Origin of the sequence: Okeania sp. SIO2B3, assembly GCF_010672525.1 — a bacterium.
Lineage (GTDB): Bacteria > Cyanobacteriota > Cyanobacteriia > Cyanobacteriales > Microcoleaceae > Okeania.
On sequence record NZ_JAAHGH010000007.1, the window covers coordinates 217,705 to 263,057 of the forward strand.

A 45,353-nucleotide genomic window follows, 5' to 3' on the forward strand; every position below is an offset into this window, starting at 1 on the left:
GTGAATATAGCAAGTGCCTTACATTATTTAGGCTGGAATAAGGTGGGGCAAGTTGCCATAATTTGGACAATTATTATGTTGATAATTGGAGCAATTATTGCAGCAATTATTAATATACAAAAGCAAGATATAGCTTATCCTCTAGTATTTGTTTGGGCATTTATAGCCATTGTAATTCGTCATTTAGATATGCCAATAATTGCAGTTACTGCTGGAATTTTAACTTTAGGATTGGTAGTTTTAGTTTGTGTAAAAATTGCCTCATTCAGATTAAAATAGAATTAGGTAGTAAGCATTTCCTGACGGAATGCTCCGCAAACAGCAGTTCAGTGGTCAGCTTTGTGTAAAAGGGATGAGCAACCTCTGCTAAAATTAAACGACTTGCTCGCGCGTCGGGGATATTTTACCGAATAATTAAGGTTTAAAGCCTCTCATTTATTTAAAGGAGAAACAATAAATTAATTTCCCCTACCGCATCAATCCTATCCGTTTTCAAGCAAAGATAATTATTAATTATTAATTATTAATTATTAATTATTAATTATTAAGGGACTGCTCTGCAAACAGATACAATTATCTATGCACTAACTTTTTAAGCTAATAGCTAATAGCTAATAGCTGATAGCTAATAGCTAGTTAAATTAAGTAAAATTTGAAAAAATAATATGGCAAGAGGAGAGCAAATATATACTCTTAGAGAGTTTCTAAATATAGATGGTGTTTACGAACATCATGGCATTGACTATGGCGATGGAACAGTTATTCATTATCGCAAAGGTACAGAAACTATTGAAAGAACTTCTAAAGAATATTTTACTGATAGAAGAAAAGTTTATGTAAAACGTTACCCAGTTCGTTATATTGCTGATACAGTCATTCAAAGAGCAGAAAGTAGATTAGGAGAAAGAAAATATAATATTGTTTTTAATAATTGCGAACATTTTGCTACTTGGTGCATAACTGGAGTTAGTCACAGTCAACAGGTAAAAAACTTTATTCCTCTGCTTTATCACATTAATGTTGAGCAAATATCAGAACCAATTAAGCAAGCAATTTTGGGAGTAAAAACTGACTTAGATACTGCTAAATTAGTCAACAAAGCTTTAGCAGACATAAAAATAGCTTGGGAAAATATTCAACCAGAATATAAACAACTTAAACAGGAAATAAATACCTGGCAAAAAGTAGCAGTGGCGGCGATGAAACAAGACCGGGAAGATTTAGCTCGTGCCGCCCTAATGCGTAAGCAAAAACATCAACAACGTGCTGATGAATTAGAAGCTAGTTTGCAGAAATTGGCAACCATGACAGAAACACTTTTAAGAAGTCAAGATTTAATTGGTAAAAGTTGATTTTCTTTAATTAAAACTCCATCATAAGATGTATTAACAATTAATAATTAATAATTAATAATTAATTATTAATTATTACCTTTTCTGTAATAGAAGGATTGGCTAAAAGGATTTTTTTTCTTCTCTTGGTAGATTGGATATGACGAGGAGACCTGCTCTGATCAGAGCCGCTCTGAAGATCGCCATCCCAGTCTACAGGAAACTCCGCTTTTTTATCCATGAATGGAGAGGCTTTATACCTTAATTTTTTGCTAATAAATTTGTATGCAACGTCTGTAGGTCGTAGTAAAAATATAAATAATTAACACATTAGGTGGCTAATAATTATCAAAAAGATTATTCCACCTGTGTTGATTACTTAATAATTGAAACTTTACCTAAGAAAAGCATTTTTTTTCATCGTTGGTATTATACTTTTTCTTTGTAACGATGCACTTATAGCAGTTTTAATCTCGGTAGACCAAAGTAGGGTTCAATAATTAATAATTAATAATTAATAATTACAGCATATTTCGGGTAAATGAGGTACAGGGTAAATGATGAAAATATTGTAGTGCGGGCATCTTGCTCGCTTTGGGGTGTACCTCACGGGCAACGGGAAGCGCTGTAATAATTATCATCTTTTCTTAAGTGCAATTTCATAAATCAATGGTATTAAAAAGAATGGATTAGACTTTATTTTTAGTCAAATAGACATCATGGTTCATTAATGGATAATTGATAATAGATAATTGATAATTACCTCTGGTTAAAACCGCTCTTGATTGAATATAAGGAAATATTATTTCTTCTCTTGGTCGATTGGATATGGCGAGGAGACCTAGCCATCTCTCGACCACTTTTTTCCCCTTAAAAGGGTCGGCTTCAAGGCGCGAATTATTTAATTATTAATTAGTTAATTATTCGGTAAAGTTTTTACTTCACTAAAATTATTGATAATATTATTTATTTTATCGTTGGTACAAGCTAATTAAAAAAAAATCATGGGAAGTTCATCTACAGTTATTAATGTCTGAAAAACAGCGCCGTATATTCCGCAAAGAATCTTTAGAACGGCTTTCTTCCCCAGAAAAAATAGACCAATTAATGCAAGTAGTTACTCTCAAAGATTGGCTACCTTTAGCAACATTAGGTAGTCTAGTAATTTTGGGTTTACTATGGAGTATTTTCGGCAAAATACCTATTACTATTAGTGGAAAAGGAGTATTAATTCGCCCCCGACAAGTAATAGAATTTCAGTCAGCGATCGCTGGTAGATTACAATCTTTAAATATAGAAGATGGGCAGTGCATAAAAAAAAATTATGTACTGGCAACTATCGATCCATCTCAGCTCAAAAAACAATTAGAATTACAACAGAATAAACTAACTCAATTAGAATCTCAAGCTCAAAATACTCAACAATTACAAAATCAACGAACTCAACTCGAAATAGAAGCTTTAGCAGGGAAAAAAAACAGTTTAGAACAACGCTTGAAAGATACTCAGGCAATAGCACCAATACTGCAAAACGATACTTTAAATGCCATCGGAGAACAACGTCAGAGTTTAGAAAAACGTTTGTCAGATCTAGAAACAGTAACTCCCGCATTAAAAGAGAAAAAATTAGAGGCGATCGCCAAACAAAAAACTAGCTTACAACAGCGTTTGCAAGATGCTAAAACACTAACTCCTGAGCTACAAGAAAAACAACTAGCAGCACTCACTGAACAAAAAGTTACCCTGGAACAAAGTTTAGAAAATACCAAAGCTTTAACCCCTATTTTGCTTAATCAAAATGAAGTAGCATTACAACAGAAACGAGAAAGTCTACTGCAACGTTTACAAGATGCACGAGAGTTAGCTCCTACTTTTGAAGAGAGACTAGAAAGACGTCAGGAATTACATGAACAGGGAGCCATTTCTGAAAATATTCTATTACAAAGCAAACAAGAATATCAACAAAATCTGCAAAATATTACAGAAATAGAAGCAGAGTTAAAACAACTAGAAGTAGAGCGAACAGAAACTATAGAAAAATATGCACAAAACCTCAATAATATCAAAGAAATTGAGACTAAATTAACAGAATTAAAAGTGCAGGAAGCAGAAGTTAATCAACAATATTTAGACAACCTCAATACTATTAGAGAAATTGAAACCCAAATTCAAGGATTAGATTTACAAACAACCGAAACTGACGAACAATTTTTAGATAATATCAACAAAATTAATGAAATAAAAGCAGATTTACAAGAACTCAAACTACGAGAAACAGAAACAAAGCAAAAATTTTTAGAAAATCAGAATACAATAACTCAAATAAAAGCAGATTTACAAGATTTAGATACTCAGAGAAAACGTTTAGAACAAGAAAATTTAGAAGCAGTTAATACACGCAAAAATCAAATAGAAGAAGTTAAACGAGAAATTGCTCAATTAGAAAAACAAATTGCTGATAATAGCAAAATTCTTAGTCCTGTAGATGGATGTATTGTGGAAATTCAAACTACTCTCGGACAATTTGTCAATCCAGGTACTACTCTGGGTAAAATTAATATCAAAGGAAAATCAGGAGAACTACAAGCAGTCAGTTATTTTGCTGTTTCAGATGGCAAACGCATCACACCAGAGATGGAAATTTTAATCACTCCCGATACTGTAAAACGGGAAAGATTTGGTGGAATTATCGGCAAAATTATTTCTGTATCTGATTTTCCTGTAACAAAAGAAGGTGCAAACTTCGTAGTAGGAAATTCCGAAATAGTAGAAAATATTATCGGCGAAAATGGGGGGAAAATAGAAGCGATCGCTCAACTAAAATTAGACCCTAATACCTTTAGTGGTTATCAATGGTCTTCTTCAAAAGGACCCCAACAAAAATTAACCGCTGGTACAACCACAACAACACGAGTACGAGTAGAAGAAAGAGCGCCTATTACTTTTGTTTTACCAATTTTAAGAGAGTGGAGTGGGATTTAATTGTAAGGAAGAAGGAAGAGGGAAAAAGGAAGAAGGAAGAAGGAAGAAGGAAGAGAAAGTTTAGTTGTCTAACCTCTCAAGTGATTTGATATATATAGAAAATCATGGTTATTTTTCATATATTCTTTTGATTCGCTGGCTATATCTTTGTATGTATTACCTGTTTGAATATGCTTAAACTGAGCAATATAATCACGTTTTGAAATATGATTCATAAATAGTTGTGAATTCCAGTGAAGATTAAGTCTATTCAAGCTTTCTATAATAACTAATCCTTGTTTCTTATTATTTCCACTGAGTTCCATTAAAGTTCTTGCTTCTAAAAGCAAGGCAGCTGCCATAAACATCGGTTGCCTAAAATTATTTTTAAGTTCATTTTTTAAAATACGGACATAATTTAAGCAACTTTCAAAATCATTATTTAGATATTTTGAATACGCTGATGCAAACCATACATTTTTTATTTGATCTAGCCCAACTTTCGCAGCATTATCAACAAGATATTCATAATCTATCTTAGATTCAGATATACCTAGCAAACCTGAACTATTCACTAAATATTCTCTCCAAATGATAGAAGCATTATGATAGTCTAAAATATCTCTAGGTAGAATAGTATTGTTTATTTCTTGCTTGACATTATTCCATATCTCAAGAGATTGTTGATACTCTTTTAAATAAAAAAGAGATTTTCCATAGTGAACAGCAGCAATTTGAAAAATAGGATTAGAATTATCTATATTTTTAACAAAGGTTTCTAAATGTCTTCGTGCTTTTTTATAACAACCTTCTTGTAAAAAGTACAACGCGTAGTAATATTCTATATTTAATAACCCTTTGTTATTTTTTTCATCTTTCAATATTGAATGTGATATATCTAAAAGCTTTTTAATGTTCTTCCCCTCAGACCGCCAAAAATAAAAAGACGCTTCATATGGCAAATCTATAATCTCTGAGATAAGCACATTTTGTACATAATCATAATCTATATCCATTTTATCTCTACTAATCTGTTCTTTATGGAAAGGTTTAGTAACATCAGAAGGTACGATTATTGAAAGATTATAGGAATTATTAATTACTTTTGGTGCTTTAACCGAGAAAATCTTTGCCCTTTCCACATAGGTTTCCATTCTGTAGGCGATCGTAGTGCTGGACGTATCTGTCCTAGTAGAGATGTAGCAATGAATATACTTATAGAAGTCACGATCGCTTTAGGTAAGGTACGACGTTAAAAAAGCGGTTAGCACTTAGCACTCAGCAGTAAGCTTTTAGAAGGGGAATGTTACTCCTCCGCGCACCTTCAGGTTTCTATAAACCCAAGTAGGGGTGATTCGCGAATCACCCCTACAAGCTGATAACTGTTTGCAGAACATTCCAGTACGGAAATGCTAAAAGCTAATATCTAGTTAACTATTATAGCTCTTTGCGTAGGGAACAAGGAACAGAGAATCATGGAAGTTGACAAGGTAATTATTCTATGCTAGAAAAAGGTGGAAATTGGGAAAATCGCAAGAGTGTTTGCTCCCAAGATGTTGAAAATATCTGATTTCAAATAAACTCAAAATCAAAGAAAAGTCTGTGAATTTCCAATCAGTCATAGCTACCTTAAATCAGTTCTGGAGCGATCGCGGCTGTCTCATCGCTCTACCTTATGATACTGAAAAAGGAGCAGGTACAATGAATCCCCACACATTTCTGCGGGCGATCGGTCCTGAACCTTGGTCAGTTGCTTATGTCGAACCCTGTCGTCGCCCTACTGATGGACGTTATGGGGAAAACCCCAACCGCTTCCAACACTACTACCAATATCAAGTCCTGATCAAACCTTCTCCCAATAACATTCAGGATGTGTATCTCGACTCTCTCCGCGCTCTGGGGATCTGCCCAGAAGACCATGATATTCGTTTTGTAGAAGACAACTGGGAAGCTCCTACTCTTGGAGCTTGGGGAGTAGGTTGGGAGGTTTGGCTTGATGGCATGGAAATTACGCAGTTTACCTACTTTCAACAATGTGGTAGTATAGATTGCCGACCAGTGTGCATCGAAATTACTTATGGTTTAGAACGCCTTGCCATGTATCTCCAAGAAGTAGATGCGATTACAAAAATAGCTTGGACTGATAAGGTAACTTATGGAGACGTTTATCTTCAGGGAGAAATTGAACAATGTACCTATAATTTTGAGGCATCTAATCCTGAGTTTTTATTTACCCTCTTTGGTCTCTATGAAAAAGAAGCTGAACAACTAACAAAACAAGGATTAGTTTTACCAAGTCTTGATTACGTTCTCAAATGTTCTCATAGTTTTAATTTACTTGATGCTAGAGGGGTAATTTCTGTCACCGAACGCACTCGTTATATTGGCAGAATTCGTAATCTAGCACGCAAAGTCGGTCAACTTTATTTACAACAACGGGAAAGTCTTAACTTTCCATTGCTGAAAGCTAACCCAGAAGGTCAGGCTAAAGCAGCAGCTTAACGAAGTCAGAAGTCAGAAGTCAGAAGCGAGTGTGTAATTCTGAGGTCTCCTCAGAATGTAAGACAAACTTCATTTCAGTCAGAAGTTAACCCACCCCTCGCCCCTCCCCCTCCCAGCTATCCCTGATAAGGAACTCCTGAAACCCTTGTAGGAGGGTGGGGAAGAGGGGGAAGAGGGGGAAGAGGGGGAAGAGGGGGGAGTAAGAATTTTGTCTACAGTCCTCACTTATAGTGTATTTTTCAATACAATTTTCTCCCGAAAAAGCCGCTCCCAGACTTACCCATAACTTGTCTTTTTTGTCTACGTTTTATGTTAAGAAAGATGTTTATAAAGCATAGCCCTCCCAGGAGGGGAAGTAGGGGATTTGAGCAAGCCTCCAACAATCATTTTAACGAAGTCAGAAGTCAGCAGTTAACCCACCCCTCGCCCCTCCCCCTCCCGTGGAGGGGAAGTAGGGGATTTGAGCAAGCCTCCAAAATCATTTCGTCTGAAAAGGCGGGGTTACGCGACCCAATTATAGCAGTGTACGCTGGTATATTTGCAAATTGCAGGAGGTGTCCAATCGCTAAAATATTAATATTATTGGCATTTTTTCCCCCTATTGCCTGTTGCCTGCGCACAGCGCTATATTTTGATAAACTTAAACTTTGAACAAACAAGAAAGCAAAAACTACCACCAGAGAAAGAAATGGAAATCAGAGAATATTTAGAACCAATAGCTGACATATTCCGCAATTTCGGTACGCCAGAACCAATTGTACATTGGGGACATCCATTGATGATGGCGATCGTTGTATTTGTTATGGGTAGCTTTGTGGGTTTTACTGGATGGCGCAGACGAGTAGTTACTGATGAAGCCATAGCTGTTGAAAGTGCCTCTAGCCACCGTAAGATGGCATCATTTATGTTTTTATTTATGGCATTAGGTTATACCGGTGGAATATTATCTCTAGTGATGCAGGAACAGCAAATATTTGAAAGTCCTCATTTTTGGACTGGTTCAGCAGTATTAGCATTACTGGCAACAAATGGTTTTATCTCCCTAACAAAATTTGGTGGAAATCAAGCTGTATTGCGTACTGCTCATGCTTATCTTGGTAGCATCGCACTTTGTATCATGTTTGTTCATGCAGTGTTGGGTTTAAGACTTGGTTTAGCTATCTAAATTTTGAATCCATAAGCAATTTTCCCTTCTGCCTTCTGCCTTCTGCCTCCTGCCTCCTGCCTTCTTCCTTCTTCCTTCTTCAATAAAATATGAATCAAGCTGTAGCAATTGTCATCAGCCTAGCTTACATATTGGGGCTAGTATCTACCATTGTTCCTTGGGGTATATATGGTATGCTAACTATGGGCTTAGTCTTAGCAATTATCGTACAACAAGGATACCGACAAAACTTACGAAGATCGACTAAAATAATAGCAACTTCTCAGCCAAAAATTAATACTGAAGACTTACTCAGAAATGGTCAGTTTCCAGATTTACTCCCAAAAAGAACGAGAAAATCTCTGCTAAATTCAAATTGGTTGTGGATAACCGCTGGGGCGATCGCTTTTCTTGCTAGTATTTATTTTTTAGTCCGAGTACCCCAACCATCAATAGATGACGTTAGTAAAATAATTCCCGTTGATGGTAACTCCCAGCAACAACAAGTAGTTACTGTTCGTGGAAAAGTGCTTTCTCTTCCCCGCAAGACTCGCTCAGAAAAAGCACAACTGTGGCTAAATGTAACTCAAGTTAGTGAAATAGTAGGTACTGATGGTTCGGCTAATGTACACCAAGACGTTACGGGTAAACTTTATGTCACAGTTCCTCTATTACAAGCAACAGGTGTCTATCCTGGTGAGGCAGTAGCAATTACTGGTTCTTTATACAAACCATCACCAGCAACTAATCCTGGAGGGTTTGATTTTCGTGCCTACTTGGCTAGACAAGGTGCTTTTGCTGGCATTGCAGGTTATAAACTCACCATCACTAACCAAGAAAAGACTAATATTTGGGGATTAAGTCGGATACGACAACGAATTATTCGCTCTCATGTGAGTTCTTTGGGTGTACCAGAGGGTCCTCTTGTGAGTGCAATGGTATTAGGTCGTAGAGCTGTAGATTTATCTTATCAATTACGAGATAAGTTTGTCAAAGTAGGGTTGGCTCATGTATTAGCAGCATCAGGTTTTCATATTTCGTTAATTTTGGGTGTGGTGCTGACTTTGACTAAAAGCTTGCCTCCTGGAGCAAGATTTAGCTTTGGCATTCTGACTTTAATTATTTACGTTGGTTTAGCAGGTATTTCACCTTCAGTATTACGAGCAGCATTTATGGGGTTGGCGGCTTTGGTTGCCATTGTTTCTCAACGTCAAGTTAAACCATTAGCTTCTTTAACTGTGGCTGCAACTTTTCTACTATTAATCAATCCTTTATGGATTTGGGATTTAGGATTTCAGTTGAGTTTCTTGGCAACTTTTGGGTTGTTGGTAACAGCGCCACCATTAATGAAACATTTGGATTGGTTGCCTTCTGGTGTTGCATCTCTGGTTGCTATTCCGATCGCTGCTTCTATTTGGACTTTGCCTCTATTACTGTATGTTTTTCATGTTGTGTCTCCCTATACTATTTTTGTGAATATTATTACTGCGCCTTTGGTTGCGGTGATTACACTGGGTGGTTTTATCAGCGCCATCGTGGCTTTGATTTCTCCTTATGTAGGTAGTCTTATTGCTGGAATATTATATTTTCCAGTCAAGGTTTTAATAGGGATCGTAAATTTTTTTAGTGCGTTGCCAGGAAATCAAGTGGCGGTGGGTGCTATATCAATTTATCAATTGGTTGTGCTTTATGGGTTGATTTGTGGTATATGGTTGTGGAGAAATAGACCGCCAGAAGTGAATCAGAGAAAAAAGAAAAAGTTTTCTCTAAAGTCTTGGCAGTGGGGTGTGATTTTAGCGATCGCTATCATTATTATTCCTCTTTGGTATACTCGAGCTTCTGTGTTTCAAGCTACTATTCTTGACTCATCTGAGGAACCAGTGTTTGTGGTTCAAGATGGACGGAAAGTAACTTTGATTAATTCTGGAGGTGAAAATACGGCTAAGTTTATGGTATTACCATTTTTACGCCAGCAAGGTATTAATAGAATTAATTGGTCTATTGCCCTTCATTCTCAAAAAGGTTTGAGTCGTGGTTGGTCAGATATTTTGAATACTTTGAGAGTGAAGATATTTTATGATGTGGAAGCTGATGATGAAAAGAATTATCAAACTAACAACCAACCTGTTCTAGATGCTGTGGGAGCTAGTCGGGCTGATTATTTTACTTTGGTAAATAATCAAACTGTTGAATTGGGTTCGATACAGATGAAGTTAATTAATTCTGAGACCCCAATTGTGGAATTTCTGATTCATGGCCAAAAGTGGTTATTATTGGGAGATGTAAAATTGCGGGAACAGAGTCGGTTACTAGCGGCCAGAAGTTTTCCGCAGACTCAGGTGCTTTGGTGGTCTGGGAACAAGTTAAATCCAGAGTTGTTGAATATTATTCGGCCAAAAGTAGCGATCGCTTCGTCTGATTCTGTCCATCCAGATATGGTGGAACTTTGCCGGGAAAATAATATTCTTCTATTTTGGACTGGTCGTGATGGTGCCATTCAATGGACTCCTGCTACAGGGTTTCAAACTACTTTAGAATCGGATAAGGTTGATAGTTCTTTACTTTGAGAAGGGAGAAGGGAGTAGGGAGTAGGGGAATAGGGGAGTGGCTCACAGGGATTATGGCACGGATACACGGATACCGAAGTCGTAGGGGCGAATGGCATTCGCCCGTACAGGAGTAGGGGAGTAGGGGAGTAGAGAAATGTCCGCGCTCTGTTTGCGTAGTGCTATGGATTTAGGATTTTTTACAAATAATTCAGATTTGCTGTATAATATAATAATGTGTATTTTCTGAAGATCGAAATTTAATTATCATTTTTGACTTTTCAATTTTGACTTTGGATTTTTTATGGAGAGGTGGCAGAGTGGTCGAATGCGGCGAACTCGAAATTCGTTGAAGGGTGACTTTCCGTGGGTTCGAATCCCACCCTCTCCGTTTAAGTTTAACTTATCTACAACATTGGCGATCGCCCTCACTATTAACTATTTTTAGTTGAATAAAAAGTCATGCGTATAGCCGAATGATCCCTTATAGTAGATAAGATATCACAAAAATTGCAAGGATGCAACCAAAATTCCTTTGACCCGCGTTTTTTTAGGAGCTTCGCACAATGATAATAAATATTGATTGGTGATTTTTCACTCAAGAGGTATGGATGGAAAGATTCGGTCGGGGAAAAACAAATATTTTTAGGAGCTTTTCACCATGAAAATATTTCTGCTATTGCTCTTGGAAAAATTCCTGAATATTTTGATTGTGTATTAGTTTAGAAGTTTAGTTGAATAAAAAGTCATGCGTATAGCCGAACGACCCCTTATAGTAGATAAGATATCACAAAAATTGTGAGGATGCAACCAACATTCCTTTGGCGCGCGACTTTTTAGAAGCTTCACATAATGAAAATGAATATTGGTGATTTTTCACTCTATGAGCTGTGAATAGAAAGATTCGGTCGGGGAAAAACAAATATTTTTAGGAGCTTTTCACCATGAAAATATTTCTGCTATTGCTCTTGGAAAAAATTCCTGAATATTTTGATTGTGTATTAGTTTAGAAGTTTAGTTGAATAAAAAGTCATGCGTATAGCCGAACGACCCCTTATAGTAGATAAGATATCACAAAAATTGTGAGGATGCAACCAACATTCCTTTGACGCGCGACTTTTTAGAAGCTTCATAAAATGATAATAAATATTGATTGGTGATTTTTCACTCAAGAGGTATGGATGGAAAGATTTGGTCGGGAAAAAACAAATATTTTTAGAAGCTTTTCACAGTGAAAATATTTCTGCTATTGCTCTTGGAAAAATTCCTGAATATTTTGATTGTTTGTTAGTTTAGAAGTTTAGTTGAATAAAAAGTCATGCGTATAGCCGAGCGGACCCTTATAGTAGATAAGATATCACAAAAATTGTGAGGATGCAACCAAAATTCCTTTGGCGCGCGATTTTTTTAGGAGCTTCACAGAATGAAAATGTTGGTAATTTTCCACTAAACTAAGTAAGGAAGTATAGATAGAGCCGGAAAAATCTGATTTTAATCTGAAAAGTAGAGGAATAAAGAAGCATTTTTCAATATTTTTCCTGTATTACCGAATAATAAAGGTTTAAAGCCTCTCCTTTAAAGGAGAAACAAGAAAAAATAAAGTTCAATATTTCAAACCTCTGACTTTCCTAGGTCATGCTGCGCAAACAGGCAGAGAGAGGTACTGATAACTGTTAAGGCAGTTCCGACCATAGGAGGCTAACTGAAATGACCTCTATTCCACTCCCGACTGGTAACTCAAAAACTTAATCCCAGGCAAAAATACCAAATGGCTTCTATAAATGCGGATGGGACCCCGCGACGACGTTTTGCTAGCGCAAAGCTCTGCTAACGGCTGTCGCCGACATGAAAAGCTTTAGCTCCTCTTCCGGAGGCTAGTCAAAAGCGGTCGGAACCCGGCAAAGTTTCGGAGTCATGGGAATGCCGACTCCTGTGTTTAACTTTTAACTTTTAACTTCTGACTTTTAACTTCTGACTTCTGACTTCCACTTAACCACCTATCCCTAAACGAGCAGCTAAAGCAGGAGTTAAAGGAAATAAAGTAGCGATCGCCACAAACAAAGCTAACAAACATAAAGTAGCTCGTAGATCGTCAGGTTCGATTAATTCATTTAAACAAGGGCGTTCCAAATTTCGCTGCAATACCAAAATAATAATCGCCCAATATAATGCTAAAGGATTAACCAGAGAAGCAATAACTAAAACCACAAAAGTGAAAAATGTTGCTCTACCTGCAACTTTCCGAGCATAAATTGCCTGAATAATTCTACCGCCATCCAACTGACCCGCAGGCATAAGATTTAGCGCTGTAATTACCAAACCCAACCAACCGATAATTGCTAGTGGGTGAACATCTACTATATTTTGATTTACCGCCGAACCTAAAATCACCCGTGCTAAAGTTCCCACTAAAACAGAAGCTCTGAAAAATTCGGACGGCATCTGAAACATACTACCTTCGTGGGAAAGCAACAAACCCACCAATAGCATTGCCAAAGAAAGTATTCCTCCAGCAGCAGGTCCGGCAAAAGCTACATCAAAAAGCACTTTTCTATTGGGTATTGCTGACTCGAAACGGTTAACAGAGCCAAAACTGCCAATTTGCCAAGCTGGGAGAAAAAATGGCCAACTAAAGCGGACATTGTGACGTTTTGCCAAGACTTGATGGGCAACTTCGTGAATACCTAAAACTGCGCATAGACCAAGTGCAATGGGTAATGCTTCTGGATACCGTGCGGGTTCGTTGAAAAAGTCAAACCCTAATAATAAACCACCTGCTTCAAAACTGGTGGCAATAGTAGCGATCGCCAGCACAACTGCCAGAATTTTTTGGGATGTAGTAGCAGGTTGAGGGTCATTTTTGCTTGGTAAAATGATGACTACTGGTTTACCTTCAGGACTTTCTATGAGGAATAGTCGGTAGCGATCGCCTAGTTTTTCTTTTAAATTGACTGATAATTTGGTATGGACTTTTTCTACATCTCCCCGTAAGTTACCTTTGAAAATAGCTCCTTCTTGATAAGGAATAGTTTCGGTGGTGAAGAAAGTATCGATACCAAAAATATCTTTAATTTTCTGGAGGTCTTCACTAGGGATAGGGATAAATTCTGGAGTTTGTTCTTTTTGTGGTTCAGTGTTTGCTATTTTATCCTGAGTTGGTTGAGTTTCTTGTTCATTGCTAGATAGTTGTGAGGAGTCGCTGATGGTTTTGAGACCGGGTTGGTCTTGTGCATCTTTAGCTGCTATTGTTCGTAGCTGTCGTCCCAAATATATATATAATCCTGTACAAGCTACGAGCAAAAATAGGACAAATACTAGGTTAAGATAAATTCCGGCAGCAAATAGAGCAAAAAATAGTAGCCAAGGTGCCATTAATACTACTGATTGTAACCAGGCTAGAATGCCTACTCTACCATAAGGTCTTGCTCTGTTGTATCCCCAACCGAGAATTCCCAGAGTGATTAAAGCTACTATGACTGTGGTTATGTTTTCAGATATGTTATACATAATTGTATGTGCAATTCAAAAATCTAAGATAGAATGCAGTAGGTTTTTCTATTATATTTTTACTAACAAAAGCAGTAATTTTCTAATGAAAACTCTTTGTTTTTCATACTTAACTTTTCAGGCATTTAATCAAAAAAGTTATAATTACCGAATAATTAATAATTAATAATTAAATAATTCTGGTTTAAAACCTCCCCCTTTAAGGGGAAAAAAGCGGTCGTTTGCGGAGCAGTCCGTTAGGATGGGATGGTGAGGTCTCCTCGCCATATCCAATCGACCAAGAGAAGAAATAATATTTCCTTATATTCAATCAAGGACGGTTTTAACCAGAGGTAATTATCCATTATCCATTAATGAAATTAGTTATTTAAAAAGTCTTTTATTAATTAAGTCTCAATCTAAACCTGCCTAAGTATTTTTTTGAAAAAAATCTGTTGAGCTGATTAATTTGTTACTTTTTTCCTCTAAATTTTGCCGTAAGCATTCAGCCATTAGCGGTCAGCTTTCAGGAATTAGTAGCTTGAGGATTTGAGTAATATTTAGTCGTGAGCAAGTAGCTAATTTATTTCAGACTTTTAATTATGTTAAATCTTTAATTCTGATTCCTCCTTCAAGGGCAATTAAGTTAATAGTTGATTGCTAATAGCTGACACCTGTTTGCGCAACATTCCGCAGGAAATGTTTACCTTTTGCCTATACCAATAATTGCGATTTACCATTTCCCAAAAATGATGTTATTGACTCACTCTTGCATGAATTTTTCTGTCGCTCCTGTATCAACATGAACATAACTGCGACGTTTAGCAGCTGTATAATTTGGATTGAGTCTAATTGCTTGATTATAATCAGCGATCGCCCCCCAATTATCTCCTACTTTTCGCAATACATTTCCCCGTCGATAATAAGCTTTCGGATGAGTGGCATCTAATTTAATTGCCTGATTATAATCATCAATTGCTCCTTGATAATCTTCTAATTTTTCTTTAACATCACCTCTATAAATATAAGCATCTGAGTGACCTTTATCCATCTCTATTGCATGATTAAATTCTGCCAAAGCCAATTGATAATTTTGCTGTTCATATTCTTTTAATCCCTTTTGATAAAAATCATTGAATCCTAGCTTTTCATTTTCACTTTTTATTTCTGTATATTCTTCAAATTCAGTTTTTTTTTCTGTGATATTTTCTGTTTTTTCTTCTATATTAACTAATAAATTTTTGAGAGAATTAGCTACTATCAAGCTTCCAGCCACAGCCTCTTTTCTTGCCCATTTATCTGTAGCTAAAATATCATCTAAAGTAGGATTTTTCTGATAATCTGATTTATGCTTTTCACATACATATTCAATCAACTTAGGAATATCCAAAAAAGGAATTTTTTCTTCTAAAAATAATGCCACAGCTTGTTCATTTGCCGCATTCAAAGCCGCAGGCATCGAACCACCTATACGACCCGCAGCATAAGCCAATTGAATACAAGGATATTTCAAATTATCAGGTTCCTTAAAAGTCAAACTACCAGCTTTAACTAAATCTAATTGTTTCCAATCAGTATAAATCCTTTCCGGCCAAGATAAAGCATAAAGTAGAGGCAAACGCATATCTGGCCAACCCAACTGAGCTAAAACAGAAGTATCTTGTAACTCAATTAAAGAGTGAATTATACTCTGAGGATGAATGACTATATCAATATTGTCATAATCTAATCCAAACAAATAATGAGCTTCAATAACCTCCAAACCTTTATTCATCATTGTGGCAGAATCAACGGTAATTTTCCGACCCATGGACCAGTTAGGATGTTTAATAGCATCCGCCACTTTTACGTTTGATAATTTCTCAATTGGCCAGTCTCGAAAAGCACCGCCAGAAGCAGTTAAAATAATTCTGCGTAAACCCTCTTTAGGCACACCTTGAAGACATTGGAAAATTGCTGAATGTTCTGAGTCAGCAGGCAACAATTTTACTCCGTGTTCCTCAATTAAGGGATTTACAACTGGGCCTGCTGCGATAAGTGTTTCTTTATTTGCCAAAGCAATATCTTTTCTGGCCTCAATAGCGGCGATCGTCGGTAATAAACCAGCACAACCGACAATACCTGTGACTACAGCTTCTGAGTCACCATATCTAGCAACTTCGATGACACCATCTTGGCCTGCAAGCAATATGGGTTGAGGTCTCAGGTCAGCAATGGCCTCTTTTAACTCTGTAAATTTAGACTCATCATTAATAGCAACAATTTCAGGGGAGAACTGCCGTACTTGTTGGGCTAACATTTCGACGTTGCGTCCAGCAGCTAACCCAATAACTCGAAATTTGTCTGGGTTTTGAGTAACAATATCTAAGGTTTGAGTACCAATAGACCCTGTAGATCCCAAGATTGTAATTGCTTTCATATTTTTTGAAAAAATTTGTCCACAATTACACTATACGATTCATTGGTGATTTTGTGTTATGACTTTAAGCATTCAGGTATCAGCTTATGGGCTCAAGTAAAAACTATTTGTAGTGCTATAAGAGGCTGTTTGCTAAAGTCATAGTTTATTAATTGATAATTGATAATTGATAATTACCTCTGGTTAAAACCGTTACGGAATTGAATATAAGGATATATTATTTCTTCTCTTGGTTGATTGGATATGGCGAGGGGACCTCGCCATCCCTCAACCGCTTTTTTCCCCTTAAAAGGGTCGGCTTCAAGGCGCGAATTATTTAATTATTAATAATTAATAATTCGGTAATACTAAATCTAGTTATGAAAAGCTAGTGTCCAAATCCTTTTAAGCCTTCTGTATTCTGCCCTCTGATTTATATCCTAGCTTCACAATAAACCTTCTTTCCCTCACTAGATTTAGTATAATCTGTTTTTGTTATTTGTAAGCATTCAGCTATTAGCATTCAGCTCTCAGCTTTTTCATGAACTATGTGACTCGATAGACTATTAAAGTTAACTAATATACTCTTACCCATACTTTTAATTCTTTGAAATCTCTCAATTGCTTTTTCCTCCTTTAAAAGTAATAATAAAGCTGATAGCTGATAGCTAATAGATGACTGCTGAATGCTTACTGTTATTTAGGTTTTTTTGAGGTTTAATAAGATTAATTATGTAGAAATCCAATTACCATGAAAACCAGTAGGTACTCGTACAGGTAAATGAATTTTTGCCAGAGGTTCCTCCTCAAAATTAGCAGCATCAATAATAACTAAATCGCTAGTTCCTTTATCCTCATTACTAACAAAAGTCATCACATAACCATCTGACTCAGACTCTCCCCCTTTTCTCGGAACAAAGGTTGCCTCTCCACAATAATTTCCTGGTTTAAAGCGATGTACTTTACTTGTCTTATTCACCAAATCATACTGAATTAATTCAGGAAAATAATTAGGAATGCCTTTACTAGCTATTAACTCTAAATCAACATGAGGCATATAACCAAAACGGTAAGGTTGTCCAGTTTTTCTCTGGTCAAAAATAGGAAAATCTACCATACGATCATCAATAATCCTCCGAAAACTAGATTTATTACTAAGGACACTGGCAATATTATCATCCAAAATCAAAGTAGGATAATGAGCAAAATCAATAATTACTTGATTATTATCTTCAAAAGCATTCATAAAATGCCACATCCAGAAAGATTCTGTTTTCAACCAGAAATTAATTTCTTTTCCTTGATGACGATTCATTAAACTAATTTTTGTTCCCTGATCGGGTTTCCAAACAAGAGGAATTCCTCCTAAAAATGCCTTCATTATGTCAAAAACCAAAGGACAATGAAAGAATATCAAATAATTTTCCGTAATTATAGAATCATGTAAAAGAGCAGGTTCAGGCAATTCTATAGGTACTTCTTTAACAATTTTTCCTTGACTATTTGCCACATAATAAATTAAATAAGGAAGAGCAATAAATGAATACCGAAAGAAATGTAACTCTCCAGTTTTCGGGTCAAAACGTGGATGAGCAGTCATCGCCTCTTGTACTTTTCCACCAAAATTATATTCACCTAATGTTTCCAACTCTGGAGTAATTTTATAAGGTAATCCAGCTTCAAATAAAGCCAGAATATTATCACCACAAGAAATAACATTTGTATTAGCATAATTTCTCATATTAAACTCTGGAAAAATAGGTTTTTCTCCCTTCATATCTTGAAGTAAACTATCGGTTAAAATCCAGCGATTTTGATAACTAACTTTACCATCTTTAAAATAAACAGCATGAATCATCCCATCACCTTCTAAGGGATAATTATAAGTAGAAGGTTTGAGAAAAGGATTGGGACTATTCCTCATATAAATTCCAGATAAATCTGATGGTATTTCCCCAGTAATCTTTAAATTATTCACATCAACTTCTTTAAAAACAGGAGCATTAATTCCTTGTAAAAATAAATGATTACTACTCCATTCTTCCATAGAATCTAATTCTTTCCTAACAGCAGGGGATGTGAAAATATAATGACTACTTATAGAGGCAAATAAGGAAGCTAAAGCTGTTATTTTAAGGAAATTTCTGCGAGAGAATTTCAGGTTTAGGTGGTTCATAATTGAGATGATAAAAAGAAGTTTTTAATGTAGCAATCTGCGCTTATGTTGTAATATTTTATTGTAGGGATTTGGTATCTAAACCCAAGCGCAAATGGGATTTGGAGACCAAATCTCTAAAGTTTTTTCACGAGTTATTTCATATTGCTATACCAATTCCCATCCTGTTCAATAATTGATAATTGATAATGGATAATTGATAATTGATAATTACCTCTCCCTAAAAGGAAGAGGATTGAATAAAAGGAAAATTTTTTCTTGTTTCTCCACAGCGAGTGAGAGGCTTTAAACCTTAATTATTCGGTAATATACAAAGTTACTTTGTTTTAGGGAACAGGAAATAGAATAGAAAAATAATAGGTGTTCATTAATGGATAATGGATAATTACCTCTGGTTAAAACCGTCCTTGATTGAATATCAGAAGATATTATTTCTTCTCTTGGTCGATTGGATATGGTTAGGAAACCCATCCATCTCTCGACCGCTTTTTTCCCCTTAAAAGGGTCGGCTTCAAGGCGCGAATTATTTAATAATTAAAATTAATAATTAATAATTCGGTAAGCATTCAACTATTAGCATTTAGCAATCAGATGCATTAATATATTCAAGCAAGAACTGAGGTTAGGTTATAGCCAATTTCATTGATGAATTTTAATTCTCCTTGGTGGATAATTCCTCTCTAGTATGATAATGAGTTAATAACAAATAGCTGATGGCTGACTGCTGAATGCTGAATACTTACAATAACTGTATCTTATTAGTCTGAGAAACTCTATATAATCGTTAATTAATAGTTGATTGTTTAAGGTTTAAAGCCTTCACGAATAAAAGGGAAAAAATCCTTTTATACTAATTCTTCAAAGTATGGCTATAGTGGGAAAATGCTTTATAGTTGCTTGATTGAAAGGTTCCTATTTGAGTAGGGGGTCTTATTAACTGATAACTGAAATGACCTTGACAGTAATTTAGCTTTTTTGAAATGATGCAACTTGATATAAGTCATCAATTTATGATAAACATTCAAGAAAATTTTAAATATCTATTTCACATTGAATAATACCAAAGAACCAAAATTTAAAAGTCTAATTCTACTCCCACCACCTGTTGTGAGTAAGCTAATAATTATAGCAGCCTTAATTTTTTTTGTATGTAGTAGTTTACGCCATACCTTGTTTTACTCTACTGGTTTTGACTTGGGTATTTATGACCAGGTTGTATATTTGATTAGTCAAGGAGAATCTCCAATTTCTTCTTTTTTGGGCTATCACCATCTGGGTAATCATGCTGCTTGGGCAGTCTATCCTCTGGGATTATTGTATCTGATTTATCCTAATGTATACTGGCTACTTTTGGTACAAGCTATATGTTTGGCATTGGGAGTTTTGCCTACTTGGTGTTTAGCCAAACAGGCAGGTTTAAATCAAGGACAAGCAGTAGCGATCGCTATTTCTTATCTCTTTTACCCAGTGGTTTTTAATATTAATTTATTTGATTTTCACCCGGAAGTTATGGCATTGCCTGCTATTTTAGTTGCTATTTTAGCTGCTAGAGTGCAACGTATTTTCTGGTTTTGTCTGGCAATTATTTGGGTGTTAGGTTGCAAGGCAGTTTTATCATTAACTGTAGTTTTTATGGGTGTTTGGTTACTAACTTTTGAAAGGCGGAAGTTTTGTGGTTTAGTTGCTCTTTGTTTAGGTATTTTTTGGTTTGTGGTTGTCACTCAAGGAATAATTCCTTTTTTCAGTGGTGAAGAGGTAGCTGGAGTAGGACGTTATAGTTATCTGGGAGATTCTGTTGTGGGAATTATGATTAATATTTTGCTACAACCAGGGGTAGTGTTAGGAAAGATATTATCTTTTGAGACTATCAAATATATTTGTCTGTTATTTTTACCTGTAATTTGGGGAATATTTCCTCTACTTCAGACAAATAAAACTATTTTGCCTCATCTTATCCCTCTCATTCCAACTATTCCCACAATTGTGTTAAATGTGTTGTCTGAAGTATCATTTCAAAGAAGTTTAAATTATCAATATTCGTTGCCAGCGATCGCTTTTTTATTATTAGCAGTAATTTCCTGTTTAGCAGCAGCTTCAAAAATTGAAGAAAATAACATTTCATTAGATTCATCTGGGAAAAGAGAGTTAGAAATTCCCAAATTTAATCTGAGATTATCAGTACCAAATTTTCAAGCTCCTAAAATGATTATTTTGTGGTCTGTTTTAATGTTTTTATTGCTTGGTAATGTAGCAGATTTATTTTTATATTGGCAGAGTTTGGATACTTGGCAAGCCACAAAAAATGCAATTACTTATGTCAAAACTGAAGGAGGAGTACTCACAGATAATAGATTAGCACCCCATTTTACTCATCGCTCAACAGTAAAATTATTAAATCAAACAAAGCCAGATAATTTAGATGAATTTGATTATGTAGTTTTGAATTTACGTCATCCCTGGCCGGATACTGAGGAGGCAGGTATTATCCTTTCTCAAAATCTCCAAAATAACCAAGAATGGGAATTAAGTTATCAGGAGAATGATGTACTGGTATTTGAAAGAAAGGAATTAATAATTAATAATTAATGGTAGTCTTGCATAGTAATGGTATATGGGAAAAAGGGATACCTGGTAGGGGAGCAAGATGCTCCCACTATCGTACCTCGTAACAAAAATAATGACAATGCACGACCATTACAATGCACAACCACCTAATTAATAATTAGAGATAGTTTTCATTATCAATTATCAATTATCCATTATTCATTATCAATTATTTCTTTGGCTTCTCTAAATTCAAGAATTTTTTGATACAAGCTTTCGTGGGTTTCATGTTCAAATAACTTATCTCTGAACTCAAGATAATCTCCTGCCCCTAAATTACAAGCCGCAACAAATTGGAAAAATTTTAAGAGTTCTAAATGATCTTTAAGGATTAAAAGTGCTTCTTGAATGACTTTTTTTTCGTTAGTTGTTCTGGTTTTCATAAGATACCTCAGTGATAAAATCAATAGGGTTGGCAGTTTTAATTGTTGATAAAGTTTTACAGCGGTTGATTAATCTTTTATCGCAAGTTATGAAGTAGTAACTTTGTGAAGCTTCAGCACAAGCTACATGATAAGAATCAAGTAATTTAATTCCTTGATTTTGTAGTTGTTTTGCTCGTTTTTATTCTGATTGTTCCATTTGTTGATAAATGGTGGCTCAAGTCAAAAAGTTAGTGATTTTTTCTTGCCTGGTTAGATCGGAATTAAATATATTTAGGACTTACGCAGATACGCTATATACAGCGGTTACAACTATTGTCCAATAGTTATTAGACTCTATACATAGTGCCTTTGCGTAAGTCCTGATATTTTCATATTCTATCGGTTCTGAGTTAACGCTCTTCAACCTATCGATTTTTAATCATCCCTAAAATTAACAAAACTGCTTCAGTTTCTAAGGCTATTTTATTCTGTGTTTGGTCATCAAAAGTACGATTATAAACACTGGTATCTAGATAAAGCTTACCGATCTAATCTAAAAGTATTTACAGATAAAAGTTTTAGCCTTTTTGGAGTATAAAAAAGTGCCTGTTTTTCTGCTCTTCACGCTCAAAAATTTAGTATTTTAGGCGTATAGTTGAGCAGAAAAATCATTCTTACAATTCTTACTCCTACCTCCTCGCTCGTTCCCATTTATCCTGTCTCCTGTCTCCTGTCTCCTGTCTCCTACCCTCACCCATAAGACTTTTTCAGCAAACCCTAAATAAACCCTAATCACATCATGCTACTTCCTGAATTATTGTTAAACTGATTGGAGAAGTAACTCCCAAAAGTAAACCCTTATCTATTCCATCAAAAATAACTTGAGTTAGTCCAGAATAATTCCTGTGATTTTCTACATAGTAAATAATGAGCGTGGAATTTAGGTAACAACTGAAATAGAATTGCTATAATATTCCTCACTTATTCCTTCTAGCTGACAAACTACTGATAAAACTGATAACCTTGATTTTGCCAACTTATAAATTTGTTAAGTATAGCAAAGTCTTTGAGCGTATTACCGAAGAATTAATAATTAAATAATTCAGGTTTAAAGCCGACCCTTTCAAGGGGAAAAAAATAAATTTTTTCCTTTTATTCAATCCTTTTCCTTTTAGGGAGAGGTAATTATCAATTATCAATTATCAATTATCAATTATTGAATCACTTCTTCCTTCTAAAAATGATAATTCTCAAACGATTAAAATCAGATTTTCTACTTCAAATAACTATCATTGCTGCCATAATTTTATTTATCTGTAGCAGTGTGCGTCACTTATTATTTCAATCTACTGCTTTTGAAATGGGAATTTATGACCAAGTTACTTATTTAATAAGTCAAGGTTTACCCCCTATTTCTTCCTTCTTAGAAGTACATCATTTAGGTAATCATGCTGCTTGGTCAATGTATCCTGTAGCATTACTTTATAAAATTTATCCTTCTGTCTATTGGTTATTACTAATACAAGCAATTTGTTTAGCAATAGGAACAATTCCTACCTGGAGTTTAGCGCGTCATGCTGGCTTAAATAAAAAACTTGCTTTTGCTATGGCAATAGTTTATTTATCATACCCAGTAGTATTCAATCTCAATTTATTTGATTTTCATCCAGAAGTAATGGCATTGCCAGCAATGTTAGGAGCAATTTTAGCAGCAAAATTAGATAAAACTCTCTGGTTTTGTATAGCTATTATTTGGGTTTTAGGTTGTAAAGATGCTTTATCTTTACCTATAGCTGGAATGGGTTTTTGGTTATATTTCTATGAAAAAAAGCGGTTGTGCGGAGCAATAGCTTTATTTGCTGGTGTAGCTTGGTTTATTATTGCTACTCAAGTACTAATACCTTATTTTAAAGATGGTCAACCACCAGGAGGAGTCGGACGTTATCGATATTTAGGAGGCTCCATACAAGAAATTTTACTGAATATGCTTTTAAGACCAGAACTGGTGTTTGGTAAATTAATTTCACTGAAAACTGTAGAATATTTACTATTACTAAATCTGCCTATAATTTGGTGGCTTGCTCCTAAATATTTAACTCCTTTAATAGCAGCTTCTCCCGTTTTAGCTATGAATATTCTCTCTAAAATTGATGCTCAAAGAGATTTAATTCATCAGTACTCTTTGCCCATATTACCTTTCTTATTAATGGCTGTAATTTATACTATTGCTGATGGAAAATGTGGTTTATGGTATTGGCTATGGAATTTACGCAAACCTCAAACAGATAAAGCTGAAAATATATCTACAATTGTTAGCGATCGCTTACCAAAATTTATCATTATTTGGTCTTGTATTGGATTTTTAGCTTTGGCTAAATATGGGTATTTTTGGTCTATTTATTTAGATTATCTAGATACTTGGCAAGCAGCACGAGAAGCCATTGCTTTAGTTGATACAAAAGGTGGTGTTTTTACTACTTCTGAAATTACGCCTCATTTAACTCATCGTCAGTTCATTAAGTTAATTGTGGAAGAAGATAAATTACCCGCAAATGAAGCATTAGATGAGTATGATTATGTGTTGGTAAATATACGTCATCCAGGGTGGAAAAGTAGTCAAGAATATTCACGGAAATTAGTAGATAAACTCAAAGTTAATTCAGAATTTCAGCTTAGTTACGAACGAGATGATGTTTATTTATTTGAAAAGGGGAAAAACATTTCCCTGTTTCACTAACGCATCCTACTAAATTTATGAATAATCAATTAAATAGAGCCAATATCTTCTGGGTTAAAATTTCTTAAAGGTAGATAGGGAGATGCGATAGATGGGTTGCTCCATATTTGTTCTAATCTAGTTTTGGCATGAGATATTAAACTGCGAAGTTCTTCTATTGTTTCTAAACCTAAAGGTGACAATAATTGTTCGGCAAAATCTACTTTTTTTGCTTCTAATAAATATTTTGGAGTCTGTTCCATGTAGAATAAACTCCAACCATGCCAATATGAATTACTGCTATCTTCTGTTTTACTTTCAGATAGGAGAAATAAGAAAAAATCAGCTTCTATAAATTGCTGCATTGGAACAGTTTCTGCGATTTTTCCATTTGTATGACGCTGATTTAATATTTCTGAATGACGATTATTTGAGGAATTTTCAAATAGTCCTAAAGGTTGAGATATGTCATTGAATGGTATACATGGACTGTCAACAAAAATGGATAAACATAGTTCATCAGTATAACAAATTTCTTGTTCCAGGATTTCTGAAATTAACACCCACCGATTTTCTCGAATTAGAAAAGAAAAATATATGACAAATAATTCGTGACCTATGAACCTATAAAAATCTAAATAAAAGGATTTTTCTTTACTTACAAACTCAGAATCTTGATGTCTATTTTTATCGACAATGTTAGAAAGTATTTCATTTATAATTTTAGAATGGTTGACTGGCTGCGAATAACGACTAATAATTTCTCCAAAATCTTTATATAAGCTAATAGCTGCATAATTAGATTCTTTTGTAGTTGCTATTACTTCTGTCACACCAGCAAATTCTATAACCAGTTCTTCTGTTATATCGATTCCTTTTATCAGTGTATCTTCATTTATCACCTTTTTTTTAGAAGATTTTGTGGCAAGTTCTCCTATTTTCTTATTTAAGAAGTATTTGGTATACGAATAAAATGTCCCACGACCTAGATCGTTTTCCATTATTTCTTTTTTTGCTATTTCTGCAATTGAACCTTTCCTTTTTATTTCCTCTTCTAGTTCTTGCAAAATACTCCGAATAGCTCTTTCAAGAAATTGTATTAATTTGTTGCGCTCTGTAGATTTTTCTTGATTATCCACAGGCATATTGTAAGTAATAACTCGTCTCATTCGCAGGTCAAAAGTCCGAATAGCTCTTTCAAGAAATTTTATTAATTTGTTGCTATCTGTAGATTTTTCTTGATTATCCACAGGCATATTGTAAGTAATAACTCGTCTCATTCGCAAGTCAAAAGGTAATTTTTCTGGAGTACCAAAAGCAGTATTCATAACCATAATAAATTTTCCCTCTCCCAAAGTTTTCATTGCATATCCAAGCTCAATTAATACATTAGGATTTGGAGTAGGGCGAGAGTTTACATCTTTTTTATTAATAATTGAAACATCACACACAAAAATCTGAGCCTCGTCAATTTTCTCAAAAATAGTCTTAACAATATCTGGCGAACCAGGTACATTTTGAGTATCGCGGTCTGTAACTGGTTCCACTTTAATAGAATCATCATTACGAATAGATTTTACAGCTTTCTCAAGAGCCTTCTCAATAAATCCACGATTTGTATTATTTGGTAAATCTGACTGCCAAGAATAAAAGATTTTGCAATCCATAATCTGTACAAAAAATAGTATTTATAAAATTAACAATTTCCATTCTAATAGAAAAAAATAAATCCAATCAGCTCGCAATCTTAAATACACCAAAAATCAAAAAAAAATCCTATTTCCTATTATCCTAAATATTCTTTTTCTTCCCTGTTAACTGTTACCTATTACCGTTTATTTAAACTATTCAACCGCACATAATATTATCAGGACTTACGCAAATTCACCTTGCAAGCGCCATATGTAGGGGCGAATGGCATTCGCCCTCACCCTATTTAGTATCCGTGCGTAAGTCCTGATTATAAAATCCATGCTACTCTAAAAAAATGAAAACACAAAATAGGGGGCTAACAATGACTACAGAAACATCTCCCAAAACCGAGTTACCAACCGAAGTAACTCCCGACTGGGAACCACCCATGCCACCTACAGACTTAATCTTTGATGATGGAGAACTCTTGGAAAGCAAACGTCACCGTATTGCCATGAATTCTCTGATTAATTCGTTGTATTACTATTGGTCAGACCGCAGCGACTTTTTTGCGGGTGGTAATATGTTTATTTATTACAGTATTAGATTACTAGGTCGGGGGCGGGTTTACTCAGTCATGGGTGATATTTTCACTTAACGCGGAACCCGCCCCTACTATTGCAACATTTTAGATGAAACAGTCCACTACGACTCAGATTAACTCATCATTTCAATTCAACAATTCGATCGCTCGTTCCTTCAACGCCTCAGCCGTGATACCATTAAAAGCCATCACCTGACCAGCACTTGAAGCAGTCTCACCACGACGCCAAGCAAAGGTATCCCGCTTAACCTGACTCCGTAACATAATTGGTTCCAACATCAAACTTGCGCCACCAGTCACCCCGATCAACACATCACCACCGAATAACTTTTCAAAGCCAGCATCATCTAAAAATCCGCCATCAGCTTCAGAGCAAGTATCCCAACCTGTATCCTGGGGACGATACAAACGTCGGGGGTTAATTACAGAAACTATCCGCACGCCAACACCTTCAGCTTCCAGAGCAGCAGCAGCTTCAAATACTGGAATTAATGGCATATCTCCCACCACTGCAAACACAACAGTTTTATCCCCGGCAACCTCAGACAAAACAACAGCACCATCCTGCAACCCTTGTCTTGTCTGCTCAAAAGTAGTCCGAATAGGTAACGGTGACTTACTCGCAGTAATAGTCACACCCTTATTCTTAGTAGTCAATGCCCAATCATAACAAACTTGAATACTATTAGCATCGGGTGGAAACAGTGCGAATACATTACCATTGCGCATCATTGCTGCAAAGTAAGCCTCAATTTCCGGACGTTGATGGGTCCAACCGTTGCGTCCCTGTTCCAATGCACCCGCAGTAAATAATGTAATTGTTGAAGGAGTGAGATGACGTAACTCTGCCATTGCTTGGGTAACAGTCTGCCAAATAGGTACACCGTTAATAGCAAAAGATTCATAAGAACACCAAACTGTACGCGCTCCCATTAAAGCTAGACCCGCAGCCATACCAGCACAAGCATCTTCGCTCAAAGGTTCATAAACCTGACCTTTCGGACCTTGGAAATAAAGGTCGTCAGAGGTGGGGTGAATAATTTTCAACGCCTGGTTGACATTATTAATACCCGATGCAGCATTACCGTCAGCATTTGTGAGCAAGAAATTAGGGTCTTTTTGCCCGACGTGAGCTATTAATGCTCCCATTGCAGTTGTCGCAACTTTCTTTTCTCCACCAACTGGAAATTCTTCCAAAGGCAGTGTTCCTAAATCTGATAGTGGGTATTCAAATTCAGTAACAACTGTTTTAGAAGCAGGACCCCCACCAGCACGTTCGCAATTTTTCCGGACTAATTCCCAACCTGCCACTGGTAAAGCACGTTCTTTGAGAGCGTCGATCATGTGGGGACTGTCGAGAGTATCTTTAGGATAGAGGTTATGAGATTTTGAACCTCTAGCATGAACCCCTGTACCCTTAAGTTGTTTGATAATAAAAATGGTGAGTGTGCCACCGAGAGCAGATTTTGCAGCTTTGTCAACATTTTCTAATACAGCTTTGGTAAACTCTAAGCGCTTTTCAAAAGAGAAAGCACTGCTATCTATATAATCACCTGCTTGGTTTTTGTCATCAAAGTCTTTGGCATCTACCAGTATTACTTCTGCAAAACCGTTGCCTTTCCAATAGGCAATCATTTCTTCATTGGTTTTGGTAGATACCATGCTATGGTGTTCTTGACTGTAACCATTCCACACTAATACTGGTAAAAAGTTGGTAACATCAGGATAAGCAGTATTAAAGTGTGCCATGGCGCTGACTGGGTATGGTTCGCCCATACCACCATCTCCCATGGTAAATGGAAATAGAGTGTCACGGTGTAATAATGCTGCTGCCATGGCGAAGTGTTGCCCTTGACCCAGTGGTCCGGCAGGGTTTAAAAGTCCTGGGATGCAGCCAGATAAGTGTCCGAGAAGTCCGTGCATTTCCCGGAAGCGATCGCGCATTTGCTGTACTGTGGAAATTTCCATGTCTTCTAGGGAGCGGTCTAGAAATGCTGCGCTATAAAAACCGGGGGCATGGTGTCCGACTTCTGTCATAATATTTTTGTAGCCTAACATTACCAGTGCTGCATAAGCTTCAGCTTGACTAGCAAAACCACCAGGGTGTCCGGATGCTTTGCTGCCTGTGACTTGTAGCATGAGGTAACGGAGAGCATCAGCATAGAGGAGAGTTTGATATACGCCAGCAGGGTCGTTTGGTGAAGCGATCGCTTTACTTCCTTCTGCTATTGCTGGAGTATTACCGTGGGTCTCGAAATCAGGCCAAGCTTCTCCAAAGTATTGGATACCTTCGCAAAAATCTGGAACTGTTGTTGGTTTTGGCGTTGTTGCAGTCATAGAAATTTATCTGTATTTTTATCTCTTTAATTTTCAGTTAACAATAATTTAACATCTACGGGGATCGATGTTAATTTCTTTTACTTTGCATAGTAATAAGCTCTAGCAATGTTTATTAAGTTATATCTAAATTGAAAAAAACTTAACAGTTCAAGTCATTAGAAAATCAAAAAGATAACTAGATAAGAATATGACTCCGACACAACTACCAATGCCAAAAGCTTATACTCTGATTCAACACCTCCAAGTGGGTGGCTTAGTTATTGACATTTTTGTATAAATGTGGTAAGACTCTGATGCAGAAGGGAAAATTGCCGATCAATTCAAACCCCAAGCAATTTTAAGCATTTTAATCAGCTCCCAGAGAATTTCATCTTTTGAAATTCAAAACAATCAAAATTATCCCGAAAATATCCAACACCAGGATATTACTCGAGATATTCCATAGAAATTAAGGTAAATTGTTATAGCAGTAGAAGCAAAGGCTAGGACAGATCAAAAGCTTAAAACTCAGACAACGTAATACTTTTTCTTATTCCTTCTTCCTTCTTCCTTCTTCCTTCTTCCTTCTGCTATCTAAATTAACGATAATTTGTAAATTGTAATGGCACAGGTAAATCTTCTTCTTTTAACCTTTGCATTACTGCTTGTAAATCATCTTTAGACTTAGCAGAAATTCTGACAGAATCACCCTGAATAGATGCTTGTACTTTCTTAAATTCATCTTTAATCAACTTAGTTATTTTTTTAGAAATTTCTTGAGTAAGACCTTTTTGCAATTTAACTTCTTGCCTAACTCTACCGCCACTAGCAGATTCTACCTTACCAAAATCAAATATCTTTAACGATAAATTACGTTTTGCTGCTTTAGTTTGTAAAACAGTATGAACTGCATCTAAAGCAAATTGACTACTGGTATTAATAGTAATTGTATCTTCTGCCAATTCTAATGTCGTATTAGAATCCTTCAAATCATAACGAGCTTTTATTTCTCGCTCTGCTTGGTCTATAGAATTAACTAATTCTTGTCTATCAAAATCGCTGACTATATCAAAAGATGATGTAGATGCCATAATTATTCAATATAATATATTACTTTTGTTTAACTTTAACTATGAAAAATTTAACTACATTAATATAGCAGTGGCAGAAAAGGTTAGGACAGTTAAAAAGTTTAAAACTCAGACAAATTAATACTTTTCCTTCTTTCTTCTTCCTTGTTCCTTTTGCTATACCATGAATTAATTTGAGATTTTTGATTGAAAAAAAACTCTTTATATCGTTTATATTTCAGGTCTTGGTATTAGAAATTTTTTTCCTAATACCAACAACAAATAGTATTACATTTCAATTTTAATTGAGAAACAGAGAAGATCCTACATTAAGCCAGAATCATAGAGTGAACTACCCCAACTTGCTATGCTGAAGTTGGGGCTTCTGAACTCACAGGGGAATGCCTCAAGACTGACTTATGCCCACCTTTTGGTCTTACTTCCCCTCCTTCAGCAGCAGTCCTGGTTCCCAAGACCGATAATTGTCTGATGCCTTCTGTTCTTATGTTCTTACTGGCATTTTCATCCCTATCGTGATGTGTGCCACAACTAGGACAAGTCCATTCTCTCACATCTAATGGCATTTCTGACATTTGGTAAAGACAATTACAGCAAGTTTTAGAACTAGGAAACCATCTGTCAATTTCTATTAACAAACCTCCTTTTTGTTGTAGTTTATAGTCAAGGAAATTGACAAATATTCCCCATCCCACATCAGATATTGCTTTAGCTAGCTTATGATTACAAACCATACCCTTGATATTCAAATTCTCAACGACCACTACCTGATTATCATTGACGATTTTTCTGGATAATTTATGTAGAAAGTCTTGACGGGCATTGCTAATACGTTCGTGAATTCTAGCCACTAGCTGACGAGCTTTTTGTCTTGAAATACTTCCTTTTTTCTTACGAGCTAATTTAGCTTGTTTTCTAGCTAAGTTTTTCTGATGTTTTTGATGGTATTTCGGGTTAGCATATTTTGCAGTTTTACTACCATCATGGGTGATACAAAAATCTTTTAATCCCAGATCGATACCAACAACCTTACCTGTTAACACCACTTCCGGAGTTTGTTGTTCAGTGTCGAACAATAATGAGGCATAATACTTTCGGGTAGGTGTTTTAGTTATAGTTACAGTTTTTAATTGACCGTCAAATAATCTATGAATTGAGGCTTTAATTACTCCTACTTGAGGGATTTTTACTCCATTGTCAACTACAGATGTGTTTTGGGGATATTGTGCTGATTGTCTACCGTGATAGGACTTGAATCTAGGATACTTAGCCCTTTTTTCAAAAAAGTTCTTAAATGCCTTGGTTAGATTCAGGGTTGTTGACTGCAAAACTTGAGAATAACATTCTTTCAACCATGCAGTTTCTTGTGACTTTTTTAGTTTGGGCAAAACTTGATTTAGAGCAACTTGGCTTAATCCTTTGCCTGTTTGTTGATAAGTTTCATTGCACAGGTTTAAGGCATAATTCCACCACCATCTAGTACACCCCATGACTTGAGTTAGTTTTTGGGATTGTTCTAATGATGGGTATATTCTGACTTTGATGGCTCTGTACAAAATAGGGCAGAAAAACTCAGGTTGACAATAAATTATTATGGCACAAGAAAAGCTGAAAGTGTTGGCTCCTACAGATTATCCACTGGTCGCAATTCATCCCCACCCTATAGAGGGATGGGGAATTATTGGGACATGGGATTAAAAATTATTAATACTAATCAAACTGAGAATAAATAAAATAGCACTACCAGAAGAGCTAACAACAAACATTAGCGATCGCCCAATAGGCACATTCAAAATATAAAATATCGAATAAAAAAATCGCCCAACGACAAAAGCAACTGCTGCTCCTATTGCCCAAATAGAATCTTGTTGTGTTAAATATGCCATCAAAGAAGCTGCTGTAAACACAATAAAAGTCTCAAAAGAATTTTGATGTGCCCAAGTTGCCCTCTTAGCATAATCAGGCAATTTTTCAAACATAGCTCTGGGCGCACCTAGGTCATAGCCTACTTTAACACGACCGTAGGCCACTACTAAAAAAGGTGCGTAGACTAGCACTACTCCTATTACTATGCAATCTAGTAATATCGATGATGCTGGTAACTCCAACAAACTCATTTTTTTTGTTATATTAATCTAGATAGAACAGAGTTACTACTTTACGTTGTTCTTCTGCATCTTGACAAGTCTTCAAAAGAGTATTACTTTCGTGAAAAGCAAAGCAAATAAGCTGTTGGCATCGAGAAATAATTTCCTGATTACATATAGAGCTTGCTTCAGCTAAAGATAATTGATCGTTTTTAGGATTTTCCACTAAATGAATAACCTTATCCAATTCTTGGCGAGATTCTCTTGGCTGCCGTTTCATACTTTGAGGTAAAATAACAGTAACTAAGTTAGGATCGGCTCTCATTGCCCCCCGAACTACTGCTAAATTAGTACCTGTTGCCCCTGATGTAATAACATGATTAGATCCTAAAACCAAGGCATAACTTAACAACTCAATTAATTGTTGATGAGTAATAGGAACATGACGAGAACCCAAAATAGCAATTCGTTTAGAACCTGTTTGTTGGATTGCTAAAAGTTCCTCTAAAAAATCATCTACCTTGGGAATATCAATTGATTGACTCAAAGATTTTATCTACTGTAATAAAATTGCCTAGAGGATTATAACAATTAAATATATTTTTGTACATCAATCTGTAGGAAAAATAACAATTGATCGTTAAAAATAGATCGTTCAAAACTCCAGCATGGGCAAAGGCTTTTACTCAACCAGCTCAAGAATTCCCACCTACTACCCTACCAATTATTTCTGGTGTTGTCCCCTCTGGACTGAGAGGTTGTTTATATAGAAATGGTCCTGCTAGACTATCACGGAATCAACAGCAAGTAGGACATTGGTTTGATGGAGATGGTGCAATTCTAGCAGTGCATTTTAATTCTTCTTTTCTAGAAAATCAAGAACCTTGGGCTACTTATCGTTATGTGCAAACAGCAGGGTATCAGCTTGAGACAGAAAAAGAAAAATTTATTTTTGGTGGCTATGGAATGAACCCTCCAGGAAATCTGTGGGATAAGCTCACTCAACCAATAAAAAATGCTGCTAATACCTCAGTTTTGGCTTTGCCAGACCGTCTTTTAGCCCTATGGGAAGGTGGACATCCCCACACTCTCAATTTGGAAACTTTGGCAACTTTGGGACTAGAAGATTTAGGAGGCTTAGAAAATCATCAAAGCTATTCAGCTCATCCTAAAATAGATAGTGCCACAGGTGACATCTATAACTTTGGAGTAACTCCTGGACTAAATAGCTCGCTCAATATCTATCGCAGTGATAGTACTGGAAAAATTCAGCAAAAAGGTCTGATTCCTATATCTGGCGTCCCTCTAATTCACGATTTTGTTTTAGCAGGTCCATATCTAATATTTTTTATTTCACCAGTACGTTTAAAACTACTGCCAGCTTTTACAAAGATAAAAAGCTTTAGTGATGCTTTAACCTGGCAACCAGAGCTAGGAACACAGATTTTACTGGTCGATCGCTCATCTCTACAACTTATTAGTCGTCAAGAAACAGAACCCTGGTTCCAGTGGCACTTTGGCAATAGTTATGTAGACTCAGATGGCACAATATTAGTTTACTTAATTCGCTATGCAGATTTTAACCAAACAAATAAGTACCTTCAAGAAGTACCTACTGGCCAAACCCATACTCCTGCTCATGGGATATTCTGGCAGATACGTCTAGACCCTAAATCTGGTAGTATCATTGAAAGTGATAAATTATTAGATATTCCCTGTGAGTTTCCTACTGTTGCTCCTGCTGAAGTTGGAAAACCATCTCGCTTTAGTTATTTGGCAGTACATAAACCAGGAATAGATATTAGTCAAGAAATGTTTGGGGCGATCGCCTGTTTCGACCATCACAAAAATACCCTTACTACCACCAATTTAAGGCCCAATTGCTATCCTATGGAACCTATCTATGCTCCTGATGCTGAAGATGATCAGAAAGGATGGGTATTAACTGTTATTTTTGACGGTGAGCACAACTGTAGTGAGGTCTGGATATTTGATAGTTCCAAATTAGATGCCGAACCTGTTTGTCGGTTAGCCTTACCAGAAGTTATACCAATGGGTTTCCACGGTACCTGGAGTCATTTCAGTTAACAGTTATCAGTTATCAGTTATCAGTGTACCTCTTGCTGTTTGCGCAGCATGACAAAGGTCAAGCAAGAGGCTTGATATCAGGAATATTCTCTTATCTTAGTAAATCAATTCTGTTTTAAAGGAGAGGTAATTGTTAATTAGGGCTTGCTGATTAAATCTGAAAGTATTGACTGATATTGGCTTTAGCATTTTTGGGTTGAAAAAAGTACCAGCTTTTTTGTGGAAAAAGCTCAAAAAGCTAGTATTTTGCGATGATTATGGAAGAAAAATTGTCCCTCAATTTTTCCAACTACCTCCTCTATAATCCCCTTTCCTCCTGACTCCTGACTCCTGACTCCTGACTCCTGACTCCTACCCTTACCCACAAGACTTTTTCAGCAAACCCTAATTATTAATTATTAATTATTAATTATTAATTATTTAATCTACTCCTAGCTGAAAATGATTGAGCAAATACTCAAAGTCGAACTCTTGGGCCATTAACCTATTGACACATTCTACTTTCACAGGTTCGTGTAGACGGACACTACCAAAAGTTCTATCTATAATTTCCACAGTAGATAAAGTATCATAGTCCACTGACAAAACAGGCACTTCCACATACTCAGCACGACGTAACACTAACTCATCCGGAGGCAGTTGCCCAGTTAAAATGAGACAATGGGTAGAAGTCTCTAAAGCTGCTAGTTGAATATCTGTGCGATCGCCTCCGGTAACTACTGCCATATTTGTAGCTTTCCGGAAATATTTAATCGCTGCACTAACACTCATTGCGCCAATTGTCAAGCTTTCTACCATTAAATCCAGGCGGTCAGGGCGACAAAGTACCTGGGCGTTTAATTGCTTAACTAATTCTGCCACTGTGACACTGCGTAAGAGACTGCTTCTGGGCAATACTCCTAATACAGGAATGTTTCTAGATTCTAGAAAAGGTTTAACTAAAGTAGTTACTGTTTCTTGTGCTGCTAGTGGTACATCATTAATAACCACACCCAACAGAGAACTACCCAAACGTTGTTTAGCTGAAAGTAAAGAGTCTATATAGGAACCTGAATTTGGACGAGCCACCAAAATTACGGCAGCATTAAGAATTTCCGCAACTTGTACTAAGGATAATTCAAATAGATTACCCTCATCTAAATTACTTGGTCCTTCTAATAAAACTAAATTTTCTCCTTCTACCTGTAGATATTGGGCTAGAGATTTTTGATAATCAGTGTTGTCCTCTCCAAGCAAACGCTTTGTGATAGTACTTTCATCCAGCATGAACAGAGTTGGCCGAATACTATTTTCTGAAAGCTTGAGAGTTTCAGTAATGAACTGTACATCAGCATCAATTTCTACAGATGCTGAATTTAAAGAGTTTCCCAAGGGTTTTCCATAAGCAATACTTATCCCTTGCTGTTGCAGCTTATGGGCTACTCCTAAAGTAATTGTAGATTTGCCACTGTAAGCTTCGGTCGATCCAATTAGCAAATAATTGCCAGATTTTGCCACACCCTCACTCCCGCAATCAATAAACTTTTGATATCCTCACCACGCCACCTTTACGAAGGATGGACGCTGAACTTGCTTGACAGCATACCGAGAGCGACATTTAGTTGGATTTTACCATAACCCTTCAGTTGCTGGCTCATTCCCTATTTTAACTTATAATGAGTGTATATTGCTGCCAGCTTAGGTGAGTATTTATACTTATTTTATCACAATATAAAAATGCTGTCCCTAGAAAGGGGGTGGCTTCTGACCCAAAAAGTTTGGTCAATATTATTTGGATTTTATCTTCAAATTCTCTGGATGAAAAATATTAATTTTTTTTGGCAATCAAAAATATTATTTTTAGAGTAAGCTTTCAATCAGGAATTAAATTTTAAGATTAGTTACTCATAGCGAAGCAGTTTTCCATAGAAATTCTTAGAAAAATCTACATTACGAGTACGATGATAAATGAGCAATACATCGATTAAAGAATCAACAAATTCATAAGTGGCCATTGTTGTATCATAACTAAGTTCTTGATTACCATCAAACTGCATTCTGCAACGAGTTATGTCTGCTGGTAATATAGAGACATTCCAGGTGACAACAAAAGGTATATTCTCTCCTCCTTCAATATATCTAGCTCCTTCAATACTTTTTTGCTTGTAAAGACTAATAGCATGAGCTAGGTATTTACGTCTGTTATCTGGGTAATAGGGAGTGTAAACTGCTACTTCCCCTTTTTCGGCTGGCTTTAATTGATTAATTGACATCCTCTACTATCCTAATATCCATTCCCCGGAAATTATATTATAAGTAACTATAGTGTCAATGTATAAAAGCTAATTGAAGTAAATGTTTTAGCTGACATAAAAAATCAGCTCTAAAACTTTATATTAGGTGTGGTACAGCAATTGTTCGCCAAACTACTCTCTACATTCTTCACTGAACAAAGACCATATTTTTGACACTCACCCGTTAAATCAGAAATGATAATGAGCTATTCTTGGCTCAAATACACTTAACTAGATTAATCAAATTATTCTGATTAATCCTCGTCAGTACGTCTCATCAAGCATTTTCATTACCGAATAATTAAGGTAAAAATCCTCTCCTTGATCAGGAGAAACAAGCAGTCGATCTTCGTAGCTTTCCCGTAGGGTGGGATGGCTATCTTCGGAGCGGCTCTGATAAGAGCGGGCCTTGGAGCCATATCCATGAGACCAAGAGAGAAAAAAATTTCCTTTGAGTCAATCCTATCCGTTTTCAAGGAGAGGTAATTGTTAATTATTAATTATTAATTGTTGAAGGTATACCCTACCTGAAAGTATCTAGTTTGTATTTCTTTTAAAGTTCTACGGTAACTAAGGTTTTCGAGTTACCAACCACATACTTTAACTATTTAGATTTCTAAGTACTGTCTGTTTTTTTGACAGCCCACATTACTGGATACAAATCATTTACTAATCTTATCATGGATTGGAAAAAGCTCAATTTCTTTTTTGGTCAAAATTCATCACCCGTTAATTTTAATGAGTATTTTTTTGGGAAAAATTTAACAGGTGTCCTCTTTTGGCATTTAAGATAGTTTTTTCAGGCAGAATTAGGTTAGTCTCTTAAAAAATAAGAAAATTATTAGCGATCGGATATTTAAGATAAATTTAGTTATGCCGAACAGTTATTGGCCCAAAAACGATTATTATCAGGAAACCCAAATTCATCAAAACGATAAATTCTGTAATGAACAGCAAAATAATCAGGCAGCAGAAACTCAGAAATGCTTAGACCAGACTCAAATAAAACAACAAAATGAAGTGTTAAATAGTCATCAGAATATTTACGATGGTCGTAGACGTAAAGCAGCAATTATGTCATTTCTGATTTGGACCACTACTATCGCCCTACACTTACTTTCCTGGGGATATTGGGTAATTTTAGGTCTGACAGGTTTACTATCAGTTCAACTTTTGAGAATACTATTCGCTAAACCAAAATTACCTCCAAAACCTCTATCAGAAGAAAATTCGACCGACTGGCCTTATGTCTCTCTATTAGTAGCAGCTAAAAATGAAGAAGCTGTAATTAGTAAACTGGTAAAAAATATCTTTACTTTAGATTATCCAACCAATAATTACGAACTTTGGGTAATAGATGATAATAGCACAGATCAAACCCCTATGTTGTTAGAACAGTTGGCGAAAGAATATCAGCAACTCAATGTTATTAGGAGAAGTCCAGATGCCAGTGGAGGTAAATCAGGCGCTCTCAATACTGCTATACCTTTGATTAGGGGAGAAATTTTAGGAGTGTTTGATGCAGATGCAGAGATAACACCAGATCTACTCCGAAAGGTAGTACCACTTTTTGCCAGAGAAGAAGTAGGAGCAGTACAAGTTAGAAAAGCGATCGCCAATGCTGGTCTAAATTTTTGGACAAAAGGCCAATCACGAGAAATGGCTCTAGATAGCTTCTTTCAGGAACAACGAATTGCAATTGGTGGGGTTGGTGAACTCAGGGGGAATGGCCAATTTGTACGTTTGAACGCCCTCGAAGAGTGTGGGGGGTGGAATGAACAGACTATTACTGATGATTTAGATTTAACAATTCGCCTACACTTAAATCAATGGGATATAGATTTTCTCAGTTTTCCAGCAGTAATGGAGGAAGGGGTAACTAACACAAAAGCTTTGTGGCATCAACGTTCCCGATGGGCAGAGGGTGGATATCAGCGTTATCTAGACTACTGGCAATTGATTTTGCGTAACCGAATGAAATTTGGTAAGACTTGGGATTTATGGCAATTTTTGGTGACACAATATCTAATATCGGTTGCTGCTGTACCTGATTTCCTGATGGCAATAATTTTGCGTCGTTTACCCATCACCAGTCCTTTGACTGTGTTTACTGTAACAGTTTCCGTATTGGGAATGTTTATCGGTTTACGTCGAACCAGGAAACAAGAAAAGAGTATCGTTAAAGAAGGGAAGTTGGACTTTGTTTCTGAGAAAGAACATCCGTTGTCTATACTACTTACTTTTTTAGAAAGTGTGGGAGGAACTTTTTATATGTTGCATTGGTTTATAGTGATGGGCGCTACTATTACCCGGATGTCTATATTACCTAAGCGACTAAAATGGGTAAAAACAATTCATCAAGGGGATTGGGAAAGTTAAAAATTTAGGGGCGTTGGTAAATTAGTGTATGATATTAATCTTAATTACTTAGGAGTCAGGAGTAGGGGCGTTAACGATAGTTATGCGCAAGATTTCGGCCGTTCGCCCCTACAGGAGTCAGGAGGGAAGAAAGAAGAAGTAAACAGGAGTAGAAGGAGAAAGTTTTTTGTTCGCCTCAGCGGAACGGAGTTCTATGGCGTTCTGATCCGGACATGATATCATACCTCAAATCACCAACACCAATTTAGGTTATAGCAAGGAACGAGTTGCTAAAGGTAGAGATTAATGATGAACTGTAAGACAGGGAAATGTTTTTCTCGCTGTTGCCTTTGGTCTATCTTGGTACGCTATTAGGTGCGTCTGTCGCCGGTGCGGGGTTGCACCGCTGTTGTCCTGTTCCCTGCTCTATTATCCAGTTACTTAGTTTGATGGTAAGTTAGATCGACTCTTACTAATGTTTTTAATGGGACTTCTTAAACAAAACAGAGTTATAAAATAGTCTAAAATATATATAGGCAGAGGGTTTAACGTCAAAAAGATATAAATTCTTAACTCTCAAGAGTTTTCCTAGGTCATGCTGCGCAAACAGTCATTTTTTCCACCATAAAATGTCTAAGTACCATTAATAGATAAGTATCACAGATGAAATATATATCATGTCTAAGTATCATTAATAGATAAGTATCACAGATGAAATATGTAACAATTCTATTTCTAAACTGTGAAACCTAAATTTTCTGTTATTTACAGGACTTACCCATGAGGTACGAAAAACTAGGACTTGAGATTGCTTTCCGTTCCGGAATGCTACGCAAACCCTATAAGTCGCTTCGGACGGAAAAACCTTGAGGTGCGTAAGTCCTAATTTAATTAAAATCGCAATACTCAAAGTTATAAGTATAACAATTTTTCAGATTTAGAATTGCTAAAATTATCATAGATTAATAAATTGATTAATTTATATTAAATTAATTTCAATTATTTCCAATAGTAATATATATAAAAATGAATTATACAAATCCCGCAATCAACAAACAGGAATAAATAGAGCATTCCCTGTTTTAAAAGAAATAATTATGCTCCGGCAATATGATTAATTAATAATTTTAGAAAAATCAGATTTGATTCAAACTATTAAGTATATTCACAAACATAATAGCTGCAAAAATTATCAAATAAATACTCAGATAACTTAAAAAAAATCATATTATCAACCTCAGAAAATTAAACGTTAAAATTAGTATGGATTTATTAGAATATCAGGCCAAAGCTTTGTTTAGTGGGATGGGAATTCCTGTTTTGCCATCTCAAAGAATAGATTATCCTAAAGATTTAAAAAAATTAAAAATACCTTATCCAGTCGTACTTAAATCTCAAGTTCATGCTGGAGAAAGAAGTAGCTTAGGTGGAATTAAATTTGTTGAAAATACAATTGATGCTGTGGCAGCAGCTCAGGCAATTTTTAATTTGCCGATAGAAGATGAGTATCCAGAAGTTTTATTGGCAGAAGCAAAATATAATGCTAATCAAGAATTATATCTAGCAGTTGTTTTAGACCCAATAGTACGCCGTCCTGTACTTCTCGGTTCAGCACAAGGAGGTATTGATACAGAAGCAGCAATGACAAGGATGCAACAGGTAGTTGTTAATCAACAATTTTCTCCTTTTTATGCACGTCGTCTGATGGTAAAAATTGGACTCGAAGGAAAACTGATAGAATTAGTTAGTCATATAGTGGAGAAAATGTATCAATTATTTATAGAAAAGGATTTAGATTTAGTAGAAATTAATCCTCTAGGTGTGAGTCCTACAGGAGAAGTAATGGCTTTAGATGGTAAAGTAAGTGTTAACGATCGTGCTCTAGGTCGTCATCTAGAATTAGTAAATTTAGTTGGCAAAAATATTACGAATAATGATGAAATTCAAGAGAAACAAGTAAGTAAAATAGACAAAAATTCTTTATTAATTACAAATAATACCAATGCAGTAGCTAATGAAAAAATTATTCCAGATTATCAACTAAAGTTTACAGAATTACAAGGAAATATCGGGATTTTATGTAATGGTGAAGGTTTAACAATGGCTACTGTTGATTTGGTAATGGAAGCTAATGGAAAACCAGCAAATTTTCTGAATATTAAATTGGGTGATTATTTGGAGGTCAAGGATAGTTTACGAATAAAAATGTTTGCTGCTTTGGATTTAGTTAGTCAAAAGGAAAATGTCAAAGTAGTATTAGTGAATTTTCTAGGTATAGTTCAGACAAGTGATGAGTTGATTACTATAATTTATGAGTATTTGAATAATTTAAAAACTATGAGTAAGGGTAATATTATGTTTATACTGCGTTTATTAGGAGGTGAAGTGAGTATAGCTAAAGAACGTTTATTAGGTCTACCAGTAGAGGTAATAGAAAATTTAGAAGATGCAGTTACTCAAGCTGTTTCTTTAGCTAAGTAGTGGTAATCAGAAAGGAAATTACATATAATTTGAACTCGAATATCATTAAAAGTAATAAATAAAAACCTTTTACTGATAAGGATTGATAACGATGGCCTGCTCAATAAATGCCTATACAAATAAGGGCTGAAGAATTATGAATTTAACTCCAGATAGTAAGGTAATAGTTCAGGGTTTTACAGAAAAAATATCTACCCAAATAGCCTTAATGATGAAGTCCTATGGAACAAATGTAGTAGCAGGTATTAGTCCTGGGGAAGGGGGACAAGAATGGTCTGGTATACCTGTATTTAGTTTGGTAGAACAGGCAGTGGCCAAAGTGGGCATTATTGATACCACTTTGATAGTTGTGCCTGCTTATCGGGTATTAGATGCTAGTTTAGAGGCGATCGCTTCTGGTATTAAACAAATAGTCATCGTTACAGAAGGAGTGCCACCTTTAGATATGGTCCAGTTATTGAGAAAAGCGGAGGCTACAGAAACTCTGATTGTTGGACCTAACTGTGCAGGTATTATCGTGCCGGATAAATTGCTGCTGGGCACTCATCCAACTCAGTTTTACACTCCAGGCCCAGTGGGAATTATTAGTCGCAGCAATACTCTTACTTATGAAGTAGCTTGGGAATTAACAAAGTCAAGATTTGGTCAATCTATTTGTGTTAGTATTGGTTGCGATCCAATTGTTGGTTCTTCTTTTTTGCAGTGGTTACAAATATTAGATGAGGATGACCGTACAGAGTTAATTGTTTTAGTAGGAGAAGTTGGTGGTGCAAGTGAGGAAATGGCAGCTTCTTATATTTCAGAAACAATTGATAAACCTGTAGTTGCTTATATTGCTGGTATTTATGCTCCAATAAATCAAAATTATAGTCACGCTAGTAGTTTAATTAGTGCTAGAAACTCAAGGAGAAAACATAATTTCCACGATCAGATGAAGAGTAAAATCGCAGCTTTTAAAGAATTTAAAATACCATTAGCAAAACGACCTTCGGAAATTCCTAGCTTAGTGAAATATGCACTAGAAAAAAAGTATGTTTAATTGAATTTTTGACTAATAACTAATTAGTCGAAGTTAATGAAGTTTAAATTTTTGTAATTTAAGGATCTCGCTGTTTAATTTCGTTGTCATGCCAAAGTAAAATCCATGAAGTCCAAATTATACCAGTAATAACTAGGTTAATTCTGATCGCCGGCTTTGTTGCACAAAGATGGAGTGTTGCGATCGCAAATTTCATGCAACAAAGCCATAATAATTATTAGAGTTGTTGGGAATTAAGCTAAAAAAATGGCTAAAACCCTTATTGGTCAAAGTTTATAGTGTTTTTCAGTTCTATAATCCTGAAAACTTTATAGAATAAGCTTTTGAGCATTGTTCAATTTTTATTTCCCAACAACTCTATTAATTGTTGAACAAGTTACCTATTTATAGTATTTATTTTTTGGTCTCCTTTCATCCAACTTCCGATATACATCTCGCAATTCAACATTATGCTGGGCTAGAGCAACTAAAGTATGGTAAAACAAATCTGCTACTTCCGAAGCGATCGCCTCTTTCTCATCATCCTTACACGCCATTACCACCTCAGCTGACTCTTCCCCAATTTTCTTTAGAATCTTATTATCTCCCCCAGCAAATAATTTACAAGTATAGGAACTTTCCTGGGGATGGTCGCGGCGATCGCAAATCACATCAAAAAGCTGAGATAACATATCCGCAGGTGGCTTGACAACCTCCCCATCCACCAGATGAAAACAACTCCTCTCTCCCTTATGGCAGGCAATATCTCCTACCTGTTCGACTCCCACTAACAAAGTATCACTATCGCAGTCGTAGCGTATCCACTGAATATTCTGAAAATGACCGGAAGTTGCGCCTTTATGCCAAAACTCCTGACGAGAACGACTCCAAAACCAAGTTTGTGCTGTTTCTAGAGTTTTTTGCAATGATTCCTGATTCATCCAGGCCATCATTAATACTGTACCATCTAAATAATCTTGAACAATAGCAGGCACAAGTCCTTGTTCATTGTAACGAACCTGCTCCACTGGAATTGATTGACTTAAAGCTACTGGTTCGGAGGTAGACATAATTTGCCAAAAAAATCTATTTGTATACTCGAAGTCTAGGATATCTTCTAAGTATTTTCTGAATATTTAATTTTAAGTTTTAATTTATTTTTTTATCGCCCATATCATACCATCAATAAATTGTCAAAAAAAGCTTCATAATTCTCCAAGATTAACTATAAATATGCCCCTAGGGCAATGATACAATTACCTAAATATACATAAGGTTTATTTTAATTTGGTGATAACATAAAATCCCCCGTAGGGATTGAAACAAACACAAATGAAGGAGATTAACTTGGTAGTTACTACACTCAACACAACTAAATCTGAAGAAATTTTTGCAGCAGCCCAAAAACTCATGCCTGGGGGAGTAAGTTCCCCGGTCAGAGCATTTAAGTCTGTTGGTGGCCAACCAATTGTATTTGATCGAGTCAAGGGAGCATATATCTGGGATGTTGATGGCAATCAATATATTGACTATGTTGGTACTTGGGGACCAGCTATCTGTGGTCATGCTCACCGAGATGTATTAAATTCTCTCAAAGAAGTTCTGGAAAAAGGCACTAGCTTTGGCGCACCCTGTGCTTTAGAAAATATCTTGGCTGAAATGGTTATTGATGCTGTACCTAGCATTGAAATGGTCCGCTTTGTCAATTCTGGTACAGAAGCTTGTATGGCTGTACTGCGTTTAATGAGAGCTTTTACAGGTAGAGACAAAGTCATAAAATTTGAAGGTTGTTATCATGGCCACGCTGATATGTTCCTTGTTAAAGCTGGTTCTGGTGTGGCAACTCTGGGTCTGCCAGACTCTCCTGGAGTCCCTAAGTCTGTTACTAGCAATACCTTAACTGCTCCCTACAACGACTTAGAAGCAGTTAAGCAACTTTTTGCTGACAACCCTGGCCAAATTTCTGGTGTGATCCTTGAACCAGTAGTTGGTAACTCTGGATTTATTACCCCAGATGCAGGTTTCTTGGAAGGGTTACGGATGATTACCAAGGACAATGATGCTTTACTGGTGTTTGACGAAGTTATGACTGGCTTTCGTATTGCTTATGGTGGTGCTCAGGAAAAATTTCAGGTTACTCCAGACCTAACAACTTTAGGTAAAATTATTGGTGGTGGTTTGCCTGTAGGAGCTTATGGTGGTCGCGAGGATATTATGTCGATGGTAGCTCCAGCAGGCCCAATGTATCAAGCAGGTACTCTGTCTGGTAATCCTCTAGCTATGACTGCTGGTATTAAGACTCTGGAGTTACTAAAGGAACCAGGTACTTATGAACAGTTGGATAAAATTACTAAAAGACTTGCTGATGGATTGTTAGAGCTTGGTAAAGAAACTGGTAATCCTATTTGTGGTGGGTATATTAGCGCAATGTTTGGTATCTTTTTCAATAAAGGCCCAGTTCACGATTATGATGATGCCAAAAAGTCTGATTTGAGCAAGTTTAGCAAGTTCCATCGTGGAATGTTGGAGCGAGGAATTTATTTAGCTCCTTCTCAGTTTGAGGCAGGTTTTACTTCTTTAGCTCACACAGAGGAAGATATTGACAAAACTTTAGCTGCAGCAAAAGAAGTTATGTCTGGTCTTTGACATACTCCCGACGTTCGCTTGAGTGACAACGCGGGATTTTTCAACTCGCACGCGGAGTTGCAGTTTATATAGAGATGATGTCCTTCCCCTGTCTCCCTCAGTATACCATGTTCTAGCTCTCCCATACGGCGCTGAATCGAATATTACAGCGCGGGACTTCCCGCCAGGAAAGTAAAACAAATGGGTAATTGATGATTTTTAAGTTGATCATTACCCATTACTTATAGATAATTTTTTTGGGTACGGAGACTCGAAGTCGGAACAAACAAAATTCTTCTTTACCGAAAAATTGGGTTTAAAGCCTCCCCCTAAAAGGGGGACTTTATGTTATGCTCGAAACAGCGCAAAGGTATTCAACCGCTCTAAAAACCTATAGCTACTTAACTGTAGCGTTTGCACCTTGAAAACTGCGGTCAGACCCCGCGTCGCCGTTAGGCGCAAGCGGTCGGACCCCGCGACGACGCCAGTCGCAAGGGAACGCCGACCAAGAGAGGGAATGCTGACCAAGAGAAGAGTTATGGGGTTTTGCA

Annotated in this window: 29 protein-coding genes, 1 tRNA gene and 2 pseudogenes (1 of these 32 running past the window's edge); 17 read left to right on the forward strand and 15 right to left on the reverse strand. The window is 36.1% G+C overall.

Annotation, left to right across the window (positions count from 1 at the left end):
- From F6K15_RS09190 to F6K15_RS09200, 3 genes are all read left to right on the forward strand, one after another.
- Positions 1 to 279, forward strand: the 3' end of a protein-coding gene (locus F6K15_RS09190) for a tryptophan-rich sensory protein (RefSeq protein ID WP_293060098.1). The gene continues 504 nt to the left of window position 1, outside the view; the window shows 279 of its 783 coding nt (coding positions 505–783); the start codon falls outside the window, past its left edge; it ends in the stop codon at positions 277 to 279.
- Between the two features lie 386 nt (positions 280 to 665).
- Positions 666 to 1,352 carry a lecithin retinol acyltransferase family protein gene (locus tag F6K15_RS09195; RefSeq protein ID WP_293060101.1) on the forward strand — a complete coding sequence of 229 codons (687 nt, stop codon included), beginning with the start codon at positions 666 to 668 and terminating at the stop codon, positions 1,350 to 1,352.
- Between the two features lie 1,008 nt (positions 1,353 to 2,360).
- Positions 2,361 to 4,313: an NHLP bacteriocin system secretion protein gene (locus F6K15_RS09200; protein WP_293060104.1), complete on the forward strand. Its 1,953-nt coding sequence runs from the start codon at positions 2,361 to 2,363 to the stop codon at positions 4,311 to 4,313.
- A gap of 68 nt (positions 4,314 to 4,381) precedes the next feature.
- On the opposite strand, the gene F6K15_RS09205 is transcribed toward F6K15_RS09200, so the two are convergent.
- Positions 4,382 to 5,446, reverse strand: coding sequence for a hypothetical protein (locus tag F6K15_RS09205; RefSeq protein WP_293060107.1), 1,065 nt, complete (start codon positions 5,444 to 5,446; stop codon positions 4,382 to 4,384).
- A gap of 448 nt (positions 5,447 to 5,894) precedes the next feature.
- Here F6K15_RS09205 and glyQ point away from each other — a divergent pair, with 448 nt between their 5' ends.
- From glyQ to F6K15_RS09235, 6 genes are all read left to right on the forward strand, one after another.
- Positions 5,895 to 6,794, forward strand: coding sequence for a glycine--tRNA ligase subunit alpha (gene glyQ / locus F6K15_RS09210; RefSeq protein ID WP_293060110.1), 900 nt, complete (start codon positions 5,895 to 5,897; stop codon positions 6,792 to 6,794).
- Positions 6,795 to 7,482: 688 nt separating this feature from the next.
- Positions 7,483 to 7,959 (forward strand): DUF4079 domain-containing protein, encoded by a 477-nt coding sequence (locus F6K15_RS09215; RefSeq protein WP_293060185.1) that lies wholly within the window; start codon positions 7,483 to 7,485, stop codon positions 7,957 to 7,959.
- Between the two features lie 89 nt (positions 7,960 to 8,048).
- Entirely contained in the window at positions 8,049 to 10,505 is a 2,457-nt protein-coding gene (locus tag F6K15_RS09220) for a ComEC/Rec2 family competence protein (RefSeq protein ID WP_293060112.1), read from the forward strand.
- A gap of 285 nt (positions 10,506 to 10,790) precedes the next feature.
- A tRNA-Ser gene (locus F6K15_RS09225) sits at positions 10,791 to 10,875 on the forward strand.
- Between the two features lie 188 nt (positions 10,876 to 11,063).
- Complete coding sequence (locus F6K15_RS09230; RefSeq protein ID WP_293060115.1) at positions 11,064 to 11,210, forward strand: hypothetical protein; 147 nt, start codon at positions 11,064 to 11,066, stop codon at positions 11,208 to 11,210.
- Positions 11,211 to 11,633: 423 nt separating this feature from the next.
- Positions 11,634 to 11,780 (forward strand): hypothetical protein, encoded by a 147-nt coding sequence (locus F6K15_RS09235; RefSeq protein WP_293060118.1) that lies wholly within the window; start codon positions 11,634 to 11,636, stop codon positions 11,778 to 11,780.
- A 693-nt stretch (positions 11,781 to 12,473) separates the two neighbouring features.
- Here the strand turns inward: F6K15_RS09235 and F6K15_RS09240 are convergent.
- The 4 genes and pseudogenes from F6K15_RS09240 to F6K15_RS09255 form a co-directional block, all read right to left on the reverse strand.
- Positions 12,474 to 13,991, reverse strand: coding sequence for a site-2 protease family protein (locus F6K15_RS09240; protein ID WP_293060121.1), 1,518 nt, complete (start codon positions 13,989 to 13,991; stop codon positions 12,474 to 12,476).
- A 742-nt stretch (positions 13,992 to 14,733) separates the two neighbouring features.
- Positions 14,734 to 15,246, reverse strand: coding sequence for a tetratricopeptide repeat protein (locus F6K15_RS09245; RefSeq protein ID WP_293060188.1), 513 nt, complete (start codon positions 15,244 to 15,246; stop codon positions 14,734 to 14,736).
- Positions 15,235 to 16,389 (reverse strand): annotated as a pseudogene (dxr, locus tag F6K15_RS09250) (1-deoxy-D-xylulose-5-phosphate reductoisomerase); the annotation flags it as partial. The gene F6K15_RS09245 and the pseudogene dxr, both read right to left, overlap by 12 nt.
- A 709-nt stretch (positions 16,390 to 17,098) precedes the next feature.
- On the reverse strand, positions 17,099 to 18,415 hold the full coding sequence (locus F6K15_RS09255; protein ID WP_293060124.1) for a carotenoid oxygenase family protein: 1,317 nt from the start codon (positions 18,413 to 18,415) through the stop codon (positions 17,099 to 17,101).
- Positions 18,416 to 19,594: 1,179 nt separating this feature from the next.
- On the opposite strand from F6K15_RS09255, the gene F6K15_RS09260 reads away from it, so the two are divergent.
- The gene (locus F6K15_RS09260; RefSeq protein WP_293060127.1) at positions 19,595 to 21,130 is read left to right on the forward strand and encodes a DUF2079 domain-containing protein; all 1,536 of its coding nucleotides are present in this window, start codon (positions 19,595 to 19,597) and stop codon (positions 21,128 to 21,130) included.
- A gap of 173 nt (positions 21,131 to 21,303) precedes the next feature.
- Here the strand turns inward: F6K15_RS09260 and F6K15_RS09265 are convergent, their stop codons facing one another.
- The gene (locus tag F6K15_RS09265) at positions 21,304 to 21,531 is read right to left on the reverse strand and encodes a hypothetical protein (protein ID WP_293060130.1); all 228 of its coding nucleotides are present in this window, start codon (positions 21,529 to 21,531) and stop codon (positions 21,304 to 21,306) included.
- Positions 21,532 to 22,753: 1,222 nt separating this feature from the next.
- Here F6K15_RS09265 and F6K15_RS09270 point away from each other — a divergent pair.
- A complete protein-coding gene (locus tag F6K15_RS09270; protein ID WP_293060132.1) occupies positions 22,754 to 24,250 on the forward strand; it encodes a DUF2079 domain-containing protein in 1,497 nt (498 codons plus the stop codon).
- Between the two features lie 29 nt (positions 24,251 to 24,279).
- On the opposite strand, the gene F6K15_RS09275 is transcribed toward F6K15_RS09270, so the two are convergent.
- On the reverse strand, positions 24,280 to 25,896 hold the full coding sequence (locus F6K15_RS09275) for a hypothetical protein (RefSeq protein WP_293060134.1): 1,617 nt from the start codon (positions 25,894 to 25,896) through the stop codon (positions 24,280 to 24,282).
- Between the two features lie 347 nt (positions 25,897 to 26,243).
- On the opposite strand from F6K15_RS09275, the pseudogene F6K15_RS09280 reads away from it, so the two are divergent.
- Positions 26,244 to 26,462 (forward strand): annotated as a pseudogene (locus F6K15_RS09280) (hypothetical protein); the annotation flags it as partial.
- Positions 26,463 to 26,591: 129 nt separating this feature from the next.
- Here F6K15_RS09280 and F6K15_RS09285 read toward each other — a convergent pair.
- From F6K15_RS09285 to F6K15_RS09305, 5 genes are all read right to left on the reverse strand, one after another.
- Complete coding sequence (locus F6K15_RS09285; RefSeq protein WP_293060137.1) at positions 26,592 to 28,802, reverse strand: phosphoketolase; 2,211 nt, start codon at positions 28,800 to 28,802, stop codon at positions 26,592 to 26,594.
- A 581-nt stretch (positions 28,803 to 29,383) separates the two neighbouring features.
- A complete protein-coding gene (locus F6K15_RS09290) occupies positions 29,384 to 29,875 on the reverse strand; it encodes a YajQ family cyclic di-GMP-binding protein (RefSeq protein WP_287276035.1) in 492 nt (163 codons plus the stop codon).
- A gap of 344 nt (positions 29,876 to 30,219) precedes the next feature.
- Complete coding sequence (locus F6K15_RS09295; protein WP_293060191.1) at positions 30,220 to 31,431, reverse strand: RNA-guided endonuclease TnpB family protein; 1,212 nt, start codon at positions 31,429 to 31,431, stop codon at positions 30,220 to 30,222.
- Positions 31,432 to 31,566: 135 nt separating this feature from the next.
- Positions 31,567 to 31,989, reverse strand: coding sequence for an MAPEG family protein (locus F6K15_RS09300; protein ID WP_293060143.1), 423 nt, complete (start codon positions 31,987 to 31,989; stop codon positions 31,567 to 31,569).
- Positions 31,990 to 32,002: 13 nt separating this feature from the next.
- Positions 32,003 to 32,506 carry a DNA recombination-mediator protein A gene (locus tag F6K15_RS09305; protein ID WP_293060146.1) on the reverse strand — a complete coding sequence of 168 codons (504 nt, stop codon included), beginning with the start codon at positions 32,504 to 32,506 and terminating at the stop codon, positions 32,003 to 32,005.
- 86 nt (positions 32,507 to 32,592) lie between these two features.
- Between F6K15_RS09305 and F6K15_RS09310 the strand changes: the two genes are divergently transcribed.
- On the forward strand, positions 32,593 to 34,047 hold the full coding sequence (locus tag F6K15_RS09310) for a carotenoid oxygenase family protein (RefSeq protein ID WP_293060149.1): 1,455 nt from the start codon (positions 32,593 to 32,595) through the stop codon (positions 34,045 to 34,047).
- Between the two features lie 420 nt (positions 34,048 to 34,467).
- Here the strand turns inward: F6K15_RS09310 and F6K15_RS09315 are convergent, their stop codons facing one another.
- Together F6K15_RS09315 and ebsA are read right to left on the reverse strand one after the other, a co-directional pair.
- Entirely contained in the window at positions 34,468 to 35,544 is a 1,077-nt protein-coding gene (locus F6K15_RS09315; protein ID WP_293060151.1) for a phosphotransacetylase family protein, read from the reverse strand.
- Between the two features lie 383 nt (positions 35,545 to 35,927).
- Positions 35,928 to 36,299 (reverse strand): type IV pilus biogenesis protein EbsA, encoded by a 372-nt coding sequence (gene ebsA, locus F6K15_RS09320; protein WP_293060154.1) that lies wholly within the window; start codon positions 36,297 to 36,299, stop codon positions 35,928 to 35,930.
- An 894-nt stretch (positions 36,300 to 37,193) separates the two neighbouring features.
- Here ebsA and F6K15_RS09325 point away from each other — a divergent pair.
- The 3 genes from F6K15_RS09325 (at position 37,194) to F6K15_RS09335 (ending at position 42,198) form a co-directional block, all read left to right on the forward strand.
- Complete coding sequence (locus F6K15_RS09325; protein WP_293060157.1) at positions 37,194 to 38,699, forward strand: glycosyltransferase family 2 protein; 1,506 nt, start codon at positions 37,194 to 37,196, stop codon at positions 38,697 to 38,699.
- 1,242 nt (positions 38,700 to 39,941) lie between these two features.
- Positions 39,942 to 41,159: a succinate--CoA ligase subunit beta gene (locus F6K15_RS09330; protein WP_293060159.1), complete on the forward strand. Its 1,218-nt coding sequence runs from the start codon at positions 39,942 to 39,944 to the stop codon at positions 41,157 to 41,159.
- Positions 41,160 to 41,295: 136 nt separating this feature from the next.
- Entirely contained in the window at positions 41,296 to 42,198 is a 903-nt protein-coding gene (locus tag F6K15_RS09335; protein ID WP_293060161.1) for a CoA-binding protein, read from the forward strand.
- A 380-nt stretch (positions 42,199 to 42,578) separates the two neighbouring features.
- Here the strand turns inward: F6K15_RS09335 and hisIE are convergent, their stop codons facing one another.
- Positions 42,579 to 43,247: a bifunctional phosphoribosyl-AMP cyclohydrolase/phosphoribosyl-ATP diphosphatase HisIE gene (gene hisIE, locus F6K15_RS09340; protein WP_293060164.1), complete on the reverse strand. Its 669-nt coding sequence runs from the start codon at positions 43,245 to 43,247 to the stop codon at positions 42,579 to 42,581.
- A 277-nt stretch (positions 43,248 to 43,524) separates the two neighbouring features.
- Between hisIE and hemL the strand changes: the two genes are divergently transcribed.
- Positions 43,525 to 44,823, forward strand: a complete 1,299-nt coding sequence (gene hemL, locus F6K15_RS09345) for a glutamate-1-semialdehyde 2,1-aminomutase (protein ID WP_293060194.1) — start codon at positions 43,525 to 43,527, stop codon at positions 44,821 to 44,823.
- The last annotated feature ends 530 nt before the right edge of the window (positions 44,824 to 45,353 follow it).

What these genes read in the sequence shown, in the direction of transcription:
- F6K15_RS09215 (WP_293060185.1), top strand. Translation starts at nt 7,483, where the DNA reads ATGGAAATCAGAGAATATTTAGAACCAATAGCTGACATATTCCGCAAT.
- F6K15_RS09290 (WP_287276035.1), bottom strand. Translation starts at nt 29,875, where the DNA reads ATGGCATCTACATCATCTTTTGATATAGTCAGCGATTTTGATAGACAA.
- F6K15_RS09195 (WP_293060101.1), top strand. Translation starts at nt 666, where the DNA reads ATGGCAAGAGGAGAGCAAATATATACTCTTAGAGAGTTTCTAAATATA.
- hisIE (WP_293060164.1), bottom strand. Translation starts at nt 43,247, where the DNA reads ATGTCTACCTCCGAACCAGTAGCTTTAAGTCAATCAATTCCAGTGGAG.
- F6K15_RS09325 (WP_293060157.1), top strand. Translation starts at nt 37,194, where the DNA reads ATGCCGAACAGTTATTGGCCCAAAAACGATTATTATCAGGAAACCCAA.
- F6K15_RS09270 (WP_293060132.1), top strand. Translation starts at nt 22,754, where the DNA reads ATGATAATTCTCAAACGATTAAAATCAGATTTTCTACTTCAAATAACT.
- F6K15_RS09255 (WP_293060124.1), bottom strand. Translation starts at nt 18,415, where the DNA reads ATGGAAGAATGGAGTAGTAATCATTTATTTTTACAAGGAATTAATGCT.
- F6K15_RS09265 (WP_293060130.1), bottom strand. Translation starts at nt 21,531, where the DNA reads ATGAAAACCAGAACAACTAACGAAAAAAAAGTCATTCAAGAAGCACTT.
- F6K15_RS09205 (WP_293060107.1), bottom strand. Translation starts at nt 5,446, where the DNA reads ATGGAAACCTATGTGGAAAGGGCAAAGATTTTCTCGGTTAAAGCACCA.
- F6K15_RS09300 (WP_293060143.1), bottom strand. Translation starts at nt 31,989, where the DNA reads ATGAGTTTGTTGGAGTTACCAGCATCATCGATATTACTAGATTGCATA.
- F6K15_RS09335 (WP_293060161.1), top strand. Translation starts at nt 41,296, where the DNA reads ATGAATTTAACTCCAGATAGTAAGGTAATAGTTCAGGGTTTTACAGAA.
- F6K15_RS09240 (WP_293060121.1), bottom strand. Translation starts at nt 13,991, where the DNA reads ATGTATAACATATCTGAAAACATAACCACAGTCATAGTAGCTTTAATC.
- F6K15_RS09330 (WP_293060159.1), top strand. Translation starts at nt 39,942, where the DNA reads ATGGATTTATTAGAATATCAGGCCAAAGCTTTGTTTAGTGGGATGGGA.
- F6K15_RS09285 (WP_293060137.1), bottom strand. Translation starts at nt 28,802, where the DNA reads ATGACTGCAACAACGCCAAAACCAACAACAGTTCCAGATTTTTGCGAA.
- F6K15_RS09220 (WP_293060112.1), top strand. Translation starts at nt 8,049, where the DNA reads ATGAATCAAGCTGTAGCAATTGTCATCAGCCTAGCTTACATATTGGGG.
- F6K15_RS09275 (WP_293060134.1), bottom strand. Translation starts at nt 25,896, where the DNA reads ATGGATTGCAAAATCTTTTATTCTTGGCAGTCAGATTTACCAAATAAT.
- F6K15_RS09200 (WP_293060104.1), top strand. Translation starts at nt 2,361, where the DNA reads ATGTCTGAAAAACAGCGCCGTATATTCCGCAAAGAATCTTTAGAACGG.
- ebsA (WP_293060154.1), bottom strand. Translation starts at nt 36,299, where the DNA reads ATGTCAATTAATCAATTAAAGCCAGCCGAAAAAGGGGAAGTAGCAGTT.